Source organism: Flagellimonas abyssi (assembly GCF_019457905.1).
Taxonomy (GTDB): domain Bacteria; phylum Bacteroidota; class Bacteroidia; order Flavobacteriales; family Flavobacteriaceae; genus Flagellimonas; species Flagellimonas abyssi.
Genome location: NZ_JAHZSV010000005.1, coordinates 57672 through 115342, shown reverse-complemented (window position 1 = coordinate 115342; position 57671 = coordinate 57672). Strand labels below are relative to the sequence as shown.

The 57671-nt window shown below is 42.4% G+C and carries 49 protein-coding genes (2 of these 49 cut by a window edge); 36 read left to right on the top strand and 13 right to left on the bottom strand.

The genetic code is table 11. The features are described 5' to 3' along the window. Both K1F36_RS05530 and K1F36_RS05525 read right to left on the bottom strand, forming a co-directional pair. A protein-coding gene (locus K1F36_RS05530; protein WP_220112909.1) for an efflux RND transporter periplasmic adaptor subunit crosses the window boundary here: on the bottom strand, positions 1-876 show its 5' portion. 207 nt of this gene lie to the left of the window's left edge; only the first 876 of its 1083 coding nucleotides appear in the window; it begins with the start codon at positions 874-876; the stop codon falls past the left edge of the window. 144 nt (positions 877-1020) lie between these two features. Continuing rightward, entirely contained in the window at positions 1021-1422 is a 402-nt protein-coding gene (locus tag K1F36_RS05525; RefSeq protein ID WP_220112908.1) for a hypothetical protein, read from the bottom strand. Between the two features lie 246 nt (positions 1423-1668). Here K1F36_RS05525 and K1F36_RS05520 point away from each other — a divergent pair, with 246 nt between their 5' ends. The 3 genes from K1F36_RS05520 (at position 1669) to K1F36_RS05510 (ending at position 3462) form a co-directional block, all read left to right on the top strand. Beyond that, complete coding sequence (locus tag K1F36_RS05520; RefSeq protein WP_258538947.1) at positions 1669-2253, top strand: Crp/Fnr family transcriptional regulator; 585 nt, start codon at positions 1669-1671, stop codon at positions 2251-2253. A gap of 65 nt (positions 2254-2318) precedes the next feature. Continuing rightward, positions 2319-2759, top strand: coding sequence for a carboxymuconolactone decarboxylase family protein (locus K1F36_RS05515; protein ID WP_220112907.1), 441 nt, complete (start codon positions 2319-2321; stop codon positions 2757-2759). Positions 2760-2874: 115 nt separating this feature from the next. After that, positions 2875-3462 (top strand): hypothetical protein, encoded by a 588-nt coding sequence (locus K1F36_RS05510; RefSeq protein WP_220112906.1) that lies wholly within the window; start codon positions 2875-2877, stop codon positions 3460-3462. A gap of 41 nt (positions 3463-3503) precedes the next feature. Here the strand turns inward: K1F36_RS05510 and carB are convergent, their stop codons facing one another. After that, on the bottom strand, positions 3504-6356 hold the full coding sequence (gene carB, locus K1F36_RS05505; RefSeq protein ID WP_220112905.1) for a carbamoyl-phosphate synthase large subunit: 2853 nt from the start codon (positions 6354-6356) through the stop codon (positions 3504-3506). Between the two features lie 95 nt (positions 6357-6451). After that, positions 6452-6610, bottom strand: a complete 159-nt coding sequence (gene rpmH / locus K1F36_RS05500) for a 50S ribosomal protein L34 (RefSeq protein ID WP_072882462.1) — start codon at positions 6608-6610, stop codon at positions 6452-6454. 169 nt (positions 6611-6779) lie between these two features. On the opposite strand from rpmH, the gene K1F36_RS05495 reads away from it, so the two are divergent. From K1F36_RS05495 to K1F36_RS05470, 6 genes are all read left to right on the top strand, one after another. Next, positions 6780-7295, top strand: coding sequence for a DUF2892 domain-containing protein (locus K1F36_RS05495; protein WP_176620283.1), 516 nt, complete (start codon positions 6780-6782; stop codon positions 7293-7295). Between the two features lie 130 nt (positions 7296-7425). Next, positions 7426-8793 carry a serine hydrolase domain-containing protein gene (locus K1F36_RS05490; protein ID WP_220112904.1) on the top strand — a complete coding sequence of 456 codons (1368 nt, stop codon included), beginning with the start codon at positions 7426-7428 and terminating at the stop codon, positions 8791-8793. Between the two features lie 203 nt (positions 8794-8996). Continuing rightward, a complete protein-coding gene (locus K1F36_RS05485) occupies positions 8997-9326 on the top strand; it encodes a PadR family transcriptional regulator (protein ID WP_220112903.1) in 330 nt (109 codons plus the stop codon). A gap of 3 nt (positions 9327-9329) precedes the next feature. Next, complete coding sequence (locus tag K1F36_RS05480; protein WP_220112902.1) at positions 9330-9854, top strand: permease prefix domain 2-containing transporter; 525 nt, start codon at positions 9330-9332, stop codon at positions 9852-9854. Positions 9855-9991: 137 nt separating this feature from the next. Then, positions 9992-10651 (top strand): peptidoglycan DD-metalloendopeptidase family protein, encoded by a 660-nt coding sequence (locus K1F36_RS05475; RefSeq protein ID WP_220112901.1) that lies wholly within the window; start codon positions 9992-9994, stop codon positions 10649-10651. Positions 10652-10812: 161 nt separating this feature from the next. Continuing rightward, positions 10813-11373: a hypothetical protein gene (locus tag K1F36_RS05470; RefSeq protein WP_220112900.1), complete on the top strand. Its 561-nt coding sequence runs from the start codon at positions 10813-10815 to the stop codon at positions 11371-11373. Between the two features lie 51 nt (positions 11374-11424). Here the strand turns inward: K1F36_RS05470 and K1F36_RS05465 are convergent, their stop codons facing one another. Further along, positions 11425-12393 carry a lytic transglycosylase domain-containing protein gene (locus K1F36_RS05465; RefSeq protein WP_220112899.1) on the bottom strand — a complete coding sequence of 323 codons (969 nt, stop codon included), beginning with the start codon at positions 12391-12393 and terminating at the stop codon, positions 11425-11427. A 48-nt stretch (positions 12394-12441) separates the two neighbouring features. Beyond that, positions 12442-13104, bottom strand: coding sequence for an alpha/beta hydrolase (locus K1F36_RS05460; RefSeq protein WP_220112898.1), 663 nt, complete (start codon positions 13102-13104; stop codon positions 12442-12444). Between the two features lie 166 nt (positions 13105-13270). Here K1F36_RS05460 and K1F36_RS05455 point away from each other — a divergent pair, with 166 nt between their 5' ends. Next, entirely contained in the window at positions 13271-13564 is a 294-nt protein-coding gene (locus K1F36_RS05455; RefSeq protein WP_207033004.1) for a GNAT family N-acetyltransferase, read from the top strand. A 51-nt stretch (positions 13565-13615) separates the two neighbouring features. Here the strand turns inward: K1F36_RS05455 and mtaB are convergent, their stop codons facing one another. Together mtaB and K1F36_RS05445 are read right to left on the bottom strand one after the other, a co-directional pair. Beyond that, positions 13616-14944, bottom strand: a complete 1329-nt coding sequence (gene mtaB, locus K1F36_RS05450; RefSeq protein WP_220112897.1) for a tRNA (N(6)-L-threonylcarbamoyladenosine(37)-C(2))-methylthiotransferase MtaB — start codon at positions 14942-14944, stop codon at positions 13616-13618. 1020 nt (positions 14945-15964) lie between these two features. Then, positions 15965-17824, bottom strand: a complete 1860-nt coding sequence (locus K1F36_RS05445; RefSeq protein ID WP_220112896.1) for a BspA family leucine-rich repeat surface protein — start codon at positions 17822-17824, stop codon at positions 15965-15967. Positions 17825-18326: 502 nt separating this feature from the next. On the opposite strand from K1F36_RS05445, the gene K1F36_RS05440 reads away from it, so the two are divergent. The 6 genes from K1F36_RS05440 to K1F36_RS05415 all read left to right on the top strand — a co-directional run bounded on the left by K1F36_RS05440 (position 18327) and on the right by K1F36_RS05415 (position 25860). Further along, positions 18327-19625 carry an alpha-L-fucosidase gene (locus K1F36_RS05440; protein WP_220112895.1) on the top strand — a complete coding sequence of 433 codons (1299 nt, stop codon included), beginning with the start codon at positions 18327-18329 and terminating at the stop codon, positions 19623-19625. A 285-nt stretch (positions 19626-19910) separates the two neighbouring features. After that, the gene (locus K1F36_RS05435) at positions 19911-20930 is read left to right on the top strand and encodes a pepsin/retropepsin-like aspartic protease family protein (protein ID WP_220112894.1); all 1020 of its coding nucleotides are present in this window, start codon (positions 19911-19913) and stop codon (positions 20928-20930) included. Between the two features lie 77 nt (positions 20931-21007). After that, a complete protein-coding gene (locus tag K1F36_RS05430; protein ID WP_220112893.1) occupies positions 21008-21832 on the top strand; it encodes a helix-turn-helix domain-containing protein in 825 nt (274 codons plus the stop codon). Positions 21833-21935: 103 nt separating this feature from the next. Next, entirely contained in the window at positions 21936-22763 is an 828-nt protein-coding gene (gene ygiD, locus K1F36_RS05425) for a 4,5-DOPA-extradiol-dioxygenase (RefSeq protein WP_220112892.1), read from the top strand. Between the two features lie 194 nt (positions 22764-22957). Beyond that, complete coding sequence (locus tag K1F36_RS05420) at positions 22958-25003, top strand: amidohydrolase family protein (protein ID WP_220112891.1); 2046 nt, start codon at positions 22958-22960, stop codon at positions 25001-25003. Between the two features lie 107 nt (positions 25004-25110). Beyond that, positions 25111-25860 (top strand): DUF6090 family protein, encoded by a 750-nt coding sequence (locus tag K1F36_RS05415; RefSeq protein ID WP_220112890.1) that lies wholly within the window; start codon positions 25111-25113, stop codon positions 25858-25860. A 119-nt stretch (positions 25861-25979) separates the two neighbouring features. Here the strand turns inward: K1F36_RS05415 and K1F36_RS05410 are convergent, their stop codons facing one another. Next, positions 25980-27158 (bottom strand): GlmU family protein, encoded by a 1179-nt coding sequence (locus K1F36_RS05410; protein WP_220112889.1) that lies wholly within the window; start codon positions 27156-27158, stop codon positions 25980-25982. An 81-nt stretch (positions 27159-27239) separates the two neighbouring features. Beyond that, positions 27240-27512 (bottom strand): type B 50S ribosomal protein L31, encoded by a 273-nt coding sequence (locus tag K1F36_RS05405; RefSeq protein ID WP_176620298.1) that lies wholly within the window; start codon positions 27510-27512, stop codon positions 27240-27242. A 160-nt stretch (positions 27513-27672) separates the two neighbouring features. Between K1F36_RS05405 and K1F36_RS05400 the strand changes: the two genes are divergently transcribed. The 7 genes from K1F36_RS05400 to K1F36_RS05370 all read left to right on the top strand — a co-directional run bounded on the left by K1F36_RS05400 (position 27673) and on the right by K1F36_RS05370 (position 34490). Continuing rightward, the gene (locus tag K1F36_RS05400) at positions 27673-28194 is read left to right on the top strand and encodes a DUF4199 domain-containing protein (RefSeq protein WP_220112888.1); all 522 of its coding nucleotides are present in this window, start codon (positions 27673-27675) and stop codon (positions 28192-28194) included. Positions 28195-28236: 42 nt separating this feature from the next. After that, positions 28237-29184 (top strand): glycosyltransferase family 2 protein, encoded by a 948-nt coding sequence (locus K1F36_RS05395; RefSeq protein WP_220112887.1) that lies wholly within the window; start codon positions 28237-28239, stop codon positions 29182-29184. A 57-nt stretch (positions 29185-29241) separates the two neighbouring features. Then, positions 29242-30948, top strand: a complete 1707-nt coding sequence (locus K1F36_RS05390; RefSeq protein ID WP_220113078.1) for a phospho-sugar mutase — start codon at positions 29242-29244, stop codon at positions 30946-30948. Positions 30949-30951: 3 nt separating this feature from the next. Then, a complete protein-coding gene (locus K1F36_RS05385; protein ID WP_220112886.1) occupies positions 30952-32778 on the top strand; it encodes an ABC transporter ATP-binding protein in 1827 nt (608 codons plus the stop codon). A 166-nt stretch (positions 32779-32944) separates the two neighbouring features. Further along, positions 32945-33487 carry an RNA polymerase sigma factor gene (locus K1F36_RS05380; protein ID WP_220112885.1) on the top strand — a complete coding sequence of 181 codons (543 nt, stop codon included), beginning with the start codon at positions 32945-32947 and terminating at the stop codon, positions 33485-33487. Positions 33488-33520: 33 nt separating this feature from the next. After that, positions 33521-34057 carry a hypothetical protein gene (locus K1F36_RS05375; RefSeq protein ID WP_220112884.1) on the top strand — a complete coding sequence of 179 codons (537 nt, stop codon included), beginning with the start codon at positions 33521-33523 and terminating at the stop codon, positions 34055-34057. Beyond that, positions 34050-34490, top strand: coding sequence for a hypothetical protein (locus tag K1F36_RS05370; RefSeq protein WP_220112883.1), 441 nt, complete (start codon positions 34050-34052; stop codon positions 34488-34490). Before K1F36_RS05375 ends, K1F36_RS05370 begins: the two co-directional genes overlap by 8 nt. A 30-nt stretch (positions 34491-34520) precedes the next feature. Here K1F36_RS05370 and K1F36_RS05365 read toward each other — a convergent pair whose 3' ends face one another. Further along, positions 34521-35552 carry a WD40/YVTN/BNR-like repeat-containing protein gene (locus tag K1F36_RS05365; protein WP_220112882.1) on the bottom strand — a complete coding sequence of 344 codons (1032 nt, stop codon included), beginning with the start codon at positions 35550-35552 and terminating at the stop codon, positions 34521-34523. A gap of 59 nt (positions 35553-35611) precedes the next feature. Here K1F36_RS05365 and K1F36_RS05360 point away from each other — a divergent pair, with 59 nt between their 5' ends. The 3 genes from K1F36_RS05360 (at position 35612) to K1F36_RS05350 (ending at position 38744) form a co-directional block, all read left to right on the top strand. Then, positions 35612-36823: an RsmB/NOP family class I SAM-dependent RNA methyltransferase gene (locus K1F36_RS05360; protein ID WP_220113077.1), complete on the top strand. Its 1212-nt coding sequence runs from the start codon at positions 35612-35614 to the stop codon at positions 36821-36823. A gap of 122 nt (positions 36824-36945) precedes the next feature. Beyond that, positions 36946-37788 (top strand): SDR family NAD(P)-dependent oxidoreductase, encoded by an 843-nt coding sequence (locus tag K1F36_RS05355; protein ID WP_220112881.1) that lies wholly within the window; start codon positions 36946-36948, stop codon positions 37786-37788. A 53-nt stretch (positions 37789-37841) separates the two neighbouring features. After that, positions 37842-38744, top strand: coding sequence for a helix-turn-helix domain-containing protein (locus tag K1F36_RS05350; protein WP_220112880.1), 903 nt, complete (start codon positions 37842-37844; stop codon positions 38742-38744). A 211-nt stretch (positions 38745-38955) separates the two neighbouring features. On the opposite strand, the gene K1F36_RS05345 is transcribed toward K1F36_RS05350, so the two are convergent. Further along, positions 38956-40548 carry an amidohydrolase gene (locus K1F36_RS05345; RefSeq protein WP_220112879.1) on the bottom strand — a complete coding sequence of 531 codons (1593 nt, stop codon included), beginning with the start codon at positions 40546-40548 and terminating at the stop codon, positions 38956-38958. Between the two features lie 237 nt (positions 40549-40785). On the opposite strand from K1F36_RS05345, the gene purL reads away from it, so the two are divergent. From purL to K1F36_RS05305, 8 genes are all read left to right on the top strand, one after another. Then, positions 40786-44451, top strand: coding sequence for a phosphoribosylformylglycinamidine synthase (gene purL / locus K1F36_RS05340; protein WP_220112878.1), 3666 nt, complete (start codon positions 40786-40788; stop codon positions 44449-44451). Between the two features lie 2 nt (positions 44452-44453). After that, complete coding sequence (locus tag K1F36_RS05335; RefSeq protein ID WP_220112877.1) at positions 44454-44909, top strand: GNAT family N-acetyltransferase; 456 nt, start codon at positions 44454-44456, stop codon at positions 44907-44909. A gap of 90 nt (positions 44910-44999) precedes the next feature. Then, positions 45000-46769: an AMP-dependent synthetase/ligase gene (locus tag K1F36_RS05330; RefSeq protein ID WP_220112876.1), complete on the top strand. Its 1770-nt coding sequence runs from the start codon at positions 45000-45002 to the stop codon at positions 46767-46769. Between the two features lie 121 nt (positions 46770-46890). After that, entirely contained in the window at positions 46891-47340 is a 450-nt protein-coding gene (locus K1F36_RS05325) for a MarR family winged helix-turn-helix transcriptional regulator (RefSeq protein WP_220112875.1), read from the top strand. Positions 47341-47355: 15 nt separating this feature from the next. Further along, positions 47356-49761, top strand: coding sequence for a 3-hydroxyacyl-CoA dehydrogenase/enoyl-CoA hydratase family protein (locus K1F36_RS05320; RefSeq protein WP_220112874.1), 2406 nt, complete (start codon positions 47356-47358; stop codon positions 49759-49761). Positions 49762-49838: 77 nt separating this feature from the next. After that, positions 49839-51029, top strand: a complete 1191-nt coding sequence (locus tag K1F36_RS05315; RefSeq protein ID WP_220112873.1) for an acetyl-CoA C-acyltransferase — start codon at positions 49839-49841, stop codon at positions 51027-51029. Between the two features lie 54 nt (positions 51030-51083). Beyond that, positions 51084-51419 carry a four helix bundle protein gene (locus tag K1F36_RS05310; RefSeq protein ID WP_313790064.1) on the top strand — a complete coding sequence of 112 codons (336 nt, stop codon included), beginning with the start codon at positions 51084-51086 and terminating at the stop codon, positions 51417-51419. A 41-nt stretch (positions 51420-51460) separates the two neighbouring features. Further along, positions 51461-53266 carry an acyl-CoA dehydrogenase family protein gene (locus K1F36_RS05305; RefSeq protein WP_220112871.1) on the top strand — a complete coding sequence of 602 codons (1806 nt, stop codon included), beginning with the start codon at positions 51461-51463 and terminating at the stop codon, positions 53264-53266. Positions 53267-53334: 68 nt separating this feature from the next. Here K1F36_RS05305 and K1F36_RS05300 read toward each other — a convergent pair whose 3' ends face one another. Next, positions 53335-55134 carry a glycoside hydrolase family 15 protein gene (locus tag K1F36_RS05300; RefSeq protein WP_220112870.1) on the bottom strand — a complete coding sequence of 600 codons (1800 nt, stop codon included), beginning with the start codon at positions 55132-55134 and terminating at the stop codon, positions 53335-53337. A 103-nt stretch (positions 55135-55237) separates the two neighbouring features. Between K1F36_RS05300 and K1F36_RS05295 the strand changes: the two genes are divergently transcribed. Both K1F36_RS05295 and K1F36_RS05290 read left to right on the top strand, forming a co-directional pair. After that, positions 55238-57448, top strand: coding sequence for a bifunctional alpha,alpha-trehalose-phosphate synthase (UDP-forming)/trehalose-phosphatase (locus tag K1F36_RS05295; RefSeq protein ID WP_220112869.1), 2211 nt, complete (start codon positions 55238-55240; stop codon positions 57446-57448). Beyond that, positions 57445-57671 carry the 5' portion of a nuclear transport factor 2 family protein gene (locus K1F36_RS05290; RefSeq protein WP_220112868.1) on the top strand. It continues 1300 nt past the right edge of the window, so only the first 227 of its 1527 coding nucleotides appear in the window; it begins with the start codon at positions 57445-57447; the stop codon falls past the right edge of the window. Before K1F36_RS05295 ends, K1F36_RS05290 begins: the two co-directional genes overlap by 4 nt.

Sequence of the window (57671 nt, the reverse complement as noted above, 5' to 3'; positions counted from 1 at the left end):
AAAAACAAATTTTTTGTCCAATACTTCAAATGTTGCCTTTTGCGGTATGAGCATTGCTCCGTCCAAGGGAACGCGCATTAAAATACTTCCTGTTTCACCATGCCTAAGAATGCCATCAGGATTTGGGAATGTGGCTCTAAAGGCAATGTTCCCCGTTTCGTGGTTAAACTCTCCCTCAATGGTCTCGACCACCCCGGGTTGATTGAACTTTTTATTGTTGGCCATTAAAAGTTCCACCTGTTGTTTCTCGTTCTTTTTGGCACTAATAATATAATCCAGATATTCTGCTTCGGGCACATTGAAATAGACCCACATTTGTGAATTATCAGAGAGTCTGGTCAGCAGCTCTCCTTCGTCCAACAAGCTACCTTCCCTAACTTCAAGATGATCCATTATACCATCGAACGGAGCATTGATATTGGTAAAACCCAAGTGGGTCTCAGCCAATGCTACTTCCGCTTTGGCCCTATCATACTCAGCCTTCGCCATGGCCAGCTCATTGGCGGATACTACTTCACCATCTGCCAATAATTTGGTGTTTTGGTATTCTATTTCGGCAACCTCTGCCTCTGCTTTGGCTTTTTGTAGGTCGGCTTGGTACACATTGGGCATGATATGGAACATACGCTGTCCCTTTTTTACGAATTGCCCTTCATCTACATAAATGTCCTGTAGATAACCCTTTTCCAAGGCCCTTAATTCGATATGCCGAACGGAATGAATTTGGCAAACATAGTCCTTGGTTATAGAAGTATCCAACTGTATTGGACTTGAAACCAAATATTTGGTTTCTTCTTTGTTCTCGTGCTTTTTGGATTCGCAGCTCACATAGCACATCGCTACTAGCAAGCCGATGAAGATGGAAAATCTCCTCATAGTTTTACTGGTTTAAAAAATATTTAGAAAATGGTCAAGGGAAGTCCGAATCCATATAAAGGGACCTGCCCTTGGTTATTGATTGTTACCCAAAGGTTTGTGGATTCAACAAAGCACAGGTTCGGCTTTGCTTAAATGATAATTCTAAATTCGGAAAACCTGAAATCTAACATGCTTCTTTATGGGAGAAGAGGATTTGGGATGTTCCAGCCCAAAATTGGTGTTAGATTCCAAAAACAATTGCCCCCAAGAGGCGCAAAATAAATTGGCAGTAAAAATACTGCCATACTCAAAAGAAAAACTATGTGATGCTACTTCTTCCTCACGTTCATCCTTTTCTTCTATATCTATTTCAGCACAGTGTCTTTTTTCGTGCCCTAGCTGCAATAGATTATAGGTAGCTGAGGAATGGTGATTCTCTAAGTTTTGAAGATAGCAGACATTGTCCGCAACTGAAGATTGTTGCGAATCAGCATATAAGTTTATGAATCCCCCTAACAATAGGAGAAAGAGTGGAAACAAATATTTTGCGAATGCCTTTTTCATTTCGGGGAACAAAGCTATGTTACCCAGACTTCTCGAGCAAATAGTAGTTGTTAATTATGGTTAAAATCGATTAGCGGGCTATTTTTCTTGATGAAAATTTTGTAAACGATGGCAAAAAATTAGAATCAGACAAATTGTGTTTTTAAATTTCCTCATAAATACAACTTTATCCTTGATGGTTTGAATAAAAAATTACTCGGATTGAATCTTTTCCATTAATTTACATCTAAAAGTTACCATTCCATTTTGAAAGCTACCGAACACCCTTTTTACCACCATCTAAAAAAATATGTTTCTTTCGAGGATTTCGATTTTCCAAAAATGCTTTCCTATTTTGAAACTTTAAAATTGGACAAAAAAGAAATGGTGATGCAGGCTGGAAATCTATGCAACTACAATTATTTTGTGGTAAAGGGATGTCTCCATATGTATTTTACCTCAGAAAAAGGTACTGAAAGGACTGTACAGTTCGCTTTGGAGGGTTGGTGGCTGACCGATTTTTTGGCTTTCCAAAACCGCAGCAGTACGGATTTCAACATACAAGCCGTGGAAAAAAGTCAGGTTTTATCCATTTCTAATGAACAACAAGAGCTCTTGCTCGAGGAGTTTCCATTGCTAGAGCGTTATTTTAGGACCATTTATCAAATTGCTTATGGGGCATCCTTGATCAAGGTAAAATACCTCTATGATTTGTCCAAGGAGGAAATATATCTTCATTTTACAGAGCATTTTCCAGAATTTGCTCAACGTGTACCACAATATCTTATCGCTTCTTTTTTAGGTTTGACCCCTGAATATGTGAGCGAAATACGGGCCAAGAACCGTTCTTAATCCCGTTTAAGTTTTCTGCCTTCCAACTGGAATACCTTAGCATCATCAATCTAAAAGATATTATTATGGAAAAAAGAATTCAAATTGATGCGGTGGAACCTTTAGCCTTTAAAGCCATGTTTGGCCTGGAAAAATATCTGCAACAGAGCCCACTCGACAAAATTCATTATGAATTGATAAAAATTAGGGCTTCGCAAATCAACGGTTGCTCCTTTTGCCTGAACATGCATACTAAAGATGCCCTAACGTTGGGCGAAGACCCTACACGGATATTTTTGTTGGATGCATGGTGGGAAACCGACCTATTTTCTGAAGAAGAGAAGGTTATCTTGAAGGCTACAGAAGAAATTACTTTGGTGCATAAAAATGGGCTCAGTACCGAAACTTACCAAAAAGCTACCAAGCTGTTCAATGAAAATTACATTTCACAAATTATAATGGCCATTGTTACCATAAATGCGTGGAACCGTATTGCGATAAGCACCCATAAACCTATACAGAAATAGGTGTTTTTCGGCAAATAATCTTGAGGAGGCCCCATTGTGGGCCTCTGTTTGTTTACCACATATCAAACAAATATATTCTATATTAGTGTGTCCTAAATACCTCTAAAACTATTATATGAGAACCAAATTTGCTTCTATATTTGTTTTGTCGATGCTTTTCTGTTCAGCATGCAAAAACTTCAAGGCAAAAGAAAACGATTCCGAACCAAAAGATGAAAATTTCAATATCATTGGGGTCAATAACGAGTATCAAATAGAAATTCCTCGTTTTATGAATGGCACTACTGGTTTGAACGAGGAGGCATCTTTGCAATATCAAAGCTTGCGCCATGAGGCTTACCTGCTTATAATTGATGAGCCTAAATTAGGTTTTGAACAGGTATACCGTGATTTGGAGCAATATGACGATGAGCTCTCCGTATTACAAAACTATAGGGATGCCCGTATTCAAATACTTTCCAGAACAACGAAAATCATTAATAAATTCAATTCAAAACCCTTTAAAATAAATGGGCTAGATGCAGAATTTTTGGAACTCGAGGCCAAAGTAAATGGTGTGGACGATGAAATTTTCTATTTTCTAACCTTTGTTGATGGTGGTGAAAAGGTTTATATGATAATGGCCTGGACCCTTAAAAACAGAAAAGAGGAGCATAAAAAAACCTTTAAAACGATTGCCGAATCTTTTGAACTTATTGATTAGGAAACCGCTTTAAAGGCTTGTAATGTGTTTGATATAGTCTATTACTTGCTCAAGTACATTTTTCTTCTTGCATACAAGTTATAGAACTCATCGTCTTTTAGGCTGTCGATAAACAGAATACTCTCTCCGGTACTCTTCATTTCAGGCCCCAAGTTTTTGTTCACATTAGGGAATTTATTGAAGGAGAACACGGGCTGTTTGATGGCATATCCATCCAAATGGGGTTTAAAGTCAAAATCCCTGACCTTTTTCTCGCCCAACATTACTTTGGTCGCATAATTTACGTAAGGCTCTTTGTATGCCTTCGCTATAAAAGGAACCGTACGCGATGCCCTTGGGTTGGCCTCGATGATGTATACGATATCATCTTTAACCGCAAACTGAATGTTGATCAAGCCCACCGTATTAAGCGCCAAGGCAATCTTTTTGGTATGGTCCTTTATCTGTTGCAACACAAATTCACCCAAGTTAAATGGTGGCAATGTGGCGTTGGAGTCTCCCGAGTGGATTCCACAAGGCTCGATGTGTTCCATAATCCCGATGATATAAACATCTTCCCCATCGCAAATGGCATCGGCCTCTGCTTCGATAGCTCCGTCCAAATAATGGTCCAACAGCAACTTATTGTTCGGTATTTTGCGCAACAAATCCACAACATGGGCTTCCAACTCCTCTTTGTTGATCACAATTTTCATACCCTGACCTCCCAAAACGTAGGATGGTCTCACCAACAACGGAAACTTTAGCTCATCAGCCAAATCCAAGGCTTCGTCCGCTGTTTCCGCGACTCCAAATCTTGGGTAAGGAATATCATTGTTCTTTAACAAAGTGGAGAAACTACCCCTATCCTCTGCCAAATCCAACGATTGGAAACTGGTTCCGATAATGTTGATTCCGTATTTATCCAGTTTTTCGGCCAATTTCAATGCGGTTTGCCCTCCCAACTGAACAATTACACCTTCTGGCTTTTCGTGAAGGATGATATCGTAAATATGTTCCCAGAATACAGGTTCAAAGTAAAGTTTGTCAGCCGTATCAAAGTCCGTGGAAACGGTTTCCGGGTTACAGTTGATCATGATGGTCTCGTAACCACATTCAGCCGCGGCCAAAACCCCGTGAACACAACAGTAGTCGAACTCGATTCCCTGCCCGATACGGTTTGGACCCGATCCAAGTACAACAACTTTCTTCTTGTCGGTCACCACACTATCGTTGGCCACGTAGCGCTCACCAGTTGGTGTCTCTATCTCTTCTTCAAACGTTGAATAATAGTAAGGGGTAACTGCCTTGAACTCCGCGGCACAGGTATCGACCAGTTTGTACACACGGTTGATGTTCAAATCCATACGTTTGGTATGCACTTCGCTCTCCCAACAATCCAACATGTGAGCAATCTGTCTGTCCGCAAAACCTTTTTGTTTGGCTTCCAAAAGCAAGGCCTTCGGCAAACTTTCTATGGTGTATTTTGATATTTCCTGTTCCAAGTAGTGCAATTCCTCATATTGTTTAAGGAACCACATATCTATTTTCGTGATTTCGTGAATGCGCTTTAATGGAATCCCAAGTTGAATGGCATCGTAGATGACAAAAACCCTATCCCAACTTGGCACCCTCAATTTTTCGATAATGGTCTCATAATCCTTGTACCCTTTTCCATCGGCACCTAATCCATTTCGCTTGATCTCGAGGGATTGCGTGGCCTTGTGCAAGGCTTCTTGGAACGACCGTCCAATACCCATTACCTCTCCTACGGATTTCATCTGTAGACCAAGAGTTCTGTCGGAACCTTCAAATTTATCGAAGTTCCAGCGTGGTATTTTTACGATTACGTAGTCCAAAGTCGGCTCGAACAAAGCAGATGTGGATTTGGTAATCTGGTTGTCCAACTCGTCCAAGGTATAACCGATGGCCAGTTTAGCGGCAATTTTTGCAATCGGGTATCCAGTGGCTTTGGACGCCAGTGCAGACGAACGGGAAACCCTTGGGTTGATCTCGATGGCTATGATATCCTCTTTTTCATCTGGGCTAACGGCAAACTGAACGTTACATCCACCTGCGAAGTCCCCTATACTGCGCATCATGTGAATGGCCATGTCCCTCATACGCTGGAAAGTACTGTCCGATAGTGTCATAGCTGGTGCAACAGTAATCGAATCCCCTGTATGGATACCCATTGGGTCCATATTTTCAATGGTACAGATGATTACTACGTTGTCGTTTTTATCACGCAACAGCTCCAACTCATATTCTTTCCAGCCCATCAAGGCCTTATCTATCATTACTTCGTGGATTGGCGACACTTCCAAACCATGGCTCAACATATCATCAAAATGCTCTGGATCGTAAACGATACCAGCTCCAGCACCACCAAGGGTAAACGAAGCTCTAATCACCAAGGGAAAACCAAATTCCTGGGCAATTTCCTTTCCTTTTAAGAATGAGGTAGCGGAAGCTTGAGGTGGCATTCCGATTCCAATTTTAAGCATGAGTTCCCTAAATTTCTCACGATCTTCGGTAATGTTGATGGCATCGATATCTACGCCTATGATCTCCACTCCAAAGTCTTCCCAGATACCTTTTTCGTCGGCTTCTATACAAAGGTTCAATGCCGTTTGTCCTCCCATAGTTGGCAATACAGCATCAATATTTGGGTGTTTTTGAAGTATTTCTATGATTGATTTGGTAGTCAATGGTTTTAGATAAACGTGGTCCGCCATGGCCGGATCGGTCATAATGGTGGCGGGATTACTGTTTATCAAAATGGTTTCGATACCATCTTCCCGAAGAGAGCGAAGTGCTTGGGAACCAGAATAATCGAACTCACATGCCTGACCGATAATGATTGGGCCAGAACCAATAATCAAAATGGAATTTAAATCTTTTCTTTTTGGCATTTTCTTTAGGGGTTTCTCGTTATTTGCTTATATGTCAAAAAAAAGGTGTTACCTAGAAAAGTAACACCTTTAATTTAAATAATAGGATACTATCATTATTTTTTATGTCTTGGCTCAGAGGAAACAGTTAGTCTTTTTCTTCCCTTGGCTCTTCTTCTCGCAAGAACTTTTCTACCATTGGCAGTCGCCATGCGCTCCCTAAAACCATGCTTGTTTCTTCTCTTCCTTTTGGATGGTTGATACGTTCTTTTCATTTCCGAACTGTTTTATGGATTTTGTTGATGGGAAATTAAACTTCCCTAAAAAATTCTGGGCGCAAATATACAAAGACTTTTTACTTTGGCAAGCCCAAACTTAAAATATTTAATTAAGTTTTTAGTACTTTTGCCAGCGCTAAACCAAAGGTAAAAATTACTAGACGATATGTTCAATAAAAATATTAAGCTTGTTATTGCCGTTCTCATTATTGCTTATGCCGTTTACCAATTTGTGGAAGGCAACATTGGCAACGGAATTGCATTGATCTTGCTCTCCCTTGTTTTCATCTTCCTTTACTTTAGAAATGAATTTATTCTTTTGGCCTTTCTTAAGATGAGAAAGCAAGACTTGGACGGAGTGCAAAACTGGCTTGATAAAATTAAGAACCCTGAGTCTGCCCTTATCAAAAAACAAGTAGGTTATTACAATTACCTGCACGGGATTATCTACTCACAAAAAAACCTGACCCAAGCAGAAAAGTACTTTAAAAAGGCCCTCAAGTTTGGTCTCACCATGGACTACGATGTGGCCATGGCCAAATTGAGCTTGGCGGGTATTGCCATGCAAAAACGCAGAAAGCGCGAAGCAACCCAGTTGTTGAACGAAGCCAAGAAATTGGACAAGAACAACATGCTTACCGACCAGATCAAGATGATGCAGCAGCAGATGAAGAAGATTTAAGAGATTTCGGTTATTGACATTTATCCCAGAATAAACACATTCCATAAACTTTACTTACAATATCTTGGTTTTATAGCCTAGAAGAAACAATTGGCATTGTTGTTGACGTGGTTCAAGAAAACCACCAACCATGAACTTACGATTTCTAATTGCTCTTTTCTTCTCCATCATAATAAACCACACCACAAGCTCTCAGAACAATCAAAATCAGACCATTGAGCTCTTTCTACAAAAGGAATACCCTGAAGATGGGCCAGGTGCAGTCATCCTAATTGCAAAAAATAACAATGTTATCTTCAAACAGGCCTTCGGTCTTTCCGATATAAAAAAACGAAAGCCTTTAACAACGGACATGATTTTTCAGATAGGGTCCATGACCAAACAATTCACGTCCGCCGCAATACTTCAATTGATAGCGTCTGGGAAAGTTTCGTTGGAAGATCCGATTCAAAAATACGTTGAGTACTTCCCAGTAAAAGAATATCCGATAACTATTCACCATCTACTATCACAAACATCGGGGATTCCAGAATTTTTTGATATTGATGAAGAGGAAATGTATTTACTATCTCAAGAACATACCCCTAAACAACTTATTGATTACTATAAAAATGAGCCCTTAGTATTTGAACCTGGCACTAAATTTCAATACAGCAATTCCAATTATCCTCTTCTTGGGGTTGTTATTGAGAAGGTTTCGGGCGTTTCACTGAAAGAGTACATGAAGGCAAATATTTTTGAGCCTTTGGAAATGTCATCTTCCAGTTTGTGGTACAACGATGAAATGCAGAAAAAAAGAATTGCCAAAGGCTACAGGTCTTATAAAGGCAGTTTAATGCCTTCCCCAGCAATCGTTGGGTCGGTCCCTTATGCAGCGGGCGCCATTGTTTCAACTGTTGATGATCTTCTTAAATGGAACATGGAATTAAAAAATAAATCCATGTTAACCGATTTTGTAGTAGAGCATCTGATTACAGAAAAACTGACAAAACAAGGAAGTGGCACGGGATATGGGTATGGATTTTTTATAAAAAATCTTTTAGGGAACAAAACCATACAGCACGGTGGAAACCTGTATGGATTTACAAGTTATGGGCTATATATCCCAGATGAAAATCTGTTTGTGTGTATTTTGGCAAATAAATCCATGGAAAGAACCGAGGAAGTTGCCAACTATTTGGCCAGTGTGGTTTTAGGAAATCCATTGGACATTCAAGATAAAAATCAAATACAATACAACATTTACCAAGAGTTCTTTGGAACGTATCAACTTAAGGGAGCATCTAAATTAATAGAGATCTTTATGGTGGATGATGTATTGGTCCTCGATTTTCCAGGAGCAAAGGGAACTGGAACCGTACTGACCATGACGGGTATGGATAAAATGGAATCCAAAGCTGCCAAGGCCAAATTTCAATTCTCCAGAAACCAAGAGGGTGAGGTTATCGGATTTACCGCCGACCAGAATGGAATTACCGAATGGGAAAAAATCAAATAGTCTGCTCTTATGCATTAAGCCTATATCAACCTCAGCACTACCCCTAAACCTAAGATTTTTGTCGATTTTTGTTAGGCAGAACCCTATATATTTGATTTTTCAACCAGCAAACTCAAAGGAGTATATTTCTGATGTGGAAAATATTTTAACTACAATGTAGTTTATTAAATTATATTAACTACATTTGGGGTAAATATATTGAAATGAGCAAGCCAACTCTTGGGGAATTTGAGGAGATTGTTTTACTGGTTGTTGCCATACTTAACGGTGATGCCTACAGCGTAACCATTATTTCAGAAATTGAAGAGCGGTTGGATCGGAATGTCAGTTTGGGAGCCGTACAGACCGTTTTAAAAAGGTTGGAGAAGAAAGGTTTGTTGAAATCAGATCTTGGTGATGCTACCAATGAGCGGGGCGGAAAACGAAAACGTCTCTATGAAATTACCGCGGAGGGTCAAGAATTACTAGACTTGACAAAAGCCCAAAGAAATTCACTTTGGAATGCCATACCCAAACTATCATTCAATTTTTAGGCAATGAATAAAAAAGAACATAAGCCGCTACAAATTGCATTGGCATTCTTTAATTGGTATTGCCATCCCGATTTTCGTGAAGAAATCGAGGGGGATTTAATGGAGCGGTTCAACAATTATTATTTAAAATATGGATACGCAAAAGCAAACAGACTCTTTATAAAAGATGTTCTCTTTTTGTTTCGTCCAGCTATTATTGGGAATATTTATCACTTAACACATACAGATACTATGGAACTTACTCATCAAAACAAAAGACTTATCACTATTTTGGCCGTTGCCTTGTCAATTCTGTCCATCCCCCTTATTGCCATGGGTTTTACTAACGAGGTAAACTGGTCGACCTTTGATTTCCTCGTCGTAGGTATTTTATTGATCGGCACAGGACTGGTGCTTGAATTCATTTTAAGGAAAATAAAAACCTTGCGATATCGAATTATCTTGGGCATTGTATTGTTCGTGGTCTTACTTATGGTTTGGGCCGAACTGGCTGTTGGCATCTTTGGAACACCATTTGCGGGCAGCTAAACAAGTGCAGATAGCTTCATATAAAACATGTTGCCGACAATATAACGACCACAAAACCTCCTTTTCAGATTATATAATTCAGACCTAACCCATCTTTCACTCTAAATAGTTGTTATTTTTGAGGTTATTTTTCAACTATGTACTATCCGCTCTGCCTTAATGGTGTCGATATTTATCCTTTATTTGGCGATTTCCTTGTAGGTAAGCCTTACCTCTTTGATTTTTCATCAAACAACCCAAAAACCTTGGAATACAACTTATTGGATTTCAAGGAATTTAATACTATGGTTTTTGATGAGTTGCATGCATCGTCCCATCAATGGGGCGTTGGCAGGTATTTGGAAGAGCGCAAAAGCCTTTTAAGGGCCTACCCCAATATTATCGAGGAGCAACGGTTTTACCATCTTGGTCTGGATATCATCGTTCCGTTTGATACCCCAATGTATTCCCCGTTGGACGCTGAAGTCTATAAAACAGGAAAAGAAACCACTATTGGCAATTATGGTGGCTACATTATTCTAAAACATGAAATCAACGGAGTTGTTTTTTATTCCATGTACGGGCATTTGAAAACGCCGCACTTGATCCATGCTGGCGAAAAAATCGTGGCTGGGCAAAAATTCGCTCACATAGGACAGGAAGAAGATAGCGGCGGTTGGTTTTGCCATCTACATCTTCAAGTTCTTACTCAAGCAGCGATGGATGTTGGTTATTCGGATTGGGGCTATATCTCACCCAAGTTACTACCAAAAGTTGAAACCTACTTCCCTTCTCCTTATTTTCTGTTTAAATATTAAAAAAATCGCCGTGGGAAGAATATATGCTTCGGCGCTCCGTTTATTTTATTTCTTTGCCTCGTTACTCTCACCAAAATAGAACAATGCAAATGCTTAAAATATTCATCTTTTTTAGTTTGTCACTAAACGGCCTTTTATGCTGTTCCCAAAATATTACTACAATGGATAAAGAAGTAGAAGAAATTGTACAACTGGGAAAGGATTCCATTGTACAATTGGCCTTGAAGTCAATGGACAGAAAAGTTGGAATTCAGAATTTCTCCAAAATTGATGTAACTACCGATGGTAAAAATGTTTTTGTTTCATTAAGAAACCCCATAAAATACCTTCCCATCGAAACCGGGTTTTATTTTGATGTGGAAATAAGTGTTTTGGAAAAAACAGCCAGCTACTGTCCTGTTGTCAATTGGATTGTAGATTCAGAAAAAGATAGTATTCCCTTCTACAGCGAGACCAAGGAAATAAATCAGAATATTCAATTTGTCATAGAATCGATGAATAGAAGTACTGCCGTTGGTTCCATTGACGCATCAAATTTTGAGGATGACATGACAATTCGTGAACATGATAACTACTATGATGTCATTGTTGTTTCCGCACTTCAAGAATCATCATTCAAAGTGGAAAAGACGTCTGGAAAAATAATTGATGTCGAACACGCCCATTTAACCCCCTCACCATTTAAAAATCTGAACAAAGATGTTGGGAAAGTTATAAATTAACATTCCCTTGATTTATATAAAGTAGGTAAGTTTTTTTGTTGAGCCTATTCCCTACTTACCAGTACTCCCCACACGGTAATACCCCTTGTTCGGGATTTCGATGGTGTATTTTTTACGGGATGAGTTGTTCAAGTGTGGTTCGCGCAACCATGGGTTGTGACGCTTCAACACTTTGTAGTTGATTTCGTAAAGTTCAGCAAAATCTGCCCAATTGGTCACGGCGGTATCTATCTCAACCGTAAAGGTGGGTACTTTTTCGTACATATCGCCCTCCTCCAATTGAAAACCATATTTATCACGATTGGAAATAATCTCTTTGATGGCCAAAATACGGAACACGTAGCGTCCTGTTTCTTGTCCCAATAGCAAGTCATAATAATCATCTACCTGCTGAATGCCCATATACTTTTGAATACCCGCGGGTCCTGCATTGTAGGCTGCAGCGGTCAAAGTCCAACTTCCGAAGCGTTCTTTCCATTTGTTCAAATAATCGCAGGCCACTTGGGTAGCTTTTTCAACATGGTAGCGTTCATCCACATTATCGTTCACCTCAAGGCCGTACTCTCTTCCCGTACCTTTCATTATCTGCCAAAAACCTGTGGCACCAGCAGGCGAAACAACATTCTCCAATCCGCTCTCTGCAACGGCCAAATATTTAAAATCATCCGGAATACCATTTTTCTTTAATATCGGCTCAATGATCGGAAAGTACTTGTTGGCTCTCTTCATCAACAATAAGGCGTTGGATTGCCAATATGTATTCACCAAGAATTCACGATCTACGCGCTCCATAATCTCAGGGTCTTCCTGAGGCACAGCTTCGCCCGCGAAATTTAAATCTTTGGGAATCTCGATGGCACTGATTTGATAGGTATCCGCCACATTTTTGTCCGTAACCTGCGGTTCCACCTCCTTTGCTTCGGGCTTCTCCTCTACTCCATCCGACTGCACGGCAAAAATCAAGGTGCTCACAACAGCTATCAATCCAATAAATGCCAATATATTTTTTAAATGTTTCATGTCATCGCAATTTTTATTAAACGTAAAGATACTATTATAAAGACGAAATTATTCCAAAATAATTGTGGGGAGATGCTCATTAAACCATCTAGCTCGATGGATTATCATGGTATGGGTTCCATTTTTCACTACAATGCAGTCCTTGATATTGACCAAGGGAAAAACGGCATCCCGATCGCCCTGAATATGCACAACGTTTGGAAGAGGCTCATCCTGCTGCCAATTAACGATTTGGTCGATTGACCAATCAATATAATATTTGTCACGGATGGATAAATATTTCTCGTACAAATGAAGCCGTTTGGTCACTGTTTCGCCAAAGGCATATTTGGCCAAAAGTTCAACATTGTTCACCAAACTTGTGGGCAAAAGTTTATGGACTTTGGTATACTTGGCAAAAATCATTCTTTTGGGCAACTCGTGCTTACTTTTTACGGATGATACAACAATCACTTTTTTTACCTGGATAATTTTGGCCATTTCCTGCACCAGCATTCCACCAAATGAAACGCCCAAGAGAACAGGGTTGGGTGCCTCGACTTTTTCACACATTCTTTCGGCATACTCGTACAGGCTCATGCCTCTTTCGGGCAAAAACCACTCCAACGTATGGATTACAAACTTGTCTTCCGGAAGATGGATTGCTTCAAAAATTGAAGGATTGGCCGCCATTCCTGGCATCAAGTAAATATGGGTTTTTATATCGGGCATATATCACCAAATATCGACAAGGACTAGGAAATTAGCAATATTTTGACTAATTTTGTATCCCTTTTGCAGCCAACCCCACTTAATGAACACATTTTTTTAATCAGGGGAAATTTAGAAATACCCGTTTCGGGTTTTTCTACAAGTCATTTAAAAAAACAAGTACTATATGACACCATTGGAAATCACTGACAATAGTTTCTTACGTCAATTTGAAACTACGGTCAATGGGCATTTAGCCAAAATTGAGTACTCTTCACAGGAGCGCAAAGTATTTTTGACAAAACTGGTTATTCCGGAAGAAATTACAAATGAGGGCTTTAAAGAGGATTTCATTAAAGCTGTATTGAACGAAATCCAAGAAAACAACCTTAGAGTTGTTCCAACAAGTCCACAGATTGCAGGTTTTTTAAGAAAAAATAGGCAATACAAGGAAATGTTACCAGTTGGTATCCGTATCTGATCTAACCTATCATCAGAAAAGCATGTAAACCTCCTTGACCGGGAGGTTTTTTTATGCCATCACTTCACTGGAAACAAATTCAAACCGAACCAATCCATCGGTATCAATATCCGTTAGCTCCACTTGATGCAAGGTATTTACCAATTCTGGGTCCCAAGGTGCTTTTACCTTTACATAGTTTTCGGTAAATCCGTGGATGTAGCCTTTTTTGTTCTCTCCTTCGAACAATACGGTTCGTACACTGCCCAATTGGCTCTCGTAAAATGCCCTGCGTTTTTTGGCCGATAGCCCACGTAGCATTTTACTGCGTTTGCTCCGTACTTTTTTGGGTACGACATCGTCCATATCAGCAGCAACGGTATTGTCCCTTTCGGAATAGGTGAACACATGCAGATAGGAAATATCCAATTCGTTAAGAAAATGATACGTTTCCAAAAAATGCTCATCCGTCTCGCCAGGGAATCCAACGATTACATCCACTCCGATACAGGCGTGCGGCATGGCGTTTTTGATACGCTTTACCCTGTCCACATACAAATTGGACAGGTAACGACGGCGCATTTTTTTAAGGATATCATCACTTCCGCTTTGCAACGGAATGTGAAAATGAGGTACAAAAGAATTGCTCTGGGCCACAAAATCGATAGTCTCGTTCTTGAGCAAGTTGGGCTCAATGGAAGAAATTCGAAGACGGTGTATACCATCTATCGTGTCCAAAGCTTTTACCAAATCCAAAAAGGTATGCTCATGCTTTTTGTTGCCGAACTCCCCTTTTCCGTAATCGCCAATGTTGACGCCTGTCAGTACGATTTCCTTAATATCCTGTGAGGCAATTTCCTCGGCATTCTTCAGTACATTGCTCAAGGTATCGCTACGCGAAATACCTCGGGCCAAAGGAATGGTACAATAAGTGCACTTGTAATCGCACCCATCTTGAACCTTTAAAAATGCACGGGTACGGTCGCCGATGGCATAACTGCCCACATAAAAATCGGCCTCCTCGATTTCACAGGAATGCACTTCACCCTTATCATTTTTGGTAAGGTCGTTCAGGTAGTCCGTTATCTTGAATTTCTCTGTGGCGCCCAACACCAAATCCACCCCATCAACTTCGGCAAGTTCTTCAGGTTTTAGCTGCGCATAGCAACCTACGGCCGCAACAAACGCTTCGGGATTGGCCTTTTGGGCCTGCTTTACGATGGTCTTAAAACGCCTATCGGCATTCTCCGTCACCGAACAGGTATTTATGACGTAGACATCCGCTTCCTCCGAAAAGTCCACACGCTCAAACTCCTCCTTTTCAAAACCTCGTGCAATCGTAGAAGTTTCGGAGAAATTGAGTTTACAGCCCAAGGTGTAAAATGCGACTTTTTTGTTCATAGACTTGCCTTGCGTTTTAGGGCCGCAAAGATAGTGATTTGTTGGGAGTTATCGCAAATGGCTGGGTTATGGGTGAAGGCTTAATGGATTATTAGATAGTTCGATGGTTGAAAACATGGACCCTGAGCGGAGTCGAAGGGTGTATTGTGCGATTGTCGGATTTTTGGTGAAGGGTGAAGGGTTAATGGATTATCAGATAGTTCGATGGTTGGAAACACGGACCCTGAGCGGAGTCGAAGGGTGTATTGTGCGATTGTCGGATTTTTGGTGAAGGGTGAAGGGTTAATGGATTATCAGATAGTTCGATGGTTGGAAACACGGACCCTGAGCGGAGTCGAAGGGTGTATTGAGCGATTGTCGGATTTTTGGTGAAGGGTGAAGGGTCTATGGATTATCAGATAGTTCGATGGTAGGAAACACGGACCCTGAGCGGAGTCGAAGGGTGTATTGAGCGATTGTCGGATTTTTGGTGAAGGGTGAAGGGTCTATGGATTATCAGATAGTTCGATGGTAGGAAACACGGACCCTGAGCGGAGTCGACGGGTGTATTGTGCGATTGTCGGATTTTTGGCAAATGGTGAAGGGTGAAGGCTTAATGGATTGTTAGATAGTTCGATGGTTGGAAACACGGACCCTGAGCGGAGTCGAAGGGTGTATTGTGCGATTGTCGGATTTTTGGCAAATGGTGAAGGGTGAATAGCAAAAGTAAAACGTTCTCGACTGCCTGACCGTCCGGCAGGCGGGCGCTCGAACTAACAAGCGACGTCTATTAATTGTTCACTGTATACTGCTTCCTGCAAACTGCCCACTGACTTCTGACTTCTGATATCTGGTTATTCGGTTATTTGTTATTTAGTTATTGTTTATTGCACATTTTTAACTGCCTACTGCCTACTGCCTACTGCCTACTGACTCCTGACTCCTGACTCCTGACTCCTGACTCCTGACTCCTGACTCCTAAAAAAACAAAAACCGGAAAAGCACTTGGCCCTCCCGGTTTTTACAATACATATTGTTACATTAATTACAATCTACAAATTCCCAATCAAAGGTCCAGAAATTTGGATCACCTGACAGAATAATAAATGCATTAATTATACCATCATCGCCGCTACACAATTGTAAGTTTTGAGCGCCCAGATTAACATTAGGTTGCACAGTTTGCTCGGCCCAACCAGCTAGTGTTTTTGAAAAATTCTCAGAGGACATAACGCTAAAGCTGAACATATTATCCATATTAGCAACATTACCAATGTCCCAACCGCCCAAATCTTGGTCAAAGGAAGTGGCTTCAAAGAACATTAAAGACATATCCGTTACAGAGGAGGTGTTCCAACCGCTAAGGTCCTGGTTAAAGGACTTGGCTCCATAGAACATACCTTCCATATCCGTTACAGAAGCAGTGTTCCAACCACTGATGTCCCCGTTAAACGAAGTGTTAAGGCTGAACATAGCTTTCATATTCGTTACAGAAGAGGTGTCCCAACCACTGATATCTCCGTTATAGGAGAAACCCTCCCCACCCAACATAAAGCTCATATCCGTTACAGAAGACGTGTTCCATTGGCTGATGTCCCCGTTAAAGGAATTGGCTCCATTGAACATATAACCCATATCCGTTACAGAAGACGTGTTCCATTGGCTAAGGTCCTGGTTAAAGGAAGTGGCTCCGTAGAACATACCTCTCATACTCGTTACATTGGAGGTGTCCCAATCATTAAGGTCGCTGTTAAAGGAAGTGGCTCCTTCGAACATAATCTGCATAGTCGTTACAGAGGAGGTGTCCCAACCACTGATGTCCCCGTTAAAGGAAGTGGCTCCGGCGAACATACCATGCATAGTCGTTACATTGGAGAGGTCCGGGACATCCGTTGCATTATAAATCATATTTTCACAGTAACTAAATGCAAAGTAAAAACTCTGCCACGCTATGTTGCCCCATTGCTCTATACTCACCAATTTTTTCACTGCATCCAAGTCCATAATCTCATAAACAGTAGACATACTAATTCCCGGAAACTTTCCCTGTATGGCAACACTATAGGTGCCGGGTTCCGCATAGGTATGCTCGAACATAAAGGTATCGGGCACCGCATTGATATTCTCCACGGTACCATCGCCCCAATCTATGGTAAAATCATACGCATCCTGATTAAAATTTAAATCGGACCCAATATAAATGGTCTCTTCGGCAGCGGTGGTCTCCCATTTGGTTATAAAGGGGATAGTGCCCGTTTCTTCCACTTCTTCCACTACTATGGTCACCGTGGCCTGTGTGGTAGTGTTGCCATCGCTAACGCTTACGGTAATGCTGTGCGAGGGCGCGGTCCCGTAGTCCAGCGTTTTGCCCTCTGCAAGGCTTAAAATACCCTTATCGGATACAGCGAACAGGTCGTTGTCGTTGGTCACCATGGCAAAGGAAAGGTCATCGTCTTCTGGGTCGGTGGCCTCTACCTGGCCTATCTGGTCCGCATCGGTAATGTTTTCGGGGACCGTAAACTCTTGGTCCGCCATTACTGGGGATTCGTTATCTGGGTCGGCCACTGTAACGGTAAAGTCCGTGGCGCTCGCAGCCGTTTCGCCGTCCACCGCCACCGTTATCTTGCCCGTTTGGGCACCGGCCGGAACGGTCACCTTCAACTGGGTGGCACTGGCACTGGACACCGTGGCCACCGTGTTCCTCACCTTGACCACATTGTCGGCCTTGGTGGTGGAGAAATTCGTCCCGGTGATGGTCACCTCCGTGCCCTCTGGGCCGGATTTAGGGGTAAAGTCCGTGATGGTCGGCTTGCTGGACGCGGGGGGCGTTGTCGGCCCATCATCCTTGCCGCAGGACCAAAGCATAGCTATGGCCAACATTGAAAAAAGTATATTTTTCATAATTTTTTGGTTTTTATAATTAAACATTTGGGCAAATTCGGAAGTTTCCACAAGGTTTTAGTCCACCAATTGACGGATGCCCCGTTTGAGTTGACGGATGAGGGGTTTGGGTTGATGGGGTGTTCGGTTATTTGGTTATTAGTTGATGGGTCAAGGGGAAAAGGTAAAGGGTGAAGGGTAAAGGGTGAAGGGTGAAGGGTGAAGGGTTAAAGGTTCTCGAATTGACAATTGCCAACTGCTTACTGCTCACTGTTCACTGCATACTGACAACTAACTCCTGCCCACTGCCCACTGACTTCTGACTTCTGACTTCTGACTTCCACTTTTATGTCTTTTGTCTCATGTCTTGGTTCTTGAATCTTATATCTGATTTCTAGACTACTGGCAATTGTTCATTGTTCACTGCCTACTGGCGACTGCCTACTGCCTACTGACTCCTGTCCACTGAATTCTAACTTCTTTTAATTAACTTGTTTGCCCATACCAACCCTAAAGCAACACAATGAAAAAAATAGCTCTGCTCATCTTACTCGCTTCATTTGCCTATACATCCACTGCCCAAGAATATCAGCCTTCCAAAGAAAATCTTGAGAACCGGGAATGGTTTCAGGATGCCAAATTCGGTATGTTTATCCACTGGGGCGTGTATTCCGTATTGGGTCAACACGAATGGGTGATGGAAACCGAGTCCATCGATGTGAAAACCTACGAGAAATTACCTGCGTTTTTTAATCCTACCGAATTTAATGCAGAAGAATGGGTGTTATTGGCAAAATCCGCAGGGATGAAGTACATCACTATTACCTCCAAACACCACGATGGCTTTGCTATGTTCGATAGCCAATTGTCCGATTGGGACATTATGGACCGGACCGTGTACCAGAAAGATGTGATACAACAAATGGCCGAGGCCTGCAGAAAACACGGTTTAAAGTTGTTTTTGTACTATTCTCAACTGGATTGGCACCATAACGATTACTACCCCCGAGGCGATACGGGCAACAAAACAGGAAGGCCGGACAGCGGAAATTGGGAAAAATATCTGGAGTACATGAACGGTCAACTTACGGAACTTTTAACCAACTACGGGGATGTTGGCGGTATTTGGTTTGATGGTTGGTGGGACAAAAAAGAGGCCGACTGGCAACTTCGCAAAACGTATGATTTGATTCATAAACTGCAGCCTCAAGCGATGATTGGCAGCAACCACCACCAAGCACCAAACCCAGGAGAGGATTTTCAAATGTTCGAACGTGATCTGCCCGGAGAAAACAAGGGCGGGTATAGCGCAGAGGCCACAGTAGGGAAATTACCATTGGAAACCGCTGAGACCATGGCACACCGATGGGGATTTTCGCTGCAGGACAAGGCGTATAAATCTTCCAAGGAACTCATTCAATATTTGGTGAAGGCGGCAGGATACAATTCCAACTTTTTGCTCAATGTTGGGCCTATGCCGAACGGTAAAATTCAGCCTGAGTTTGTGGAGACCTTGAATGTTATCGGAGAATGGACAGATACCTATGGTGAAACCATTTATGGAACTAGAGGAGGCCCCATTTCGCCACAGAGTTGGGGCGTATCCACTCAAAAAGACAACAAAATCCACCTTCATATTATGGACTGGAAGACCGACACCTTCTTTTTTCCGACCATTGAGGGAAATATTAAAAGTATAATCAATTTTCAAACCAAGAAAAAATTGAAGCACAGCACCAATTCCTACGGAACCTTGGTAGAACTCCCAGAAAACCGGGATTACGACCAAGCGGATTTTGTCATCGAAATAACTCGAAAATAAGCCCTTGAAAAACCTAAAAAGGTCGTTCTAACCAATTTTATGTTTATTTTAGCACCTGTCAGTCCATAAGCGACCTTACTGCGCAAATGTAACCCCATTACATTTTAACACCTTTGGGTGTATACGTCATGGCCAAGAGCCCGTTGACAATTTTACTATTTTAATTTTTTTAGAGACTTACTTAAAATGAAAAAGGGCATCAAATTAGTTCTAGTCATCCTAGGTTTTTTAGTATTAGTTGTGGTCATCCAATTTTTAGTCATCAAAAAATTGGACAAAAATATTATGAATGTCAAACAATTTGCTGAAATTCCTGAGAATCGGGGAATCCCCAAAAAACTCCCATCGATTTTTATGGACAGCTCCAGGTTTTTCGTCAAACTTCCTTTAATTTCAAACGATACCATTCTGGCATATTGCGACACTGGCGGCGGGTTTTCAATGGTTCTACCAAGAGTCACAGAACAGGAGCACATAAATCCGTATGTAAAAACCGGGCTTTTAAAAGGGGTGATGCCTTTTAACTATGTACTGTTCAATGATATCGTAGACAATCCCGATATACCACGTCCCTACCCTATGCGGAACTTTATCGTACGCACACCTTTCAGTCCCGTAAAAGAATCATTTTTAATAATTCCCCCAATGGATGGAGAGCTAAAAATGGTATCGGAAAAAGTTCCTGAAATGGATGCTTTTCTTGGACAAGGCTTTTTTATGGGGAAATCCTGGACCATAGATTACCCAAATCAGGACATTTGGACCAACACACCTTTGGGAGCAAAGGATTTATCTAACCCCGATGTACAAAAAATCGGATTAAAAAAGAACGAACAAGGCTCCGTTGTTTTTGGGCACCCCAGTATGGAAATTATTGTTGATGGAGAGCCGATTGATGTGCTTTTTGATACCGGTGCCAGCTTTGTGCTCTCCGATGAGGGTAAAAAATTGTTAAATACCCAATCAGAGACCATGGGCGGTTCCTTCATTGCTTCTTCAATCTTTGAGCGTTGGAAAAAGAATCATCCCGATTGGAAAATTTATCCCGCCTCGGATTTGGACAGGGATATCATCGAAGTGCCAGTGGTCAAAGTAGGTACGCACGAAATAGGACCTGTGCTCTTTGCCAGACGAAAGGATGAAATTTGGTCAGAAAGTATGGTACATTCCATGGATAAAATAGTTAAAGGAGCCATAGGCGGTTCCCTGTTAAAGCACTTTAAAGTTACCATAGATTACAATTCACAATTGATAAAGTTTGATCACACCCCAAAGGCCACTCCTTCTGCTACCAATAGCGAATAAATAAAATGAAGATTGTTTCATTTTGATGTAACTTCGTAAGATGCTATTTTCTTTATCGAAGATAAATTGATTCAACCTTGGAACAACTCTTCAAAATATTTAGGTACACCACCGAAGATGCCAAAGCTCTGGAAATCAAACAAATCGAAACACATGTCCACGATTTTGAAGAATTGATCATTGGCGCCAAAGGAAAGATTTCCCATTTCATTGATTTTGAGGACGAAACGGTCTACGCTCCGTTTGTTAGTTTTGTTACCAAAGGAAAACCCCACCAGTTGCTCCCTCAAACACACCAAGGGGAGTGCGACCTTTGGGTTATCCGTTTCCGAAGTGAATTTATGTCAGAGGTGATTTTTAAGATGTACGGCTATTTTCACAACCGTGCCAACGTCACGCTTCCCGGAGACCAATGTTTTGACAGGCTTATGGCATTGTGCCAAATGATGTATGACGAAACCCAACGTCCCGATCCAGGGCTCATCGTCATAAAACAATTGTTTATGACCTTGCTTACCATCATCAACCATGAAAGGCCCACTAATATTAAATCCGATTCTGCAAATTCCGCCTCAGAGACCTATACTCATTTTCTGCATATTTTGGAAGATAACTTCCGACGGAACGTTAAAATTTCATTCTATGCTGAAAAGCTTTTTATGAGCGAGCGTAACCTCAATATTGTATGTCAGGAGGTAATGCAACAAAGTGCAGGCGAAATTATTGAGACACGAAAGCTGAACGAAGCAAAAAACCTTTTGGTGAACAGCAATAAGACCATTTCAGAAATTGGTTTCGAAATCGGGTATAATGAAAAAGCTTATTTCTCCAAGGTCTTTAAACGAAAAACAGGTTACACACCAACCATTTTCCGAAAAGAAATGAAACAGCTCATTTCTTAAAAGTACAACGTTTCTTCCCAAACGTATTACCCACTACCTCTAAATATATCCAACCTTTGTGGCAGAAACATACCATCTAAACAGGGTATGCAGGTATACTCCAATGACAGATTTAGAAACTTTACGCTCTCTTAATCAAAGTCTGCCTTTTACGCAGAAAATGCCTGTTTTGTTTTTGGGGCATGGGAGCCCAATGAACGCCATTGAGGAAAATGAGTTTGTTGCCAGTTTCAGACAATTGGGAAAGGAAGTAATCAAGCCCAAAATAATTCTTTGTATTTCAGCACATTGGGAAACCAAGGGCACCAAGGTAACTGCCATGCAGAATCCTCCAACAATCCACGATTTTGGTGGTTTTCCGCAAGCACTCTTCGATGTGCAATACCCTGCTCCCGGAAGTCCAGAATTGGCAAGAGTTACCAAAGAAATCATTACCAAGACCGATGTGGAGCTGGACACTCACTGGGGATTGGACCACGGTGCATGGAGCGTCATCAAGCACATGTATCCAAATGCAGATGTACCTGTAATTCAGCTAAGCTTGGATTACACAAAGCCTCCAAAATATCATTACGAATTGGCCCAACAACTGGAAACGTTGAGACACAAAGGAGTATTGATCGTGGGTAGCGGAAACGTAGTACACAACCTGCGCAAGGTAAAGTGGGATAAATTGAATGATGCCTATGCTTGGGATTGGGCCGAAGAAACCAATGAAAAAATAAAATCCTTCATAGTCGACGGAAATCATCAAGCATTAATAGACTATGGAAAACAAGGCACCAGTTTTGCCCTGTCCATTCCAACGCCGGAACACTATTTACCCTTGATCTATATATTGGGACTGAAAGACAAAAAAGAGTCAATAGACCTGTTCAACGATAAAACCGTTGGGGGTTCCATTGGGATGCTTTCCCTTAAAGTTGAATAATGATTTAATAATAGAGTCCATCATATGAGATAAGCTCTTAAAAATATTTGCCTCTTTACTTTGATTGATGATGGGACCCCCAGTTGCCAATGTACCAGTGGCGCTGGGGGTTTTTGTTTCTTACATCTATCAAACATACCGATAAATAAACCACCAAAATTCGTTAACTTCAACACCTAACTTAAACCAACCCGATGAAACTACGATCAATTCTTGCTGGCCTTATAATTTTGGCCGGCTATTCCTGTAAAACAGAACCAACCTCTTCCTTGGCCGATTATCAAGGGGAAGAAAACTATTCCGTGATCATGGGCGAGGCCAAAGTGGGCTATTTAAAAGCCGAAACTTCTGGTGACACCATCAACATCGATTACGATTACAAAAACAATGGCCGTGGTCCAACCATGAAAGAAACCATTGTGCTCAACGCCGAAGGCTACCCTATAAGCTGGGAAGTAACCGGTAACACCACTTTTGGAAATGCCGTGGACGAGAAGTTTTCCCTTGAAGGCAACGAAGCCTCTTGGACGGACGCCACCGGCTCTGGAAATGCTTCCGTGGATGCCGCGCAGCTTTACGTAAACCAATTTGGTAGTCCCTACTCAGCTGTGCTAGCTGCCCGTTTATTGATGAATGCCCCTGAGAACACGCTGCCCGTGCTTCCGGCAGGCAACCTTACACTGACCAAAATGGAGGATTTGAGCGTTCCCAATACATCAGGCGAAGGTGAATTGGCCCTGACCACCTACGCACTTTCTGGAGCCGAAATGAATCCATCTTACTTTATTATGGATGACAGCGACCGCTTCTTTGCCTATATCTCACCACGCTACATTGTGGTGCGCGACGGCTACGAAGCCGAGGAAAAAGACTTGCGCCAATTGGCGGAGAACTATTCTGCGGAGCGCTACGAGAAACTTCAAAAAGAATATGCCAACAACTACGATAAAAAAGTTCGTATTAAAAATGTAAAGGTGTTCGACCCGAAGAACCTATCTCTTACCGAAGCTGTATCCGTAGTTGTGGAGGGTGAAAAAATTACGGCCATTGAAGCAGCCGATGCCTCAGGTGAAAACGAGGTGGTGATTGAAGGCAACGGAGGCACCTTGATTCCCGGCCTCTACGAAATGCACGCACATACCGGCGACAACGGTGCCCTATTGAATATTTTGGCAGGTGTCACGTCGTTCCGCGATATGGGGAACAACAATGAAGTACTCTCCAAATTGATTGAAAAAATTGAAAGCGGCGTTCTTGCCGGTCCCCGAGTAACCAAATTGGGCTTTATAGAAGGAAAAAGTGAATATAATGCCAATAACGGTATTTTGGTCGCTTCCGAAGAAGAAGCTCTGGCAGCTGTGGACAAGTATGACAGCTTAGGTTTTTACGGCGTAAAACTCTACAACAGTATGAACGGGGATTGGGCGCCGGCCATCGTAAAAAAGGCACACGACCAAGGCCTGTTCGTGGCAGGGCACGTACCTGCATTCTCCAATGCAAATGCCATGTTACGCGCCGGGTTTGACGAAATGACCCACATTAACCAGACCATGTTGGGTTGGGTACTTGAACCTGAAGAAGATACCCGTACCCTTTTGCGCTTAACGGCCATGAAACGTTTCCCTGAGCTGGATTTGAACAGCGATAAGGTACAAGAAACTATGGATTTGTTTGTGGAAAACAAAACTGCCATGGACCCTACCCTGGCCATTCATGAGCGTTTGATGCTCTCCCGAAACGGGGAGGTCACCCTTGGTGCCTTGGATTATGTGGACAACATGCCGCCCAACGAACAGCGCAGCCTAAAGGTAGCCTTGGCCCAGATTGCGGATGACGAAGAGGACAAAGCTTATCGGGAGGCTTATGACAAAATCGTGGAAACCTTAAAAATGATGAAGGACAAAGGTATCTTGATCGTACCTGGAACCGATTTGGGCGGAGCCTTTAACCTACACCGAGAACTGGAATTGTATACTGAACAATTGGGCTACACCCCTGCCGAAGTCCTAAAACTGGCCAGCTACGACATGGCCGAGTATTTGGGTCACGATAGCTTGGGAAGCATTGAAGAGGGCAAACTGGCCGATTTCTTTCTAGTACCAGGGAATCCTGTGGAGGACATTAAGGCCATAAAGACCATCGCTATGGTTTCCCGTGGCGGTACGTTCTATTATCCTTCGGATGTGTATCCTGCATTCGGTATAACCCCATTTACCGAAAAACCAGAGGTGAAAGAATAAAAGCATGCCTAAATAATTCACAAATGGCCAATGCAAATGTGTTGGCCATTTTTTTGTCCTCTAATTGCATAAAAATCATATCTTTAGAGAAACCAACCCCTCTTGTCTTGTTTAGATTTTTTCGTACCATACGATTACGCTTGCTAGGCGAAAATAAAATCAGTAAATACCTGCTGTATGCGCTAGGGGAAATTATTCTCGTGGTCATCGGGATATTGATTGCCCTTCGCATCAACAATTGGAACGAAAACAGGAAATTGTACCAAGAAGAAAAAGCCACTATTGCTAGCCTTAAACTGGAGTTCAAAAAAAACCTCGGTGCCCTCAACGGTGATATTGCCGCCATCCAAGGAATTATTAATTCGTGCAACACCTTACTGGAACATACAGGCCCTGATTACCAATATGGCACCTTACCCGCTGTGGACAGTCTGGTGAGCATGACCTCCAGAATGTCTGTTTGGGACCCGAGCCTATACACCTTGGGCAATATTAAAAACTCGGGGAAGCTATCCAGCTTGTCCAATGAGGAACTGAAAGTATTATTGATAGAATGGGAAACCTTTTACGCCAATCTATTGGACTGGGGCGACTTTTATGTGAATAGGGGCAACACCTATTTTGATTATCTGTTGCACAACTCCCTGAACCGAAACCTGTTTGCCGGGGCACCGTTTCAACTCAGCCCCTCCAAATTTGAACGGAACAACGAGGAACTGTTGCTAAAACCGGAATTCGAAAATTACATTACCAATCGGGTTTTTATCAATGGATTTATGTTAGGTTTTTACCAAGAAGCCAAAGCTCGCTTAACGGCCATTATTGAACAGTGTGAGACGTATGAGAATGTACAATAAGATTTTAATGTTCGTACAACAATCCTACAACTCTTTTTCTCGTACCTTAAGAATCCCCATCCCCCTCCGACCAAAGTAGTATAAATCAAAAGAAAGATGATGTTGTTTCACTTACAACTTTAAAAATTCCGCCACTTTTGGGTAAACTCGAACACATGCTCTAAAATTTGGGCCTCTGTATCGTTGAATTCCATGTTGCGGCGCTTCATCATGGCATCGGCAACCTCAAATGCCTTGTTGGTTCTAAAAGTGGTATAGGTGCCCGTAGCACCGCCCCAACTAAAACTAGGGATAAAGTTTCTGGGGAATCCACTTCCGAAAATATTGGCGCTCACTCCAACCACCGTACCTGTATTGAACATGACATTAATACCACATTTACTGTGATCTCCCATCATCAGCCCACAAAATTGAAGTCCTGTTTTGGTAAAACCCTCAGTTTTGTAGTTCCAAAGTCGAACTTCGGCGTAGTTGTTTTTTAAATTAGAGGTATTGGTATCCGCCCCAATATTGCACCACTCCCCTAGCACGGAGTTGCCCAAGAAACCATCGTGACCTTTGTTGGAATTAGCGAACAGCACGGCATTGTTTACCTCACCTCCGAGCTTGCACCCCGGTCCGGCAGTAACCGCACCGTATATTTTGGCTCCCATTTTTAAAATAGCGTTTTCGCAGAGGGCCAATCCACCCCGTACCATACAACCTTCCATCATCAAAGCGTTTTTACCTATGTAAATGGGACCCGTAGAGGCATTTAAAATACAAAATTCCACTGTGGCTCCTTCCTCGATAAAAATATTATCAGGGCTCTTTACTTGATTCGTATCGGGTATGGGTTGACTTTTTCTTCCTTTTGTAATCAAATCAAAATCAGCCTGAAGGGCCGCTGCATTATTGGAAAAGATATCCCAGGTATTTTTTATGGTCAACACCTCTTCATCAAAAGGAATAGCAGTGTATGCCGATTCTTCAAAACCTGTTTCCAGATTTTCAGTTACGTAAGCGATATAGCCCTCTTCGCCTATCAAAGCTTCACCCAACCTTAAAGTCTTGATGGCCTCTACCAAACTTGTATTGGGCAGATAACTACCATTGATCACAGTGTTTTCAGCAGTAGCCGTCAAAGGGTACTTTTTCGAAAGATATTCTTCCGTTTGGTGGCTCATAGGTGCATTCAACCATTTTTCCCATTTTTCGCTAATGGTCAAAATCCCCACCCTGATCTCCGATACTGGACGGGTAAATGTAAATGGGAACAGGTCTTCGCGGTGATTGCCGTCGGAAAGGATATAGTTCATAGCTTAGCTTTGAATACCAAAAATAAAAAACGCCCCCGAAAAGCATCGAGAGCGTCCATATATTTCGTTAAAAAGTACGACCTACTCGGCCTCCTTCGTATCTTCTTTCTTGAACTTCTTGTATTTGTTCTTGAACTTGTCAATTCTACCAGCGGTATCGACCAATTTAGTCTTACCGGTATAGTAAGGGTGAGAAGTTCTTGAAATTTCCAATTTTACCAAAGGGTATTCAACACCATCAACCTCGATGGTCTCTTTTGCTTCGGCAGTGGACTTGGTAAGGAACACATCATCGTTGGACATGTCTTTAAAAGCAACCAATCTATAGTTTTCTGGGTGTATATCTTTTCTCATCGTCTTAAATGCTTAATCTCAGAATTTTCAGGGTGCAAATTTAATGATTTCTTTGAGACCTCCAACTTAAAATCACTAAAAAAATAAAGTTAAATTTATATGTAACAAAAATAAGCAATCTATAACTAACCTTCTATAAGCAACACTAATTTTAAAAATCATGGAAGAACAACAACCAAAAACTGGAAAATTTGCACTGAACTACGGACTATTGTTAGGTCTCATTTCCGTGGTGTTCGGCGTAATGCTCTACACTCAAAAAATGCACTACGAGACTAGTACGTCGGTAGTGGTGATTTCGATTGTCATCTTAGCAGCTATTATTTTTGTCGCCGTCAATGCCTTTAAAAAAGCAAACGGTGGGTATTTGACAATTTCGGAAGCTTTAAAAGTGGGCGTGGGAGTTGCCCTGGTAGGCGCCATAATTACTTTGCTCTATCAATTTGTACTCACCAACTTTATAGAGCCTGACTTTATGGACAAGGCCATGGAACTTGCCAAACCAAAGGCTATGGCACAAAACCCGAATATGACCGAGGAGCAATGGGAACAAGGCGTGGAAATGCAAAAAAGTTTTGCCTGGATCCAATATCCCGTTATTTTGATCATGAACACGGTACTGGGTCTGATTTTAGGTCTAATTACCGGTTTGATTTTGAAAAAGTCCAAAGCGGAATACTAAAACAAAAAATGCTACTTTTGGAGGGAATTCCAGAATCAGACAATGCAGATTTCCATTGTAATTCCTTTACTCAACGAGCAAGAATCGCTTAAAGAACTACATGATTGGATTGTACAGGTAATGCAATCCAATCATTTCTCTTATGAAATCATCCTTATTGATGATGGCAGCACCGATGCCTCTTGGGAAACCATTTTGGAGCTATCCAATATCAACAAAAACGTAAAAGCCATCCGTTTCCTCAAGAACTATGGAAAATCGCAAGCGCTCCACGCCGGCTTTAAAACTGCCGAAGGTGAGGTAGTAATTACTATGGATGCCGACCTACAGGACAATCCCGAAGAGATTCCCGAACTGTATCGAATGATCGCCCAAGAAAGGTACCACGTAGTATCAGGCTGGAAAAAGAAACGCTACGATTCCGTCATCACCAAAAATATACCGTCGAAACTCTTCAATTGGGCCGCTCGGAAAACATCCGGAGTAAAATTGCACGACTTTAATTGCGGTCTAAAGGCTTTTGACAACAAAGTAGTAAAGACCATCGAGGTTTCGGGCGAAATGCACCGATACATTCCCGTTTTGGCCAAAAACGCAGGTTTCTCCAATATTTCGGAAAAAGTGGTACAGCACCAAGCCAGAAAGTACGGCTCCACCAAATTCGGAGCGGAGCGTTTCATCAACGGATTTTTGGACCTGATCACCATTTGGTTTGTATCCAAATTCGGCCGAAGGCCCATGCACCTCTTTGGCGCTTGGGGTGTTCTTATGTTTATGGTAGGATTCGGATTCGCCCTTTATTTAGGTTTGGACAAGCTCTTTTTAAACCCTTTGGGTCGCTTGATAACCCAACGTCCCCAATTCTATATTTCATTGACTGCAATGATTATCGGAACCCAATTGTTCTTGGCGGGTTTTCTTGGAGAAATCATGGTGCGTTCCCGAAAAAATGACACCCGATACAATATCTCCGACAAAATTAACCTTTGAGCACCAACAAACCTTTTAAAGTTTGTATTTTTAAGCATCTAAACAATGATAAACACTATGGATTCCATTACCAAAACAGCGCAATCTTGGTTGACTGATTTTTTTGATGAAGACACCAGAAAGGAAATCAAGCATTTGATAGACAATGACCCCGAAGAACTTAAAGAACGTTTTTATAAGGATTTGGAGTTCGGTACCGGTGGCATGCGCGGTGTTATGGGCGTTGGAACCAATAGAATCAATAAGTACACCTTGGGCAAGAACACCCAAGGACTCAGTAATTACCTTAAAAAATCGTACACCGACGACGATATCAGAGTTGTGATTGCCTATGATTGCAGACATAATTCCAAAACCTTGGCCAAAACGGTAGCGGATGTTTTCTCTGCAAATGGGATAAGGGTTCACCTATTTTCTGATTTAAGAACAACTCCGGAACTTTCTTTTGCCGTAAAACACATCGGTTGCCATGCAGGAATTGTCTTGACTGCATCCCATAATCCCCCAGAATACAATGGATACAAAGTATACTGGGCCGATGGTGGGCAGATTGTGCCTCCTCAGGATGGCGAAATCATCGCAGAAATCAACTCCCTTTCTTTTGAGGATATCAAATTTGATAAGAATGAGAGCCTGATACACATTATTGATAGTGAAGTGGATGAAGCCTTTTTTGAAGCATCGGTAAAAAATGGAAGTTTCGATGCTAAGGGAAAAGATGATTTTAAAATTGTATTCACCTCACTACACGGAACTTCCATTACCGCAATCCCTGAAGTTTTGAAGAGAGCCGGTTACAAAAATGTGACCATCATAGAGGAGCAAGCAGAGCCCAATGGTGATTTCCCAACAGTGGAATCCCCCAACCCGGAAGAGCCCGAAGCATTGTCCATCGCCATTGCCAAAGCAGAGGAAATCGGGGCCGATATGGTAGTGGGTACCGACCCCGATAGTGATCGTTTAGGTATTGCAGTTCGCAATCTAGATGGCAAAATAGAACTCCTGAACGGTAACCAGACCATGGTTCTCATGACCAAGTTTCTTTTGGACCAATACAAGGAAAAAGGATTCAAGGGCAACGAGTTTATTGCCACAACCATTGTTTCCACACCCATGATGCAACAAATGGCAAAATCATACGGCGTGGAGTTCAAAACAGCATTGACAGGCTTTAAATGGATAGGTAAAATGATCAAGGATTTCCCAAACTCACAATTTATTGGAGGTGGGGAAGAAAGCTTTGGATATATGGTCGGTGATTTTGTCCGCGATAAGGATGCGGTCACCTCTACCCTATTGGCCTGTGAAATTGCCGCTAACGCCAAGGCCAATGGCAGTTCTTTTTATAAAGATTTGATCGATGCCTACGTGGAATTCGGTTTTTACAAGGAAAAATTGATATCCCTCACCAAAAAAGGGATGAGCGGAGCAGAGGAAATCAAACAAATGCTGAAGGACTTCAAAGAAAATCCTGTTGAGACCGTGCAAGGCTCCAAATTACTGTACATTGAAGATTACAATACCTCTACCGTTAAAAATGTACAGACCGGCGAAGAGTTTACGCTGCATCTACCAAAATCCAACGTTTTGATCTACGAAACAGAAGATGGCACCCGAATAGCGGCAAGACCCAGTGGAACAGAACCCAAAGTAAAGTTCTACATCAGTACAAATGCAAAATTGGACAAGGCAGCGGATTATAAATCCGTAAATTCGCAGTTGGAAACCAAAATAGAAGGTATCCTGTCCGAGCTGAATTTATAGTGAATGAACTACTTTAAAAAGATTCTCCGGTTTGCGAAACCATATCGCAGATACGGTATTCTGAATATTTTCTTCAATATTCTATATGCATTGTTCAGTGCGCTGTCCTATGCTGCATTAATTCCAATGCTCAACGTTCTTTTTGATAAGACCAAGCAAATCAACGAGCCGCCAACCTATGAAGGCATTGGTAAGCTCAAAGATTATTTTGAGGGGTATATGAACTATCAAGTGACCCAATTCTCTGGTGAAGACCCCATGAAAGGGCTTTTGTTGGCGGTAGGCCTCATCTTATTTTTGTTCCTCTTCAAGAACATCTTCAATTATATGGCAATGTACTTCATCACGTTTTTGCGTAATGGCGTGCTCAAGGATATTCGCAACAAGATGTACCAGAAAATCGTGGATCTCCCTATCTCCTATTTTTCAGAAAAAAAGAAAGGTGATGTTATTGCAAGGATTACGTCAGATGTTCTGGAAATACAGCACTCTTTCCTTTCCATTCTAGAGTTGATAGTTCGCGAGCCTTTGACCATTCTGTTCACGATTATTGTCATGTTCATCATCAGTGTGAAACTCACCATTTTTGTGTTCATTTTTATTCCTATTGCAGGAATGATCATTTCACGCATTGGGAAATCTTTAAAGAAAAAATCCGACCGGGTACAAAAAGAACAAGGCGAATTTCTGTCAATAGTTGAAGAAACTTTGGGTGGACTTCGTGTCATCAAAGCCTTTAATGCAGAATCTAAATTCTACGGTACCTTTAAGAATTCTACATCTCGCTTTTTTAGGTTTTCAAATTCACTTTTGAACCGTCAAAACCTATCATCACCAACAAGCGAATTCCTTGGAATCGTGGTATTCGGTGTACTGCTATGGTTTGGCGGAAGAATGGTACTTTTAGAGGGATCCTTGGATGCTGCCTCATTTATTTCTTATATGGGATTGGCCTTCAATATTTTAACGCCTGCCAAGGCCATCAGTAAAGCATCTTATGCCGTTAAAAAAGGGAATTCCGCTGCTGAGCGGGTTCTGGAGATACTCGAATCTGAAAATCCGATCAGGGATGTTGATGGCGCTAAGGAAAAAACGAATTTCAACTCCGGTGTAGAGCTCAAAAACATATCCTTCAAATACGAAAATGATTATGTCCTGAAAGACTTTAACCTAAAGGTTGACAAGGGCAAAACAGTGGCATTGGTCGGTCAGTCCGGTAGTGGAAAAAGTACCGTGGCAAATTTGGTAACGCGTTTTTACGACGTTAACAAAGGTGAGATTTTGATAGATGGAACCAACATTAAAAACATCACGAAGAAATCACTACGTGGACTCATGGGATTGGTCACTCAGGATTCTATTCTATTCAACGATTCGGTAAAAAACAACATAGCGCTTGGAAAGGAAAATGCTTCGATGGACGAAATTATGGAGGCTGCCAAAGTAGCCAACGCACACGATTTTATAATGGATTTGCCCAAATGCTACGAAACCAACATTGGCGATAGCGGGAATAAATTGAGTGGAGGTCAAAAACAACGCCTTTCCATTGCTAGGGCGGTGCTCAAGAATCCTCCGATAATGATTTTGGATGAGGCCACTTCTGCCCTCGACACTGAAAGCGAGAGATTGGTACAGGACGCGCTGGAGAATATGATGAAGAACAGGACTTCCATTGTAATTGCACACCGTTTGTCCACCATCCAAAACGCTGATTCCATTGTGGTAATGAGCAAGGGAGAAATCGTGGAACAGGGCACCCACGAAGAGCTGATGAAATCTGCGAAGAGCTATAAAAAGCTAGTGGAGATGCAGTCTTTTTCTTCGTAGGTGGTGTTGGCTTACTGCTTACTGCTTACTGCTTACTGCTTACTGCTTACTGCTTACTGCTTACTGCTTACTGCTTACTGCTTACTGCTTACTGCTTACTGCTTACTGCTTACTAAAATTAAACCTTTTCCCATTACCTTAGTCAAAGCATCAAACAACAAGAACATTGATTGCTGAGGAAACTTTAGTCCAAGAACTACAAAAAGAAGAAAGTCGAGCAAAAGCATTTGAAGTGTTGGTGAACACTTATAAAGAACGTTTGTATTGGCATATTCGTAGAATTGTGCTTGATCACGATGACACGGACGATGTGCTTCAGAATACTTTTATCAAAGTCTACAGGAATATCGAAAAATTCAAAGGAGATAGTAAGCTATATTCTTGGATGTACCGTATTGCCACCAACGAATCGTTGACGTTTTTAAAACAGAAATCAAAAAAATTGGGGTTGAGCGACCAAGAACTAAAAGAGCGGATGGTAGAGAACCTTCAAGCCGATGTCTATTTTGAAGGGGACGAGATTCAACTCAAATTACAAAAGGCCCTGGCTACGCTTCCGGACAAACAAAAGTTAGTGTTCACCATGAAGTATTTTCAGGAAATGAAGTACAAGGATATTTCCGAAGCTCTGGAAACTTCGGAAGGTGCCTTAAAAGCATCGTACCACTTGGCGGTAAAAAAAATCGAAACCTACCTCAAAGAAAATTAAACCTTTGGCTAGTTTAGAAGTCATACCACAGTAATGAAAAAGGATAAAAAAAATACATTTAATACCCCGGAAGGCTACTTTGAGAACTTCAATGACCGTCTCATGGACAAAATCAAAGCGGAAGAAGCTCATGAAAATGACGGTATTATTCCAAAAACTGATGGTTTTACCCTTCCTGATGGCTATTTTGATAAAGTTGAATCCAATATACTTTCCAAAACTTCGGAAAAAGAAACAAAGATTGTTCCTCTGGGAACAAATCGATACCTGCTGTATACAGGTGTTGCTGCAATAGCCGCCATCTTTATATTGATTTTTAGTATCACCGGAAACCCTACCTCCGACCCCATCACGTTTGATGATTTGGCCAATGCAGAGATAGAAGCTTATTTGGAGAATACCGAATTAGAAATGACCTCTTACGAAATTGCCGAAGTAGTTTCTTTGGAAGAAGTTGAACTGAACGATATTTTGGTTGATGACTTAGAAGAATCCATCATTATGGAATATTTGGACGAGAATGTGGATGACATTGAAGAATTAAATTTAGAAGACCTTGATTATGAATAAGAAAGCACTTGTACTCTATATCTTATTGTTCGGGACCTTTTTGGCTCATGCCCAAGGACCTGTTCGAGACCGCATTAAGACCCTTAAAGTGGCCTTTATTACAGAGCAAGTGGGTTTAACCTCGAAGGAAGCCCAAGAATTTTGGCCCATCTATAACGACCATGAAGAAATCATGGAAGATATCCGTAGAAAGGAGCGTGCAGAGCTGCGTAACAATATTGCCCATGCACAAGAACTCTCCACTAACGAATCTGAAAAATTATTGGATAACCTCATCGCCCTACAATTCAATAAACAAAAGGCGGAACAAGAATTTTTATCCAAACTGCGAACAGTGATCCCTGCCAAGAAAGTGCTTTTGTTGGTCAAGGCCGAAGAGGATTTTAAAAGACAGATGATTCAACAGTTCCGAAAACGGCGGGGACGGGATTAGATAATCAAAAAAACAAAAAAAGTATTCTTTTTACTTGAATACCAGTTTTGCAATCCGATTGCTCCCCGCAGCAAATGCAGTGGAATCGTTAAGGAAACGAAGAGTAAAGAAAGGCTCCTCACTCAATTCTTTCCAGTTTGCCCCTCTATCCGAAGAGTAAGAGATTCCGGTAAAACCAATTGCGACCAGAGCTTCTCCGTTTGAATTTGGTACATATTGCACACAACTTTTGTAATCCGGCTCTTGACCATCGGCCATCAATTGCCACGTTCTACCACCATCGGCTGTTTTTATCTTGTTGCCCGTGTTCGATTCCGGTTTAGTGTAGTCCCCTCCAATGGCAAACCCATTCATTTCATCAAAAAAATCCATGGAATAGATGCCTTGGGTAGGTTCGTCCGAAATTATCGGGGTCTCCTGAATGTCCCAAGTAACTCCTTTATCCGCAGAAAAATAAATTCTTCCCTCCGTGGTACCTATCCAAACTTTATTTCCCTGTACGGCAATATTGCTGTTGCTTGCCGCGAAGGCACCTTCACCTTCAATGCCATCAGGTAATTCCGAACAAGCCAACTTGGTCCAACTGGCACCTCCATCCCTTGTGATAATTATGGAAAGACAACCATTGACCGTATCGCCCACTGCAATACCTTCGGTATCGTTCCAAAAAGCAAGGCTGTCATAAAAGACACCCTCACCCTCTTCGGTATAGACCAATTCCATCTGGCCCTTATCACCTGTTTTGTACAACAATGCCGGGCTTTCAATGGAAAGCATAAAAAAATCTTCGGAAGTTCCGCCGACGGCCCTAAAACTTGGTGTGATGGAATCATAATATTGAGTGCTGGCCCTTACCTTATTGGAACTTACATCTACCGTACCGTACATCCCATTGCTACCTGCAAACGCTAATGTTCTACCATCCAAAAATGTAATCGCACGAATACTAACCGAATCCTGAAAAACAGGAGTCATTTCCACGGATTGAAAAGGTTGTTTTTTGGCTTCTTCGGTACAAGAAAACAAAACTAGAACGGCAAAAAGAGATAGGATTGACCTCATTATATTTATTTTCTTCAAAAGTAAGGAGAAATCATACCTTTGCAACCTTATTTTATATGATGCGTTTACATAGAAACTTGGTATTTGCCGTGATTGATGCCCTTCACATGATTTTCAACGAAGGGGAATATGCCGATAAGGTGATAGAAAAAGTATTGCGCTACGATAAGCGTTGGGGCTCCCGGGATCGTGGCTTTATCGCCGAGACCACTTATGATATTGTTCGATGGAAACGCCTATATTCAGAAATCTCAGAAATACACGAACCCTACAGCAGGGAACATTTGTTCCGTTTGTTCGGAGTTTGGTGCGTTCTTAGAGGTATTCGCATTCCGGATTGGAAACAATTGGAAGGCACACCAGAACGCCGCATTAAAGGTAGGTTCGATGAACTTTCCAAAATTCGAAAAATTCGGGAATCCGTGCCGGATTGGATGGATGAACTCGGTGAAAAATCTTTAGGAACAGAACTTTGGACCAAAGAAATCGCGGCCCAAAACAAACAGGCCGATGTCATCCTACGAACCAACACGCTCAAAGTTCCCAAACCGCAATTGAAGTCATTTTTGGCAAAGGAAGATATCGCTACAGAATTTATCGAGGGCTACCCTGATGCCCTGAAACTTGTGGAACGTCAAAATGTATTTGTAACCCAAGCCTTTAAAGATGGATTGTTCGAAGTTCAGGATGCCTCTTCACAATTGGTCGCCCCATTTTTGGAAGTAGAACCTGGTCAACGCGTGGTGGATGCTTGTGCAGGTGCGGGTGGAAAGTCCCTTCACTTGGCTTCACAAATGCAGAACAAAGGGCAATTGATCGCTTTGGATATTTATGAAAGTAAGCTCAAAAAACTTAAAAAGAGAGCAAGACGCAATGGGGTCCACAATGTGGAAACCCGTGTTATCGATTCCAATAAAGTCATCAAAAAGCTTCACAATAGTGCCGATAGGGTTCTGCTCGATGCTCCATGTTCTGGTTTGGGGGTAATCAAGCGAAATCCTGATTCAAAATGGAAATTGGAGCCTGAATTTGTGGACCGTATCATGGGAGTCCAGCAAGATATCCTTCAGAATTATAGTAAAATGGTCAAAAAAGGCGGGCAAATGGTCTACGCCACCTGCTCCATTCTACCACAAGAAAATTCAGAACAGGTTAAAACTTTCTTGGCATCCGAGAATGGAAAGGAGTTTGAATTTGTCAAGGAAAGAAATGTTTTTGCCTCTGAAACAGGGTTTGACGGCTTCTATATGGCGCTACTAAAAAGGAAATAAAAGTTTACTTTTTATATCCCAACCAGATTTAGACTACAACAATCATAGATTAGGCTACATACCTTCCCTCTACTAAGGGCAACTTTGCTGTGTCAATTCATAACAACAAAAATTCTAAGAAAATGGACACAAAAAAAGTATGGTTGGTCACTGGTGCATCAAAAGGGCTAGGACTTGTTTTGGTGAAAACATTATTAGACCAAGGCTATTCGGTTGCAGCTACCTCTAGAAGTCTAGCTAATCTTAGCGAAGCTGTCGGCAGTTCACCAAAGTTCCTGCCCATTCAAATGGACCTTATGAACGAGGAAAGTGTGGAAAATGGTATTTCCAAAGCAATTGAAACTTTTGGTCGACTTGATGTCATTGTAAACAATGCAGGCTATGGACAGAATGGAACACTGGAAGAAATTTCAGATGAGGAGGCACGACAAAATTTCGATGTAAATGTATTTGGCCTTTTAAATGTTATCCGCAAATCCATGCCACAACTCAGGTCTCAACAATCAGGACATATTTTCAATATTGCATCCGTTGCAGGAATCGTCGGAAATTTTCCTGGTTTCGGAATCTATTGCGCGACCAAATTTGCAGTTGTAGGTCTTACGGAAGCTTTATCGGTGGAGGCAAGCCCTTTCGGAATCAAAACAACCTTGGTATATCCCGGTTATTTTAGAACTCAATTTCTATCTGACGATTCATTAAAACTAGCTCGTAACCGTATGGACGTTTATGCCCAAGCTCGTGAATCTGAGCGTATGCACAAAGAAGATATTGCCGGAAACCAACTTGGAGACCCCAAAAAAGCTGCGGAAGCACTTATAACCATGGCAGAAAGTGAAGAACCAGCTTTACACTTGTTTTTGGGGAGCGATGCTTATGGCATGGCAAATGAAAAGTTGAAAACCTTGGCAGACGCACTGGAAGCCAATAAAGAGTTGAGCTATTCTACCGATTTTAAAAACTAGTTTGTAATTTAAAACGGGCAAGGTCCTGCCTTGCCCTTCAATTAGCATTGAAGATGAATACATTTCAAACCTTGAGCGAGTTCCATAAGTTTTGTGCACTTCCAAATCCAGAGCATCCTCTGATTAGCCTAATAGACTATGGACAGGTTAATTATCAAACCATAGAAAGTCAAATTACATGGATGCAAAGCTTTTACAGCATTGGTTTAAAACGCGACATCCAGGCCAAAGTGAGATACGGTCAGCAGGAGTTTGATTTTGATGAGGGACTGCTATCCTTTATAGCTCCAAGGCAGGTTCTCCAGTTTGAAATGTTACCTACGGAGAAAAAACCTTCAGGTTGGCTATTGTTGATTCACCCCGATTTTTTGTGGAACACCCCCTTGGCCAAGACCATAAAAAACTATGAATTTTTCGGATATGCCATAAACGAGGCCTTATTTCTATCGGATAAAGAAGAACGGACCATTACCGAAATCCTACTCAATATTCAACACGAGTATAAGTCCAATATGGACAAATTCAGTCAAAACATTATTATAGCACAAATAGAACTATTGCTCAATTATGCCGAACGGTACTATCAAAGACAATTTCTTACCAGAAAAATCAATAACCACGAGATTTTGGTTCGGTTGGAGCATCTTCTCGACAGCTATTTCAACGGAGAAGAAGCCATCAATAAAGGAATTCCGTCCGTCCAATTTATAGCCGACAGCCTACATGTTTCTTCAAGTTACCTAAGTAGCTTACTAAAAGTGCTAACAGGCCTGAGTACCCAACAGCACATACACGAAAAACTTATTGAGATAGCTAAAGAGAAATTATCCACCACACAACTTTCTATAGGTGAGATAGCCCATACTTTAGGGTTTGAGCATTCACAATCCTTCAGCAAACTTTTCAAGACAAAGACCAACCTATCCCCTATGGCTTTCAGGGCTTCGTTCAATTAATTGCCCCAAAATGGATGCTGTTCGAGAAATTTGTACAATTTGTATTGAACTCCTTTCGCAGGAATGAGCTCAATCAATGACTCTAAACCGTCATTATAGTAAGAGTGCAAAGACTAAGATTGTATTTTGTCCCATTTGCTGGATTTGTCACATCGAGCACAGTCGAGATGTTTTTAGGTTCTCGACCCCGCTCGAACTGACAAAGAATTAATTATTGTTTCACCGTAGGATATTCCACACCCAACTGCTCCAAATAGCTATCGTATTTGGTTTCATCGTAGTAGAACTCCTCCAAAGCGGGTCGGAACATATCTTGCTTGTCCTTGTTTAAGAACGTAGGCGGCATATCATCCGCAGAGATCATAGGCTCGTATTTGGTTTCCTTTGTCTGCTCATTGTTGAAATAATCCCATGCTTGGGTCAACAACTCTGGCTTCAACAAGAAATCCATAATGGTCATTGCTTCTGCCTTAGCTCCGGCCGTAACTCCTTTGTGGGCAATAGGTGTTGCCATCGCAATCGCATTGGCCCAATGATGCCCAGGCAATCCGGGAATGTTGGAAGGAAAACGCATGGTAACCGTAGGCACCTTCCAAGAAATGTCACCGATATCATCCGAACCACCGCTAACAGGCTCCAAAACCGGTAATCCTATTTCAGATAGCTTGGTGGGCAATCCTTCGATTTTTTTAGATGCTACTTCGGTCTGTACCGCTTTGGCCAATTTTTGGTCTGCTTCCGTCCATTCAGGAAGTCCAACTTCCTTTATGTTTTCATACATGGTCTCGGCAATGACTTTATTGTAGTGTCTCGGCCATGCAGTTCCCAATACGCGTGATGTCATGGTAGTGCCTGTCATCATGGCCGCACCCTTGGCAATATCGTTCGCCTCGGCATACATTTCCATGATTCCCTCATAGGTAATATCTCTAAAATAATACCAAATAGCCGCCTTGGAAGGAACCACATTGGGCTGGTCTCCCGAATCCGTGAAAATGGAGTGGGAACGCTTTAATGGATGCAAATGCTCCCTTTTATAGTTCCAACCTACATTCATAAGTTCAGCAGCGTCCAGAGCACTTCTACCTCTCCATGGGGCTCCTGCGGAATGCGCGGCTTCACCTTCGAACATATATTCCACAGAAATCAGCCCAGTTCCGCGGGTAGGGCCCCAAGATACACTCAGATTACTGCTCACGTGGGTAAAAATGCACATATCAATATCATCAAAAAGCCCGTCCCGAACGTACCAAGCTTTTGCTGCGACCAACTCTTCGGCAATTCCGGGCCAAAGAATCAAAGTGCCTCCAATGCCTTCCTTTTCCATTACTTCCTTAACCGCCAAGGCCGAGGTAATGTTCAATGGAATACCGGCGTTGTGTCCCTCACCGTGACCAGGTGCCCCTTCCACCAAAGGTTTATGGTAGGCCACTCCAGGGGTTTGTGATGCTTTCGGTATACAATCCACATCGCTTCCCAGGGCAATTACAGGTCCTTCCCCATTGCTCCAGGTCGCAAACCATGCGGTCGGGATATTGGAAATGGAATGCTCTATGGTAAACCCGTTTTCTTCCAGAATTCCAGTGAGGTATTTTGAGCTTTCCTCTTCTTGAAAGCCCAGTTCGGCAAAACTGAAAATTTTATCCACCATTACCTGCGTCTGCTTTTTATTGGCTTCCACTAGGGCTTCAACTTCGGCCTTAAATTTTTTGATTTGACTTTTGGAGTACTTTTTCTGTGCTGATGATGTGACTACACCCGCGAACAGCATCATCCCGACGAACAGGATTTTGGTTGTTTTCATAAGGTTGGTTTTGAGTTAGCTATTATTCTTCTAATATAAGGAAAACTACCTCAATGAGTTCAGTCGGAAAGCCTCTATATATATACTTTTGGGGATTTGATAAAAATCTACATCTGATTTTTTCAACCATTTAAGCTATCAACATGGGTTAGTTAACAAAACACCATTGCGGTAGGATAAATTAAGCAGCAAAATCGTATTTTTGCACTTTCTTAAACCGTTCAACGCACAAATTGTATGATCCATTTTTTTGGGGACAAGGCTACCAAGGTTTTTGCCGTCCAAACCACTCAGGAAATCGCTCAGGAAGATAGTAACAAACTGACTTGGTTGTTTGGCGACCAACCTAAGATTGAAGCGGCGTCTCTCGACGCCTTTTTTGTTGGGCCACGGGCCGCAATGATTACTCCTTGGAGTACAAACGCCACTGAAATCACCCAAAACATGGGCATCACGGGAATTATCCGAATTGAGGAGTTCCACGCTGTTTCAGAGGATTTCACTGATTTTGACCCCATGCTTTCCCAAAAATACACCTCTTTGGGCCAGGATATTTTCACTATTGATATTGTTCCAGAATCCATCAAGGAGATTGATGATATTGCTTCTTACAACGAAAAAGAAGGATTGGCCTTGAGCGATGAAGAAGTCGCCTATCTGGAAGGCCTTGCCACTAAGTTGGGACGAAAGTTGACGGATTCCGAAGTGTTTGGGTTCAGTCAAGTGAATTCTGAACACTGCAGGCATAAAATTTTCAATGGCACTTTTGTGATTGATGGAGAAGAAAAGCCCTCTTCCCTATTCAAATTGATAAAAAAGACCTCCGAAGCACATCCAAACGATATTGTTTCGGCCTATAAAGATAATGTGGCCTTCATTAAAGGGCCAAAAGCAATACAGTTTGCACCAAAAAGTGCCGATAAGCCTGATTTTTACGAAGAAAAAGAATTTGATTCAGTCCTTTCGCTAAAAGCGGAGACCCATAACTTCCCAACCACTGTCGAGCCCTTTAATGGAGCCGCAACGGGTTCTGGAGGTGAGATTAGGGACCGTTTGGCTGGTGGAAAAGGTTCGTTGCCATTAGCAGGAACCGCTGTTTACATGACATCCTATTCCCGTTTGGAAGAGAATCGTCCATGGGAAAAAGGAATGGAGGAAAGAGATTGGTTGTATCAAACCCCAATGGACATCTTGATTAAAGCATCCAATGGAGCGTCCGACTTCGGAAACAAATTCGGTCAACCCTTGATTGCTGGTTCTGTTTTGACGTTTGAGCATCAGGAAGAGGCCAGAAAATTAGGCTTCGACAAAGTAATTATGATGGCAGGAGGTATCGGATATGGTAAAACCGACCAAGCTTTAAAAGATACACCGAGCAAAGGAAACAGAATAGTTGTTCTTGGTGGTGACAACTACCGTATCGGGATGGGGGGAGCCGCCGTATCTAGTGCAGATACGGGGGAATTCAGCTCTGCCATTGAGTTGAACGCCGTGCAACGTTCCAACCCAGAAATGCAAAAACGAGCTTCGAACGCCGTTCGCGGATTGTTCGAAAGTCATGATAACCCCATTGTTTCCATTCATGATCACGGAGCTGGCGGACACTTGAATTGTCTGTCCGAATTGGTCGAGGAAACTGGAGGCACCATTGATACCGACAAATTGCCCGTTGGCGACCCTACGCTTTCCAAAAAGGAATTGATCGGGAACGAGTCCCAAGAACGTATGGGATTGGTAATCGGTGAGAAAGATTTAGATCTATTGGAAAGGGTCTCGGCTCGTGAACGTTCTCCCATGTACAACGTGGGTGAAGTTACTGGCGACCACACCTTTAAATTTACTTCTGGTGAAACTGGTGAAACACCTATGAACCTGGAACTTTCCGATATGTTCGGAAGCTCTCCGAAAACCATAATGGCCGATAAAACGGCACAGAAAAAATATCCGGCACTCTCCTACTCCTTGGAACACTTCCACGACTATTTGGAGCAAGTACTTCAATTGGAGGCGGTAGCCAGCAAAGATTGGTTGACCAATAAAGTGGACCGATGTGTTGGCGGACGTGTTGCAAAACAACAGTGTGCCGGCCCATTACAGTTGCCGTTGAACAACTGTGGTGTAATGGCTCTTGATTTTAAAGGAAAAGAAGGAATCGCCACCACCATTGGCCACTCCCCCATCTCGGCCTTGATAGACCCCGTGGCAGGAAGCAGGAACAGCGTAGCGGAATCCTTGACCAATATCGTTTGGGCACCATTAAAAGATGGACTAAAATCCGTATCGCTTTCCGCCAACTGGATGTGGCCCTGTAGAAACGAAGGCGAGGATGCTCGTTTGTATTCGGCCGTAGAATCTTTGTCGGAGTTTGTAATAGATTTGGGCATTAATGTGCCCACTGGAAAGGATTCGCTTTCCATGAAGCAAAAATACAAGGATGGTGATGTCCTGTCTCCCGGAACGGTAATTGTTTCGGCCGCGGGCAACTGTAGCAACATCAACCAAGTGGTAGAGCCTATTTTGCAGAAGGATGGTGGAGCTATCTACTACATCAATCTATCCAAGGACAGCCATAAATTGGGCGGTTCTTCCTTTGCTCAAATTTTGAACGGTATTGGTGATGAAGCCCCATCCGTTTTGGATGCTGGCTACTTTAAGACTGCTTTCGATACATTACAACAACTTATAAAAGAAAATAAAATATTGGCAGGTCACGATGTGGCTTCGGGAGGATTGATTACCACACTTTTGGAACTTTGCTTTGCCAATAATGATTTGGGTGCCAATTTAGACCTGTCCGACATCAATGAGCAAGATATCATCAAACTATTGTTCTCTGAAAATATTGGTGTTGTTTTCCAAGCCCAAGATGCCTCTGTGGAAAATGAATTGAAATCGGCGGGTGTTGAATTTGCCAAAATCGGTGTTCCATCATCAGAAAGCACTTTGAAAATCAAGAACAGGGGCATTGAAATCGGATTGAACATTGCCTCCTTACGAGATACGTGGTTTAAGACCTCCTATCTACTGGACAACAAACAAACTGCCAATGGTTTGGCCAAAAACCGATTTGATAATTACAAGAATCAGCCATTAAACTATATTTTCCCCGAAAATTTTGATGGTAAACTCCCGGTGGCTTCGACTCCGCTCAGCCCCCGACCCAAAGCCGCTATTCTTCGTGAAAAGGGAAGCAATTCCGAGCGCGAAATGGCCAATGCCATGTACTTGGCCGGCTTTGATGTGAAAGATGTCCACATGACCGACCTTATTACAGGGCGGGAAACCTTGGAAGATATTCAATTTATAGGTGCTGTGGGCGGATTCTCCAACTCAGATGTTTTGGGAAGTGCAAAAGGTTGGGCAGGAGCTTTTAAATACAACGATAAGGCCAACAAAGCCTTAAAAGATTTCTTTGCAAGACCCGATACCTTGTCCGTAGGGATTTGTAACGGATGCCAGTTGTTCATGGAATTGGACCTCATCAACCCAGAGCATGTCACCCATGGTAGAATGACCTATAATGATTCCCATAAACACGAGAGCAATTTTACCTCGGTAAAAATCCAGGAGAACAACTCTGTGATGCTTTCCGACCTAGCAGGGAGCACATTGGGTGTTTGGATAAGTCATGGTGAGGGCAAATTTAGCTTGCCACATACCGAAGATCAATATAATATCGTGGCCAAATACGGTTACCAGAGCTACCCTGCCAATCCAAATGGAAGTGATTACAACACAGCGATGCTTTGTGACAGAACAGGTAGGCACTTAGTGACCATGCCCCACATAGAGCGCTCTACCTTCCCTTGGAACTGGGCACACTATCCAAAGGATAGAACAGATACGGTATCACCATGGTTACAAGCATTTGTGAACGCAAGGGTTTGGTTGGAAAACCGTTAGAAATGATTATCAGAAAAGCGGAACGAGACGATGTACATTTCATAGTTCAAATGCTTGCCAATGATGAGTTGGGAAAGCTTCGGGAAGATTTTCAAGAACCTCTTCCTGAAAAATATTATTCGGCATTTGAGCATATTGATAATGACCCCAATCAAGAGTTGGTCGTGATTGTAAATGATAACAATCGAGTAATAGGAACATTACAACTGAGTTTTATCCAATATTTGACCTATCAAGGCGGTATTCGCGCTCAAATTGAAGCTGTACGGGTTCATGAAGATTATCGGAGCGAAGGCATTGGAAAAGAGTTGTTCCTGTGGGCCATAGAACGTTCAAAAGAAAAAGGTGCGCATGTGGTACAATTGACCACCGACAAAAAAAGACCGGATGCACTCAAGTTTTACAAATCCTTAGGATTCACAGATTCCCATGAGGGCATGAAATTGCATATTATATAAAATTACCAAAGAATTATGCTTTTTTTTGAATAACTCGTTTTAAAATACGGTTCTCTTTCCCTAATTTGCATTCGCTATACATAACTTACTATGCAAACTGTTACCCGATTATTTGATTTCCCATACTATCAACTTGAAAAATACCCCTTAGAAAAATCATTGGTCACCAAAAGTGACGGTACTTGGATAGCAACATCTACCCAAGAGTATATTGACAAGGCCAATGCCGTGAGCAGGGCTTTACTAAAAATGGGCGTTAAGCCCAACGATAAGATTGCGGTAATCTCCATGACCAACCGTACGGAGTGGAATATTGTTGATATTGGAGTTCTTCAAATTGGCGCACAAAATGTACCTATCTATCCCACCATTTCCGAGGAGGATTACGAATACATTCTGAACCACTCCGAGGCAAAACTTTGTTTTGTTTCCTGCGATGAAGTTCTGGAGAAAGTGCAGGCGATTCAATCAAAAGTAGAAAACCTGAAAGATGTATACTCTTTTGAACAGCTCAACAACTGTAAAAATTGGTCGGAACTATTGGAGTTGGGCTCAGATGCCTCCAACCAAGACCAAGTCGAAGAAATTAAAAAGAGTGTAAAACCAGATGATCTGGCCACCTTGATTTATACCTCGGGCACTACTGGGCGTCCCAAAGGGGTTATGCTCTCCCATAACAACATTGTATCCAATGTGGTGGACAGCCAAAAAAGAGTTCCTTTCGAAACTGGGGGCACAGCGTTGAGTTTTTTGCCCATTTGCCACATTTTTGAGCGCATGATCCTTTATCTCTACCAATATTGTGGCGTAGAAGTCTATTTTGCGGAAGGGCTGGATAAAATCAGTGAAAATGTAAAAGAGGTGAAGCCCAATGTAATGACCGTGGTTCCTAGGTTGTTGGAAAAAGTATACGATGCCATTATTGCCAAAGGAGCGTTGCTGACCGGCATTAAGAAGAAATTGTTCTTCTGGGCCGTGGAAGTAGGACTCAAATTTGAACCCTACGGAGCCAACGGTTGGTGGTACGAGACCAAACTCGGCATTGCCAGAAAACTCATCTTTAGTAAATGGAAAGAAGGATTGGGCGGAAATTTATCCGTAATGGTTTCCGGTAGTGCAGCCTTGCAACCCAGACTTGCCCGAGTTTTTGCCGCTGCCGAAATGCCTGTGATGGAAGGGTACGGACTTACCGAGACCTCTCCAGTGATTGCAGTGAACGACCAACGCAATAAAGGCTGGAAAATCGGTACAGTGGGTAAAATGATAGACGACGTGGAAGTAAAAATCGCGGAAGACGGGGAAATTCTTTGCAAAGGTCCAAACGTGATGATGGGCTACTATAAAAATCAGGAAAAGACCGCCGAAGTGATGACGGGTGCCTATTTCCATACAGGAGACATCGGGGAAATCGATGCGGAGGGCTTTCTGCGCATAACCGACCGTAAAAAGGAAATGTTCAAGACCTCTGGTGGAAAATATGTGGCCCCGCAATTATTGGAGAACCGGTTTAAGCAATCAAGGTTCATTGAACAGATTATGGTTATTGGTGAAGGCGAGAAAATGCCCGCTGCACTAATTCAACCCAACTTTGAATTCGTTAAGGAATGGGCAAAACGACACAATATTGATGTTGGCTCGAACGCTGAACTGGTGAAAAACGAAAAAGTAATCGCCCGCATGCAGGAAGAAGTGGATTGGGCCAACCAAGAATTCGCCAAGTGGGAAAAAGTAAAACAGTTCAGGCTCACTCCGGATGTTTGGAGCGTAGAAGCTGGCCACCTTACCCCTACCATGAAGTTAAAACGAAAGCCCGTTAAGGAAATGTACATTGATTTGTACAATGATATCTATGGATATTAACCACAACATTTTATAAAATGAATGGCCTGCGATTTGCAGGCTTTTTTTTGCCATTATTTAATCTGATTTATTATGCATGCATAATAAATTTTTATATATTTGAGAATACCAAACGAGTTCTATGAAAGATTTGACCATTGATCACGCCCTGAGGGCAACCTGGCAGGCGGTTAGCAAAATGTACAATGAGGAAGCGAAAAACTACGGGCTTACAATGGCCATTGGATTTACCTTACTGAGCATCGCCCCAAAAGGAGGTACACCAAGTACCACCCTGGGCCCCAAAATGGGAATGGAATCAACTAGTTTGTCCCGGATCTTAAAAAATATTGAGCAAAGAGGCTACATTGAGCGAAAGCGCAATCCCAAAGACGGACGTGGCGTCCTTATTTTTTTGACACCGCTGGGGCTCGAAAAAAGGGAGGAATCCAAAGAAGTGGTATTGCGTTTCAATGAAGTGGTCGAAGAGCACGTTTCCCAAGAGGATTTAACCGGTTTTTTCAGCGTCATTGACACGATTAACAAACTGATTACAGATAAAAAAATCTATACAAAAACAACTAATAATTAAATCACAAACTCGCACATGAAAAGGCATATAAACAAAGTTGCCGTAATCGGTTCCGGAATAATGGGAAGTGGCATTGCATGTCATTTTGCGAATATTGGGGTCGAAGTCCTTTTATTGGACATTGTTCCGCGTGAACTCACGGAGAAAGAAAAAGCCCAAGGGCTTACTTTGGAAGATAAAGCGGTACGTAACCGCTTGGTTAACGAATCTCTGGCTTCCGCCCTAAAATCCAAACCCTCCCCTATTTATCACAAAAGCTTTGCCGATCGCATCACCACCGGAAATATGGAAGATGATATTTCCAAAGTGGCCGATGTGGATTGGATCATTGAAGTGGTCGTGGAACGGTTGGACATCAAAAAACAAGTGTTTGAGAATTTAGACAAACACCGTTCCCCTGGAACTTTGATCACTTCGAACACATCAGGTATTCCCATCCGCTTTATGAGCGAAGGAAGAAGTGATGATTTCCAGAAACATTTCTGTGGAACACACTTTTTTAATCCAGCCCGGTATTTGAAGCTATTCGAAATTATTCCTGGTCCGAAAACTTCCCAAGAGGTTCTGGACTTTTTGAATGGATATGGTGAACAATACTTGGGCAAAACATCTGTGGTGGCCAAGGATACACCTGCCTTTATTGGAAACAGGATCGGAATCTTCAGTATTCAAAGTCTTTTCCACGCCGTAAAAGAAATGGAGATGACGGTGGAGGAAGTCGACAAATTGACCGGCCCTGTAATAGGCAGACCCAAATCCGCTACCTTCCGAACCGTGGATGTGGTTGGATTGGATACCCTTGTGCACGTGGCCAATGGAATCAGTGAAAACTGCAAGGACGATGAACGTCACGAACTGTTCCAATTGCCCGATTTCATACAAACCATGATGGACAACAAATGGTTGGGAAGTAAAACTGGACAAGGGTTCTACAAAAAAGTCAAGGGAGACGATGGTAAGAGCGAAATCCTAACATTGGATTTGGACACCATGGAATACCGTTCCAAAAAGAGTGCAAAATTCGCCACTCTAGAGCTTACCAAAACCATAGACAAGGTAATTGACCGTTTTCCGGTTTTGGTAGATGGAAAAGATAAAGCCGGAGAGTTCTACCGAAAGAGCTTCGGAGCACTTTTTGCCTATGTTACCCATCGTATTCCAGAAATCACGGATGAGTTATACAAGATAGATGATGCCATGAAGGCTGGTTTCGGCTGGGAGCACGGACCTTTCCAAATTTGGGATGCCGTAGGGCTCGAAAAAGGTCTTGAATTCATTAAGGCCGAAGGTTTGGAAGCCGCTCCATGGGTATCCGAAATGAAAGGAGCAGGTATTAATTCCTTCTACACCGTGAAGGAGGGCAACACCTACTTCTACGACATTCCAAAAAAGGCCATGGAAAAAGTTCCAGGTCAGGATGCCTTCATCATTTTGGACAACATCAGAAAAACAAAAGAAGTCTTCAAAAACAGTGGTGTTGTGATTGAAGATTTGGGCGATGGAATCCTGAACTGTGAATTCCAATCCAAAATGAACACCATTGGCGGGGATGTACTGGCCGGTTTGAACAAAGCCGTGGACCTTGCCGAAAAAGATTTTGCAGGACTGGTCGTTGGTAACCAAGCTGCGAATTTTTCCGTTGGAGCCAACATCGGAATGATTTTTATGATGGCCGTGGAACAAGAATATGATGAGCTGAACATGGCCATCAAAATGTTCCAAGACACCATGATGCGTATGCGATATTCCTCCATCCCAACAGTTTCTGCTCCGCACGGTATGTGCTTGGGCGGTGGTTGCGAACTTTCACTACATGCGGATAAGGTGGTGGCAGCGGCCGAAACCTATATTGGTTTGGTTGAATTCGGCGTAGGTGTAATTCCAGGTGGAGGCGGTTCCAAGGAAATGGCGCTTCGGGCTTCTGATACTTTCAGGAAAAACGATGTGGAGCTCAACGTGCTTCAAGAGTATTTCCTCACCATCGGAATGGCCAAAGTGTCCACATCGGCCTATGAAGCATTTGATTTGGGGATCTTACAAAAAGGCAAAGATGTTGTTGTGGTCAATAAAGACCGTCAAATCGCAACAGCGAAAGCGTATGCCAAACTAATGGCAGACGCAGGCTATACCAAACCCGTCAAACGCAAGGACGTTAAGGTGCTTGGAAAACAAGCTTTGGGTATGTTCTTGGTAGGAACAGACTCTATGGAAGCTGGACATTACATTTCTGAACACGACAAAAAGATTGCCGACAAACTGGCCTATGTAATGGCCGGCGGCGACCTTTCGGAAGCTACAATGGTAACCGAACAATATCTTTTGGATTTGGAAAGAGAAGCATTTCTATCCCTTTGTACCGAAAGAAAGACTTTGGAACGCATCCAGCATATGTTGAAAACAGGAAAACCGTTGAGGAACTAGACACAAGAATCAAGACAAAAGAGCCAAGACCCAAAATCCTGACTCTTGGTCCTTGAATCCAAAAATCAAAAGAAAAAATGAAAACAGCATACATAGTAAAAGGATATAGAACAGCCGTGGGCAAAGCTCCAAAAGGACTGTTCAGGTTTAAGCGTCCAGATGAACTGGCTGCCGAAACCATAGAACACATCATGAAAGAGCTTCCTCAATTGGACAAAAAACGTATTGACGACGTTATCGTGGGAAATGCGATGCCCGAAGCCGAGCAAGGTTTGAACATGGGAAGACTTATCTCTCTTATGGGTCTGGACATTGACGATGTACCCGGGGTGACCGTGAACCGCTATTGTGCCTCAGGGTTGGAAACGATAGGGATTGCCACAGCCAAAATCCAGGCGGGAATGGCAGATTGCATCATCGCAGGCGGTGCCGAAAGCATGAGCTACATCCCCATGGGCGGGTATAAACCTACCCCAGATTACGCTACGGCCAAAGAAGGCCATGAAGATTATTATTGGGGCATGGGGCTTACCGCAGAAGCCGTGGCCAAACAATTCAAGGTTTCCCGGGAGGATCAAGATGTTTTTGCCTACAATTCCCATATGAAAGCGTTAAAAGCCCAAGAGGAAGGTCGTTTTCAAGATCAAATCGTACCCATTGAAGTCGAACACACGTTTGTGAACGAAGCTGGCAAAAAAGAAACCAAAAACTACACCGTAAACAAAGACGAAGGACCAAGAAAAGGGACCAATATCCCTACATTGAACAAACTAAGACCGGTTTTTGCGGAAGGAGGTAGCGTAACCGCAGGAAATTCATCACAAATGAGCGATGGAGCGGCCTTTGTCATGGTGATGAGCGAAGAAATGGTCAAAGAACTCAATTTGGAACCCATTGCAAGGTTGGTCAACTACGCTGCAGCAGGGGTAGAACCAAGAATTATGGGAATAGGGCCTGTAAAAGCCATCCCAAAAGCACTAAAGCAAGCCGGAATGAAGCAGGACCAAATAGACCTTATTGAATTGAACGAAGCCTTTGCATCGCAATCGTTGGCCGTTATCCGAGAACTTGGATTGAATCAAGAAATCGTGAACGTAAATGGAGGCGCAATCGCACTAGGCCACCCCTTGGGATGTACCGGGGCCAAATTGTCCGTTCAGCTTTTTGATGAAATGAGAAAGCGGGACATGAAAGGTAAATACGGGATGGTCACCATGTGCGTAGGTACAGGTCAGGGTGCCGCGGGTATATTCGAGTTCCTTTCTTAAGATACAGGATGTTAGGATTCAAGAATCAAGACTGGAATGCATAATTTCAAAAAATTGAAGATTTGGAAAGAGAGCATGGAATTAGTATCTGAATCATACAAAATTACCAGAACCTTTCCCGATTTCGAAAAGTATGGATTGGTCGGTCAAATGAATAGATGTGCGGTTTCGATTCCATCGAACATTGCAGAGGGTTCCAGTAAAAGTTCTGATAAATATTTCAAAAACTACCTCGAAACCAGCTTGGGGTCAGCCTTTGAATGGGAAACACAATTAATAATAGCACATAACGAGAATTATATCACTTCGGAAATATTTGAGCAACTAGAACAAAGCATAAAACAATTACAAAAAATGATTTCAAGTTTTCAAACCAGTTTAGGCAAGTAAATCTTGGCTCTTGATTCTTGACTCTATTAATCTAAGCAACTATGGAAACAACAGAAAAAGACATACTGAGAGGAGGTCAATTCTTGGTCAAGGAGACCAAGTGTGAGGATGTATTCACCCTTGAGGACCTTAACGAGGAACAAAAAATGATGCGCGAAAGCACCAAAGAATTTGTGGACAGGGAACTTTGGGCACACTGGGAGCGTTTTGAGAAAAAAGACTACGCCTATACCGAGGAATGTATGAGAAAAGCCGGCGAACTTGGCTTGCTAAGTGTAGCCGTTCCAGAAGCTTACGGAGGTATGGGAATGGGATTTGTCTCTACCATGCTGGTCTGCGATTACATTTCGGGCGCCACGGGATCATTTAGTACCGCTTTTGGAGCCCACACCGGAATTGGAACCATGCCCATTACCCTGTACGGAACCGAAGAACAAAAACAAAAATATGTACCTAAATTGGCTACTGGCGAATGGTTCGGTGCATATTGTTTAACCGAACCAGGAGCAGGTTCCGATGCGAACTCGGGCAAAACGAAGGCCGTGCTTTCTGATGACGGCAAATACTACAGCATCACGGGACAGAAAATGTGGATTTCCAATGCTGGATTCTGTAACCTGTTCATTGTTTTTGCCCGAATTGAAGATGACAAAAACATCACCGGGTTTATCGTGGAAAACGACCCAAAGAATGGAATCAGCTTGGGTGATGAAGAAAAGAAATTGGGCATTCACTCCTCCTCTACCCGACAAGTATTCTTCAACGAAACCAAGGTTCCCGTTGAAAACATGCTATCCGAAAAAGGAAATGGCTTTAAAATCGCAATGAACGCTTTGAACATCGGCCGTATTAAATTGGCAGCTGCTTGTTTGGAAGCACAGCGCCGAGTCATCAGCGAAGCCACAAAATACGCCAACGAGCGCGTTCAATTTAAAACCCCGATCATCAACTTTGGTGCCATCAAAGCAAAAATTGCAGATATGGCCACCAACGCCTATGTGGACGAAGCAGCCTGCTATCGTGCCGCAAAGAATATCGAGGACAGAATTGCCATTCGCGAATCTAGCGGCAATCCGCATCAAGAAGCAGAACTCAAAGGTGTAGAGGAATACGCCATTGAATGTTCCATTTTGAAGGTGGCCGTTTCCGAGCACGTACAACATACCACGGACGAAGGCATCCAAATATTCGGAGGAATGGGCTTTAGTGCCGATACCCCAATGGAATCTGCATGGCGAGATGCCCGTATTTCCAGAATTTACGAAGGCACCAACGAAATCAACCGTATGCTTTCCGTTGGAATGTTGGTGAAAAAGGCTATGAAAGGGCATGTGGACCTTTTGGGGCCAGCCACAAAAGTGGGCGAGGAATTGATGGGCATTCCATCTTTTGACACACCGGACTATTCGGAATTGCTGTCCGAAGAAAAAGACTTGCTCACAAGACTGAAAAAAGTCTTTTTGATGGTCGCTGGTAGCGCCGTTCAGAAATTTGGTCCCGATTTGGAAGAACATCAAATGCTATTGATGGCCGCTTCCGATATCTTGATTCAAATCTATATGGCAGAATCGGCCATTCTTAGAACCGAGAAAAATGCAAAACGCTTTGGTGAAGAAGCCCAGGCAGCACAAATAGCGATGTCCAAATTGTATTTGTACAGAGCGGTTGACATCATCCAGCAAAAGGGGAAAGAAGCCATAGTTTCCTTTGCCGAAGGTGATGAGCAACGTATGATGTTGATGGGACTCAAACGCTTTACCAAGTACACAAACCAACCCAATGTTGTGGAACTTAGAACGCAGATTGCCGACAAAGTTGCCGCAGATAACGGGTATACCTTTGACTAATTCAAATATTTGTTGGGATGAAAACCCACTTGGATTTGAAAACGCCCCGATCGGGGCGTTTTTTTTATTTATTTGATGGACTCCAGTATGCGCTCATCTTTTTGCTTGGTGGAGAAATTAATGGCACACTCGATTAATGCCAAATGCGAATAGGCCTGTGGGAAATTGCCCAACAAACGTTTTGTTTTAAAATCGATATCCTCGCTGAACAATCCCAAATGGTTGCTATAGCTCAATAAACGCTCGAACTGCTCCAAAGCCTTTTCTTCCTCCCCTATTTTGAAAAGTGCATTGATAAACCAGAACGTACAAATTGTAAATGAGGAAGAAGGCAATCCAAAGTCGTCCTCGTTTTTATAACGGTACAAAAGACCATCATTGCTCAAGCCTTCCTCAATAGCCTTTACAGTGCTCACATATTTTGGATCGCGCGGATGGATAAACCCGTAAGGCTCCATCAATAAAACGGATGCATCCAAATGACGGGAACCATAGCTCTGGACAAAAGCATTGATATCGCTGTTCCATGCATTTTCGTGGATATCGTCCTTGATTTTTTGCTCAAGAGCCGTCCAGCGTTCCAATTTTCGTGTCTTTCCAAACATATTGGCCACTTTAATGGCACGGTCCAAAGCCACCCAGCACAATACTTTGGAGAACGTAAAATGTCTATCGTCCCCTCGGAATTCCCAAATTCCTTTATCTGGTTCTTCCCAGTGTTTGCCCACAATCCAAACAATACCTTTGGTTATGCTCCATAGCTCCTCTACGTTCTCTATATCGTTACTGAAGTTTCGCAACTGTTCGTAGATAACATCCATTAGAATTCCATAGATGTCGTTCTGCTTTTGCATATAGGCTGCATTACCAACACGAACGGGCTTGGAACCCTTGTAACCATCGAGATGGTCCAACGAAATTTCGGTCAGCATCTTTTCCTTATTGATGCCGTACATAATCTGAAGTTTCTCGTCCTTGTCCGGCATCAAATCAATGATAAACTGCAGATAGCGCTTCGCAGAATTCTTATGACCAAGCTCCGAAACCACCTTGATTACCATGGATGCATCACGAATCCAACAGAAACGATAATCCCAGTTTCTCACCTCACCTATTGTTTCCGGAAGCGAAGTCGTGGCAGCTGCCAAAACAGCCCCTGTCTTATCATAGGTAAGCATTTTCAAGGTAATGGCACTTCTGATTATTTCATCCTTGAACTTTTGGTAATCGGGTGTCTTTGCAGACCAATCCAACCAGTACACCTTGGTCCGCTCCAGTTCCAAGGCCATCTTTTCGGTAGTGGGTTTTAATATTTTTTCGTTATAACGAATCAGGAAATAGCCATCTTCCTTAAGAGTTATTTCATCACCGTTAAGAACCCCCTCCTTGTCAAAAGAAGTATAGAGGAACAAGGTATCATACTTCTCTTGATGGGTAAGACTTGCTATAAAATCTTCTTTTACAAAATGCGTGGTCTCGCCGAGTCCATATTCCAATTTAGGGTCATACTTCACTGTAAATTTAGGTGACCCTGAGACATATTTTACATACCTGATAATTTCCGGCTGTGCCTTATATTTTCCGTTCATTTTATGGTGACGGGGCATAAAGTCGTGAAGTTCAAAAACATTTTCCCCTTCTGTAAAGCGCGTAATCAGAATAGCAGTACTGCGATAATATTCCTGTTCAATGTTATAATCCCCAATTGGATGCACTTCAAAACTCCCCCCTTTTTGCTCATCCAATAGTCTAGCAAAAATTGATGTGGAGTCAAATTGTGGCAAACAGCACCAGTCAATGGAACCATCTTTGGAAATCAATGCGGCACTCCTACAATTTCCTATAATTCCGTAATTCAAATTGTCCATAGCTCAAAAATTCTCAAAAGGTTTAGAATGAATTGGTTTTGCGCTCGAATTTCCCGATTTTTAAAGAAACAAAAAATTAAAACACGTCAAAACTTATCCTTTTATGGGCAAAACTATCATAATCTCAAATCGATTACCTGTTCAATTACAAATTAGCAATGGTTCTATAACCGCAATACCTAGTGTTGGTGGTTTGGCCACGGGCATGAAATCGGTTCACAGTGGAGGCGAAAGTCTATGGATCGGTTGGTCTGGACTAACAGACGAAGAAACGCCAGAAGAACTGGAAGATGATATAGACAAGGCCCTAAAAGAGCATGGCTGCGCCAAAGTAAAGTTGAATGCTGATGAAATTGATCGATTTTACTACGGCTTCAGTAATAGAACCATATGGCCGTTGTTTCACTACTTTTTGAAGTATTCCGAATTTGAACTGAATTATTGGGACACCTACAAAGCCGTAAACCAAAAGTTTGCCGATGCCATCATCGAAAATTCAGATGAGGACGATACCATTTGGGTGCATGACTACCAATTGATGCTCGTACCTCAAATGGTGCGCGAAAAACGTCCCGATACCACTATTGGCTTCTTTTTACATATTCCCTTCCCCTCTTTTGAAATTTTCCGAACCCTGCCTTGGCGTGAAGAGATTTTGGAAGGACTGCTGGGTTCCGATCTTATCGGCTTTCATACCTACGACTACGAGAGACATTTTTTGAGCTCTGTAAGAAGACTTATTGGACTGGATGTAAGCTTCAATGAGATTTATTTGGACAACAGGGTTATCAAAGTGGATTCGTTCCCTATGGGAATCGATTATAAAAAGTTTAGGGATGCCGCTGTATTGCACGACTCCAAAAGCAAGGACGAGCGAAGCGATTTACAGCTCCGATTGGACAATCACAAGGCATCCGCACCAGATACCAAGCTAATTCTTTCCATAGACCGATTGGACTATAGTAAGGGAATTGCAAAGCGTATCAACGCATTTGAGTATTTCCTTCAAAAATATCCAGAATACAAAGAAAAGGTACGACTGATCATATTGGCCGTGCCCTCGCGTTCCAACGTGCCCCAATATCAATTATTAAAAAGAGAGGTTGATGAACTGGTCGGACGCATCAATGGTGAATTGTCCACAGTAAACTGGACGCCAATTTGGTATTTCTACCGCTCACTACCCTTTGAAAGCCTAATCGACCTGTACACCTCTAGCGATATTGCATGGCTGACCCCGTTGCGAGATGGAATGAATTTGGTGGCCAAAGAATATATCGCCACACGAACGGATAAATCCGGAGTACTCATCTTGAGTGAAATGGCGGGCTCCGCTTACGAAATGAACGAAGCTCTGCTCATTAATCCCAACAATTTTGAACAGCAAGCAGACACACTTAAAAGAGCCTTCAATATGCCATTGGAAGAGCAGGTGTCCAGAAACACTTTCCTTCAAAAAAGACTGGAACGCTATAATGTGGAAGTCTGGGCCAATGAGTTTATGAGGTCACTAAAGGAAAAAAGAGAGCTCGGCAAGGCTTTTATCTCTGAAAAGATGTCGCCAGAAATCCTTTTATCCATTGAAAAGGAGTACGCCAAATCAAAAAAAAGACTGCTCTTCTTAGATTATGATGGTACTTTGGCCGGTTTTCATAAAGACCCACAGCAAGCCTCTCCTGATGAGGAACTTTACGAGCTCTTGGACGAACTGAACCAACAGGAAAATACGACCGTTTTTTTAATCAGCGGACGGGACAAGCAAACCTTTACCCGCTGGTTCTTGACTAAAAAATATAACATGATCGTAGAACATGGTGTATGGATTTCCCGAAATGGAGAGGATTTTAAGATGTTGGAACAGGTAAAAGGCGAATGGATGGACAAAATCCGACCAGTGCTTGAGTCCTTTGTTGACAGGACCCCTGGGTCGTTCATCGAAGAAAAAAACTATTCCCTGGCTTGGCATTACCGCAACACCGACCCCGATTTTGGAACAAAAAGGGCCACAGAATTAAATACGGTGTTACGTAGTTTGATAGGCAATGACGATATTAGTGTGCTGAACGGAAACAAGGTCATGGAAATAAAAAGCAGCAATGTGAACAAAGGCAGGGCCGCCACTCGTATGTTAAGTGAAGATGATTACGACTTTGTTTTTGCGATTGGTGATGATTGGACAGATGAATTTATGTTTCAGGAACTACCCGATTCAGCAGTTACCGTTAAGGTCGGACTTAAAAAAACCCAAGCCAAATACCATGTGGAAAACACCGCAAGGGTAAGGCAGCTTTTAAAACGTTTTACAAAACCATGACACGAACGCTTTTCGCTATTTGTTTTTTACTGGTATGCGCCCATGGATGGTCACAAACCGAAACAGAGGTCTACCTTTTTGACCTTTCTATGAATAACGGAAAGCCCATATTGACCAATCCTAAAAATATTTCCAATAACGCAGGTTATGACAATCAGCCTTCTTTTTGGGACAACGGTAGTGTTTTGTTCGCTTCAACCAGAAAGGACCAAACAGACATTCT

Bases quoted from the DNA above. Each gene is read 5' to 3' on its own strand.
- K1F36_RS05525 (WP_220112908.1), bottom strand. From the start codon at position 1,422: ATGAAAAAGGCATTCGCAAAATATTTGTTTCCACTCTTTCTCCTATTG.
- K1F36_RS05515 (WP_220112907.1), top strand. From the start codon at position 2,319: ATGGAAAAAAGAATTCAAATTGATGCGGTGGAACCTTTAGCCTTTAAA.
- K1F36_RS05510 (WP_220112906.1), top strand. From the start codon at position 2,875: ATGAGAACCAAATTTGCTTCTATATTTGTTTTGTCGATGCTTTTCTGT.
- carB (WP_220112905.1), bottom strand. From the start codon at position 6,356: ATGCCAAAAAGAAAAGATTTAAATTCCATTTTGATTATTGGTTCTGGC.
- rpmH (WP_072882462.1), bottom strand. From the start codon at position 6,610: ATGAAAAGAACGTATCAACCATCCAAAAGGAAGAGAAGAAACAAGCAT.
- K1F36_RS05495 (WP_176620283.1), top strand. From the start codon at position 6,780: ATGTTCAATAAAAATATTAAGCTTGTTATTGCCGTTCTCATTATTGCT.
- K1F36_RS05490 (WP_220112904.1), top strand. From the start codon at position 7,426: ATGAACTTACGATTTCTAATTGCTCTTTTCTTCTCCATCATAATAAAC.
- K1F36_RS05485 (WP_220112903.1), top strand. From the start codon at position 8,997: ATGAGCAAGCCAACTCTTGGGGAATTTGAGGAGATTGTTTTACTGGTT.
- K1F36_RS05480 (WP_220112902.1), top strand. From the start codon at position 9,330: ATGAATAAAAAAGAACATAAGCCGCTACAAATTGCATTGGCATTCTTT.
- K1F36_RS05475 (WP_220112901.1), top strand. From the start codon at position 9,992: ATGTACTATCCGCTCTGCCTTAATGGTGTCGATATTTATCCTTTATTT.
- K1F36_RS05470 (WP_220112900.1), top strand. From the start codon at position 10,813: ATGGATAAAGAAGTAGAAGAAATTGTACAACTGGGAAAGGATTCCATT.
- K1F36_RS05465 (WP_220112899.1), bottom strand. From the start codon at position 12,393: ATGAAACATTTAAAAAATATATTGGCATTTATTGGATTGATAGCTGTT.
- K1F36_RS05460 (WP_220112898.1), bottom strand. From the start codon at position 13,104: ATGCCCGATATAAAAACCCATATTTACTTGATGCCAGGAATGGCGGCC.
- K1F36_RS05455 (WP_207033004.1), top strand. From the start codon at position 13,271: ATGACACCATTGGAAATCACTGACAATAGTTTCTTACGTCAATTTGAA.
- mtaB (WP_220112897.1), bottom strand. From the start codon at position 14,944: ATGAACAAAAAAGTCGCATTTTACACCTTGGGCTGTAAACTCAATTTC.
- K1F36_RS05445 (WP_220112896.1), bottom strand. From the start codon at position 17,824: ATGAAAAATATACTTTTTTCAATGTTGGCCATAGCTATGCTTTGGTCC.
- K1F36_RS05440 (WP_220112895.1), top strand. From the start codon at position 18,327: ATGAAAAAAATAGCTCTGCTCATCTTACTCGCTTCATTTGCCTATACA.
- K1F36_RS05435 (WP_220112894.1), top strand. From the start codon at position 19,911: ATGAATGTCAAACAATTTGCTGAAATTCCTGAGAATCGGGGAATCCCC.
- ygiD (WP_220112892.1), top strand. From the start codon at position 21,936: ATGACAGATTTAGAAACTTTACGCTCTCTTAATCAAAGTCTGCCTTTT.
- K1F36_RS05420 (WP_220112891.1), top strand. From the start codon at position 22,958: ATGAAACTACGATCAATTCTTGCTGGCCTTATAATTTTGGCCGGCTAT.
- K1F36_RS05410 (WP_220112889.1), bottom strand. From the start codon at position 27,158: ATGAACTATATCCTTTCCGACGGCAATCACCGCGAAGACCTGTTCCCA.
- K1F36_RS05405 (WP_176620298.1), bottom strand. From the start codon at position 27,512: ATGAGAAAAGATATACACCCAGAAAACTATAGATTGGTTGCTTTTAAA.
- K1F36_RS05400 (WP_220112888.1), top strand. From the start codon at position 27,673: ATGGAAGAACAACAACCAAAAACTGGAAAATTTGCACTGAACTACGGA.
- K1F36_RS05395 (WP_220112887.1), top strand. From the start codon at position 28,237: ATGCAGATTTCCATTGTAATTCCTTTACTCAACGAGCAAGAATCGCTT.
- K1F36_RS05390 (WP_220113078.1), top strand. From the start codon at position 29,242: ATGGATTCCATTACCAAAACAGCGCAATCTTGGTTGACTGATTTTTTT.
- K1F36_RS05385 (WP_220112886.1), top strand. From the start codon at position 30,952: ATGAACTACTTTAAAAAGATTCTCCGGTTTGCGAAACCATATCGCAGA.
- K1F36_RS05375 (WP_220112884.1), top strand. From the start codon at position 33,521: ATGAAAAAGGATAAAAAAAATACATTTAATACCCCGGAAGGCTACTTT.
- K1F36_RS05370 (WP_220112883.1), top strand. From the start codon at position 34,050: ATGAATAAGAAAGCACTTGTACTCTATATCTTATTGTTCGGGACCTTT.
- K1F36_RS05365 (WP_220112882.1), bottom strand. From the start codon at position 35,552: ATGAGGTCAATCCTATCTCTTTTTGCCGTTCTAGTTTTGTTTTCTTGT.
- K1F36_RS05360 (WP_220113077.1), top strand. From the start codon at position 35,612: ATGCGTTTACATAGAAACTTGGTATTTGCCGTGATTGATGCCCTTCAC.
- K1F36_RS05355 (WP_220112881.1), top strand. From the start codon at position 36,946: ATGGACACAAAAAAAGTATGGTTGGTCACTGGTGCATCAAAAGGGCTA.
- K1F36_RS05350 (WP_220112880.1), top strand. From the start codon at position 37,842: ATGAATACATTTCAAACCTTGAGCGAGTTCCATAAGTTTTGTGCACTT.
- K1F36_RS05345 (WP_220112879.1), bottom strand. From the start codon at position 40,548: ATGAAAACAACCAAAATCCTGTTCGTCGGGATGATGCTGTTCGCGGGT.
- purL (WP_220112878.1), top strand. From the start codon at position 40,786: ATGATCCATTTTTTTGGGGACAAGGCTACCAAGGTTTTTGCCGTCCAA.
- K1F36_RS05335 (WP_220112877.1), top strand. From the start codon at position 44,454: ATGATTATCAGAAAAGCGGAACGAGACGATGTACATTTCATAGTTCAA.
- K1F36_RS05330 (WP_220112876.1), top strand. From the start codon at position 45,000: ATGCAAACTGTTACCCGATTATTTGATTTCCCATACTATCAACTTGAA.
- K1F36_RS05325 (WP_220112875.1), top strand. From the start codon at position 46,891: ATGAAAGATTTGACCATTGATCACGCCCTGAGGGCAACCTGGCAGGCG.
- K1F36_RS05320 (WP_220112874.1), top strand. From the start codon at position 47,356: ATGAAAAGGCATATAAACAAAGTTGCCGTAATCGGTTCCGGAATAATG.
- K1F36_RS05315 (WP_220112873.1), top strand. From the start codon at position 49,839: ATGAAAACAGCATACATAGTAAAAGGATATAGAACAGCCGTGGGCAAA.
- K1F36_RS05305 (WP_220112871.1), top strand. From the start codon at position 51,461: ATGGAAACAACAGAAAAAGACATACTGAGAGGAGGTCAATTCTTGGTC.
- K1F36_RS05300 (WP_220112870.1), bottom strand. From the start codon at position 55,134: ATGGACAATTTGAATTACGGAATTATAGGAAATTGTAGGAGTGCCGCA.
- K1F36_RS05295 (WP_220112869.1), top strand. From the start codon at position 55,238: ATGGGCAAAACTATCATAATCTCAAATCGATTACCTGTTCAATTACAA.